Consider the following 43,559-nt stretch of genomic DNA (forward strand, 5'->3'; position numbering starts at 1 on the left):
TTCGTTTTCCTGTTTCCATTGCGGAAGATGGCAATTACTTTAGTCCTTTTGACGAGAAAATACATAAAGATAATATAAAGCCATTCTATTCAGGTCTTCATGATTCAGGTTGGAATGCCTATCTGGGAGTTCGCCCTTTAGCCACACTCCTTGAACCGGAAAGGGAAGAGAAAATCCTTAATTCGATGCTTGAAGTTTCCAGCCAGTTGGAGTATTTCAGAATGCCTAGATATATAGGACTTACCGAACATAAAGTCGGGATGATCTCCAATCATTATATCATCTCTTTTTTAGACGCTTACAATAAAGGAATCACTGGTTTCGATTTAGAAAAAGCTTTCAGGGCAGGAAAAAGTGCTATGATGGAAAGAACCCTGGCCCCTGTTTCAGACGAGCCTGCAGGAGAGTTGAACCGATTTTATAAACAACATGGATATGTGCCGGCTTTATGGGAAGGTCAGAAAGAAAAGTTTCTGCCCCAGGTAAAACCCTTTACAAATCGTATGGCCCTTGCCGTAACATTGGGAGCTGCTCACGACGACTGGGCACTCGCGCAGATGGCAGAAGAGCTGGGTATGCAGGAGGATTTCGACTATTTTTGTGAACGTTCCTTCAATTATCGTAAGCTCTATAATTATGGAACAGGCTTTTTTCACCCAAGGGACAAGTCGGGACGCTTTATATTGCCGATAGACTACGTTTATTCCGGAGGTTTGGCCGGGAGGGACTTTTATGACGAAAGTAATGGATGGATCTATCGTTTTGCATTGCAATATAATATTGAAGATGGGATCGAGATGATGGGTGGCAAAGAAGTATTCGCTTCAAATCTGGATGAATTATTCTCCAAACCATTTCCTGAAGAAAGAAATGTTCAATTGTACCGCTATCATAACCAAACCGGGATAGTCGGGCATTTTTCTATGGGGAACGAACCTTCTTTTCATATTCCTTACCTGTACAACTACTTAGAAAAACCCTGGAAAACTCAGAAGCATATTCGTATATTAATGAAACAATGGTTTCGTAATGATCTCTTGGGTATTCCCGGCGATGAGGATGCGGGGGCTTTGTCTGCCTTTATTGTATTTTCTTCGATGGGGTTTTATCCTGTGTCACCGGGAGTGCCGGTTTACAACATAGGCAGTCCGGTATTTAATAAAATCAATATTGAATTATCCGGTAATCGTAATTTTGCGATCATCGCTAAAGATAATTCGGAAAAAAACAAGTATATCCAATCGGCAATTTTGAACGGAAAACCTTTAAATAAGCCCTGGTTTAGCCATTCTGATGTAATAAAAGGAGGAAGGCTCACTTTACAAATGGGGCCGAGGCCAAATAAAAACTGGGGAATAGGGCCAGATGCTTCTCCTCCATCCATGCCACTGTCAGAATGTAGCTCTTCGGATAAATAATGAATTCATTCCCTGCAATCAAAGTTTAAGTTTTTCTGAAGTAAATTTCAAATTGCTGGTCGGGATAGCATAATAATATTAAACAGCTGAAGATTAAAAAAATAAAGAGTTTCGAAGTATATGAAAAGAATTTATCTATATCTTTTATTGATTTCCTTTCCCGGATTCGCTCAAGAAACGGTGCAGCTTGATTATTATCTCCCGCAGGATATACAATACAATTCTAATATTCCGAAGCCACAGGAAGTGCTGGGATTTGTGCCAGGAGAGTGGCATGTAAGCCATGACCGTTTGATCATGTACATGCAGAAGCTAGCCGAGAGTTCACCACGTGTTAAAATTGAAAACCGGGGGACTACCTATGAGGGCCGTCCCTTAATGCTTCTCTATATATCTTCCGAAGAAAACATACATAATCTTGAAAAGATCAGGAAGGGTCATTTGGGTTTGATTGAAAAAAATTCAGGGTCTTTAAAGCTTGAAAATATGCCGGTGATCGTAAACCAGGGTTTTTCAATCCATGGAGATGAACCCAGCGGGGCCAATGCGGCTGTAATTCTCGCCTACTACCTTGCCGCAGCTGAAGATCAGAAAGTTGAAAAAATACTGGATAATAGTGTTATTCTTTTAGATCCTTCTTTTAACCCGGATGGTTTACAGAGGTTTGCCTATTGGGCAAACACCAACAAAAGCAAAATTATTAACAGCGACCCTCAGGATCGCGAATACGATGAGGTATGGCCGGGAGGGCGAACCAATCATTACTGGTTTGATATGAACAGGGACTGGTTGCCTTTGCAGTTACCAGAATCCCAGGCAAGAATAGAAACATTTTATAAATGGTATCCTAATGTTTTGACCGATCATCATGAGATGGATTCCAATTCGTCATTCTTCTTCCAGCCTGGAATTCCATCCCAAACCCATCCTTTAACCCCACAACGTAATCAAATCCTCACTCAAGAAATTGGTAGTTATATCGCTGAATCCTTTGATGAAATCGGATCACTGTATTATACGGAAGAGGATTTTGATGATTTCTATTACGGAAAAGGCGCTACTTTTCCAGATATTAACGGCGGCATAGGCATTCTCTTTGAACAGGCAAGCTCCAGGGGCCATGCCCAGGAGACTGCTAATGGTTTGCTTACCTTTCCGTTTACCATCCGTAATCAGTTTACCGCAGCACTTTCCACGCTAAAAGCCGCAACTGAAATGCGCCTGAAATTGCTTAAATATCAACGTGGTTTTTATAATGATGCCCGAAAGGAGGCCTCCGAAGGAGCCTATATATTTGGAAGCAAAGAAGATCCGGTAAGTGCCTTTAAACTTGCTGAAATTTTAAAGAAACATCAAATCAAACTTCATAGGCTTTCGAATGATTTTTCTAAAGACGGAAAACATTTCAGCAAAGACAATGCGTATGTTGTGCCTAAAAATCAGAATCAGCAGCGCTTGATAGAGGCTATGTTTGAAACCCGTACCATTTTTAAAGATAGTTTGTTTTATGATGTTTCTGCCTGGACTCTACCATTGGCATTTAATCTCGATTATGTCGAAGACCTCTCGAATGAGAAAATAGGAGAAAAAATTGAAAATTTTACACTACCGAAGCCTGTAAAAATAGAAAAAAGTGAGTATGCTTATTTGATGGACTGGCGCAATTACAATGCACCTGCTGCACTTAATAAGATTCTCACTAAAGGCCTGCGGGCAAAAGTGGCAATGAAGAATTTCTCCATGAATGAGGAAAATTTTTCCTATGGAACTATTATGATTCCTGTTAAGAATCAAAGTTTGTCAGTGGATAAAATATATAATTTAATTCAGAGAATTAGTGTTGAAACCGCCGTTCCATTTAAAACTTTAGAGACTGGACTTACCAGCGGGATAAGCTTAGGCAGTAATCATTTCAGACCCGTAAAACTTCAATCAGTGGCGCTTATCGTAGGAGAACGTATCAGGCCTTTTGACGCGGGCGAAATCTGGCATTTATTCGATCAGCGTTTTGATATGCGTATTACCAAACTCGATCTTAGGAATCTGTCGCAAACTGATCTGAGCTGTTATACTGATATAATTCTAACGGCTTCGTACGGTGGTGCATTAAATAAAAATCAGACAAGGCAACTTAAAGAATGGGTTAAAAATGGGGGAAATTTAATTGCCTATAGAAGTTCAGTGAAATGGTTAAAAGAAAATGAGTTTATAAACCTGAAATTTAAAGAGAATGAAGGCACCGCGAAAAATATAAGTTTTGAAAAAATTGAGGATTATAAGGGAGCTCAAAAAATTGGAGGAGCCATTTTTAAAGTGAATATAGACCGATCTCATCCTATAAGTTTTGGATATTCAAATGATCATATTGCGAGTTTTAGGAATACAGAAATTTTCATTGAAGCTGATAAGGATAGTTATAATAATCCGCTGCAATATTCTGATGAACCCTTGTTAAGTGGTTATATTAGTAAACAAAACCTTCATTTGCTTGCTGGCACGGTTCCATTTAAAGTGCAGAGTTTAGGAAGAGGTAAAGTCATGGCATTTACAGATAATCCTAATTTCAGAGCATTTTGGTTAGGAACCAACAAGCTCCTGATGAATGCAATATTTTTCGGGGATGAGATGTGATTCTAAGCATATAATTTTTCAAATTAGTTTTAATATGATGTGTGAGCAGCATAAAATTAGAAGTTTTAAGAAGATAATTCTGTTAATCTCTATTTTATCTATTGGTTCTTGTAAACGGCAGATAAAATCTGATATAGAGGCAACAGAGGTTAAAAAATTTAAATATGTAGATAAAGTATATCCCTTATTAGATACTAAAAATTCAAGATGGTTTTATTTTTCATCTGCGAGTAGGCCCTTTGGAATGGTGAATTTAAGTCCGGATACTCAAATAAATGGTGCCTGGGATAGTGGCTATCGTTTTGATATAGATACAATCAAGGGTTTTAGTCATATTCACGCATGGCAACTATCCGGTGTTTCGGTAATGCCGGTTACTTTTTCTGAGGGTTCAGAACAAGCTATTTATACTGACTATTATTCGAAATTTAGTCATAAGCGGGAAGAAGTTTCACCTGGATTTCATCGAATAATTCTTGAGAGGTATCAAATAGAAGCTGCCTTTAGCAGTACCAAACGAGTTGGGTTTCATAAATATTCTTTTCCGAATGGCGGAGAAAAAGGAATTCTTTTTAACCTGAATACCATATTGGGACCTTGTGAAAATTCAGAAGGAAAATTGATAAAGATTGATGATAAAAGTATCTCAGGTTCTGTAGTTGCTTTACCCACACATAGAAGGCCAAAACCTTTTAAGATTTATTTTTATGCTACTTTAAATAAATCTATTGATGATATAAGGCATGATCGGAATACAGGAAATTATCTGTTAAAATTAAATACTAATACGAAGGAATTATTCATGAAGGTGGCTCTTTCTTATACTTCTGTTGAAAATGCTAAGCAAAATCTTGAGGCCGAGTTACCGCATTGGGATTTTAAAAAGTTGATAGAAGAATCAAAAGAAGAATGGAATGATCTTTTAGGAAGAATAGAAGTAACAGGGGGATCTTCAAAAACCATTCAACGATTTTATACAGATTTGTGGCATTCATTGCAAGGAAGAAGAGTTATTAGTGATCACAATGGAGCTTATCCAGATTATACAGGAGCTTCTTTTAAGATAAAACAATTGCCTTTGGACAAAAATGGAAAACCAAAATTTAATCATTATAATTCTGATTCCTTTTGGGGAGCTCAATGGACTATCAATACTCTCTGGGGATTAGTTTATCCTGAAATTATGCAAGAATTTTCATCGTCTCTGCTGCAGTATTATAAAGATGGAGGCTTGGTTCCCAGAGGTCCCTCTGGAGGTAATTACACATATGTTATGACAGGGGCTTCATCTACTCCTTTTATTGTGAGTGCTATTCAAAAAGGGATTTTAAGAGACCATCTTGATTCGATTTACCTGGCGCTAAAAAAAAATCATATGCCGGGAGGTATTATGGAAAAAGCCGGCTATGAACATGATACTAATGAAGGTGGTGGGTTATCTTATTATTTAGAAAATGGCTATGTTCCTTATCCTTTACCCGATGGAGAATTTGGATCACATCAGGACGGGGCAAGTTTAACTCTGGAATATGCCTATCAGGACTGGACATTGTCTCAGCTAGCATCAAAATTAGGGTATAAAAAAGATGAGGTTTATTTTAAAGAGCGTGCCCAAAATTATAAAAATGTCTTTAATCCAGCTTCGGGTTGGATGCAACCTAAAGATGTTTTTGGAAATTGGTCTGCCAATTACGATTCATATCAGTATCGACATGGTTTTATAGAGGCTAATGGAGCTCAGGCAACGTGGTTTGTTCCGCAGGATCTAGAAGGGCTGGCAAATTTGATAGGAGGAAAGGAAAAAGCTGTTCAGAAATTGGCAGCACAGTTTAAAATAGCTAAAAAATCAGGTTTTACTTCTGGAAATTCACACGCAGCCGAATTACATCCTGAATATAGAAGGATACCTATTAATTATGGTAATCAGCCTTCGATACAAACAGCGTATATTTTCAATCAATTAGGAAGACCAGACCTTACGCAATTTTGGTCTCGAAAAGTAATAGATGAAGTGTTTACTGGCTTAAATGAAAATACGGGTTATAATGGAGATGAAGATCAGGGGCTGATGGGTAGTTTAGCTGTTTTAATGAAGATAGGAATTTTTCAAATGAATGGAGGTACCGATGAAGATCCGGCCTATCAAATTGGAAGCCCTATTTTCGATTCCATTACCATTAAACTTCATCCTGATTACTATCCGGGAAAAACATTTACCATATTGGCAGAGGATAATTTAAATTCTAATTTGTATGTTCAAAAAATGAAGTTAAACGGAGAGGTTTTTAATAAAAATTCCATTAATCATTCAGACGTTATTGCAGGCGGAAAACTCAGATTACAAATGGCTAGCAAACCAACATCAGATTATAAAAATTAATTACGCGGTTCCTTCAAAGAGCTCATAAAGGGCTCAGTAAATAAGTTTTAGATGTTGCCTTGTAATAGTAATTCACTTGCTTCATCCAAAATAGCAGTATCCAATTCCTTTAAATAAACTTTTGTAGTTTTCACATCCTGATGTCCGAGTGATTCACTTATAATATCTGTTCCCGCTCCTTTTTGTTTTAAGCAATTGGCGAAGCTATGCCTGGCGACATAACTAGTAAGAGGTTTATCAATTCCGGCGAGACTTGCTAATTCCTTTAGATCCTTATTAAACTTGCTCAGGGTTTTTCTTTTCCTATCGTTTAATTGAGTGGGGGTGAGATTTTCCCTAAGGAGTATTGGAAAAATGTACGGTCTTTTAGTTTTACGGTAATAGTCAAGTATTTCTTTTACCGGTGGCATAATCTTTATAATGAAGTTTCCCTTGGTTTTTGCTCTTGTATAATGAATTCTGTCACCGGAAACATTACTCCACTTGAGCCTCATCATATCGGCGAAATTCATTCCCCTGGTATAAAAGCTAAAAATAAAATAGTTTCTACTGTTGATTAGATGAGGCTTATCACTCAAATCTAAATTTTGTAGGTTATGGACCTCTTCAATGTTAAGGGCTTTTTTAATTGCTTTACCTTTTAGTTTGGATATTTTATAGTGTTTAAAAGGGTAGAATTTTTCGTCTATTATTCCCCTTTTTATTGCCACGTTGAAAATAGCCCGTATAGCTCGCATTTTCACTCCAATACCTCCACCGGTTCCGCCTTTATTGCGAAGATATACTTCATATTTATCTAAAAAGGTAGGGGTCACTTCGTAAAAATGTAAAGACTTTTGTTTTGCGAATTTCTGCATTGAATTCTTAGTATGGTGATAAATGGCTGCATTGCTCATTCTCCCTGCCGCTTTAAATTCATCAATTTGCTCCTGCCAAAATGAAAATATATTTGAAGCCTCTGGATTTGATTGTATCCTAAACTTTCTTTCAAAATCATTCAGGGTATAGAAATCCTGGTTCATTTCCAGTTCGCTTATGACTTCTAAAGCACGATCTTCAAATTTTCCTATTAATCGATTAGACTTAAGTTGCTGAGTAAATTTTTTATTAAATCTTCCTAACTTAGAATCCCATTCATTTAAATTAGCTTCGAATGGAGTTCCAAAGAATTTAGATTTACGATCTTTGGTTACCCTTAAAAGAACCGGATATTTTCCGTTTCTTAGTGAAGTTTTGCGGAGGATGGTTTTAATTGAAGCCATAGCTTTATCTTTTAGATTTCCCTCGATTTTATGTACAACATATGTACAACATATGTACAACAAATTGACAAATAAAGGTAATTTAAAGAAACCAAAATAAAAATAAATATTCATAAAACATTTAAAATCAGTTATATGAAAACAAATGAAAGTTACGAGTAGGCGATTTTTGACTTCTCATAATCAAGGGGTCCCTGGTTCGAGCCCAGGTGGGACCACCTATAAATAAAGGCTTCACAAGGTTTTACCTGTGGAGCCTTTTTTCATTTGCACATAATTTGCACATACACGGTTTTTTTAACAGTATTCTAGTGTATTACTTCTCCAAACTGAATCAAGTTCCTTAACTAAGGCAATTAGTTGCTCCTTGTTCATAAAATTAAATAATGATCATATAAGAATGCCTTGATTTTAAAGGCATTTATAACCTAAAGATGCTGTTTTATCAAATAACCGTCAATAAGAACTGTAAATTATTAATAACTTTTCCATTAGGCTATTGAGACAAATTAGAATAATCCTCGAGGGGATAAAATACGAATTTGGCAACTAGTCCAAAAATGGAACAAGTACAATACCAGTCCTGGTCTGGTGGTGAACCAGTAGCGGACCAGTTGTGGATAAGCCTTGGGACGGTTCTCCGCTAAAATAAAGAAACGCGCTATCGCGCCTAAACATCTTAAATGGAAATTTTTTTAAAAAATGATCTGGCCAAAAAGTTTTTTTGTTTTAGTATTTTCTTCTATAAACCTTTCTTTTATGTTTTCAGCTTTTGCCGCTTTTTAAAAAGAAAAAGAGGTAAAATAGTGTCAATTAGCTGAAAACGATAATTCCCCCGGTAATAGACAATATTGTTCCTTTTATCATTGTATTTTAAACACTGTTCCATGGCTTTTTTATTCGGCACTATGCTTCCATAGTTCTTTTTCACCTCCAGCAGGTTTTGCTTTACGGCACAATCCTTTAGCCGGGAAGCGGTGGCTGTGGAGATTTTAAAGATCTTACAGAGGCCTAAAACAGAAAGTGGCGCAGGTGCTTCTTTAGAGTTGAAGTTTGGAGAAAGAAAATGATAGGTACTGCCTTTTATCTGTACGCTTTTCTTTCTCCTTACTTTTCTCCAGAAATCCATATGAAGATATCCATAAAGTATCGCCCCGGTGATTGCTTTAATGTTCCTGTACGAATGGAAATCTACCGGATAAGAAAGCCTGGCTTTCCAGCTGTTCTCCCTTCGTATCCTGTCAAAGGATTTGATGATGTAATATCCCGTTTTCGCATTATATTGAAGCCAGCCCTTTTCTACCAGAAACCTGATATAGTTTAAGGTGGTTCTTCTTGAACTAATTTCTTCGGTAAGCTCCAGGAATAATAGTTCTCCGTCATTTAATTTTGTCTTGCCGGTTGGGTAGAGCAGCTTTAGGGACAAAAAGAACTGCAGCTTTTTGGCATAGCCTTCCTGCTGTGCGTTTATAAATAACTGTATAGGAACCGATACCTCCATTTCTACTTCAACTTATTATTCCTTGAGAGTTTATTTCCTTCTTTTTCTATGACGATTTATAAATGCCGTGATATCCTTTAAATTGTAATAGATCTTGCCTTTAACCTGGGTATAATCTATAAGGCCTTCTTCCCGCCAGTTCTGAGCGGTTTTTGCTGTTATTTTGAACAGCTGGATGAAATCGGCATTATCCAGGAGGATATATTCGGGATCCCGGATCTGCCGGATTCGCAATTCCCTGGTCAGCGCATCGATCTTTTCTTCCAGGGAATGGATGCTGAGCATAAATGGGTGTGGTGTATCTTTCATTTCATTTAATATTTTAGGTGCTTGCAAATTATTTCCAATAGTTGTCCCTATCAGGAAACTGTTTCTTCTCCACGTAACGGGGTTCCTTTTTGGGTTCCGCTTGTTCCAGGAGCCCCATCAGAATTCCGGCCGTAGGTTTGGTCTGGGTCTTTTCAATGTCTTTTAAGATGGCGATCACCCCATTGATCCTTTTTTTGATCAGGTTTTCCATAGTCTGCATCCTTGGCCCCAAATCTTCTGTTGGCGCAATGCCATTGTGTTCAAAAAATTCCAGCATCAGTAGTAAGGTCATCGATTGTGACCTGGAAATTCCTTTGCTGTACTTCCTGAACTTCCTGGCTACAGAGGTTTTGATACTGATGGTCACAAAGCCCTCTTTTTCATATCCTTTATCCATTTTTCAGTGAATTTTTTCCCGGTTTTGTTGGGCTGCCAGAGGTTTTCAATTAAAAATCAATGCTAAGCCTCATTTCTAACCTGTTTAACTATTTATCAAAAACTTGTAAATCAATTAATTACATTAAAAGCGGAAAATGTAACATCGCGGAGCGGGTTACCCTCTTGCTATTCCACTTTTGCCCCTACGGGCAAAAATTTCATACCATCCTGCCTTAAACCAAAAGCGGTTTGAGAGGACAGAAATTCCCAAAATATTTTGTTCAGATGTATATTATTACCAGTGAAGTCAAATCAAAAAAACAGGTAATATTACGTTAAAAGCTGCTATAGTTCAGTACTTTAAAAATACGCAAAATCCTTATTTAAAGCGCATTATATCACCTATTTATGTGAAATTAATTTTGACCTTATTTGATTCGATTTGATGTTAAAAACCAGGTACGAAACATTAAACAGCAACAAATCCAGCCAATTAAAATGAAGTCCTTTTCACCTATTACTTTTTTTATCCTGAGCGTTTTCCATTTTTAAGCATTTTTAAAGGAAAAAAGCGATTGGAATATAATTTTCTGTTGCTTCTATTTACTTCCTTCAGAGCCTTCGCTGTTACCATTTTTTGTTGTCCGGAAAATTTGGGATTTAGAATTAGGATAGGACGTAGTGACAATAATTCAATAAGAGCAGGAATTACCTTCCAGTCCGGCTAACTTCTAAATCCCATAACTTCGCATGATTAAAAAATGGTAACGCTGGAAACGACTCTGGTGGTAAAAATAATAATGAAAAGAGCGGGTACTTTAGGAATTATTAGGTTAAAAGTTCATATCTACGGACGCATACCTGAAAGTTATGAGGAGAGGAATAATTTTCAGGTATGGGTCCATGAGCTTTTTCAACGAAGCGCTTTTTCCTGGAGGAACGGAAGGGAAATGGGCTGAGCATTGATCTATCATCAAAATATCCCCTCTTTAACCCCAAAGATTCGGCTAAGATTGAGAAATTACTAAAGGCAAAAATTAGTATAGCTATTTAACTGTCTCCACGGCTGGTTCTGAAAGTTTCTCAAGAAATTCCAAAAAGTTAGTTTCCTGTACATCCAGCTTTTTTCTAATCCTGTAACGTGCAGTTTCCACTCCCCGGACAGAAATATTTAAGAGCGGAGCTATTTCTTTATTAGTAAGGTTCATCTTTACAAATGCGCAAAGGCGGAGTTCCCTTTTGGTCAATTTTGGATCTATCTCCTTAAGCCGTTTGAAAAAATCCTTATGCACCTTTTCAAAATGAACATCAAAAACATTCATGTATTCTTCCCCAATGCGATGCTGGTGAAGTTTATGAAGGATATCCTGAAGGTTTTTACGCGCCATCTGTGTTTTCAGACTTTTCCGGAATTCCTGCAGGCTCTGGTAAGTTTCTGAAAATATATCCTTCTTTTGTACCAGCATCATGGTATAGTTGGCCAGCTCTTTACTTTTTCGAATATTATCTTCTTCCAGAAGCTGTTTGTCCTTTCGTATGTTCTCCTTTTCCTGCTTTAGTTTTAGTTGCTCTATTTCCAGTTGTAGCAACTTCTGGGTTTTTTCAGATGCCAATTTTGCTTTTAGCCGTTCCTGATGAATTTTTCTTCTAATTAGAAATACAAGAAGGAAACAAAGTGCAATAAAACCCAGGATATACACAAGGATGGCAAGTGTAGTTTGATACCATACCCTTGGAACATTAAATTTGTACGAAATAATATCACCCTCCATCCCTGAAAGGTCCCTGCTGCGCACCTTAAAGATATAATCGCCCGGCCTCAGGTGGGTATATTCTTTAAATGGAGTATCCTCCCAGGCCGACCATTTCTTATCTATTCCTTCTAATATATACTGATACTGTACTGTGGAAGCAGGTGACATTTCGGGCGCCGAAAATTCAAATCTCACAATATCAGATTCTATGGGAAGTTGTATTTCTTCAGCGGTATTTAATGGAAGAAAAATTCTGTTTTCACCTTCTACAATGGAAATACTATTCAGTTTAGTAGGAACTTTATAGTTCGGTAAGGCTGAGGCAATATTAAACCAATATAAGCCTGTAGTGGCTCCTATTAAAACTTTCTCATCAGGCAAAGGATAAATACTTTCCATTCCCCTGTTAAGGTTTCCCTTTAAATTCAGAAACAGGTTTTTATATATTTTCGGCTGGTCTTCATCTGGATTAAAATATCCTATTTCATCATCCTGAACAAACCAGGCCCTTTTCTCTCCCATCAGGAGTTTACGAGTGTTGTAAGCAGTATCTAATATCGAATTCAGGGGTTTATAAGGCTCAAATCTGTTTGCCTTTTTCTGAAATTCATAAACACCCGTGTTGGTGGTAAAGACAATATCATCTTTCCATTTGGTCACATTCACATTAAACGGAGAACTAAGGCCATTTTGATCGGTAAAATGGTCTACCGCATAAACCCGGCTATAATCTTCAGTAAATTTAACTTTGTAAACACCCTTATAACCGTGGCAAACCCAATAGGTGCTTTTCTCTTCAGCTTTAAGAATATCCCTGGTAGATTCATCAAAACCGCTGATTTTGCCACCAAGGTTCCATTCGTTACCACTCCGGGTCAAAAGATATAGTCCGCTGTAATTACAGGCAAGATAAGCATTGTCTTTTTCCGGGATTGGCAAAATTTTCCAGAAGCCATCTACGTCCCCGATTTTATGTGCCAGTCCAGAATCCAGCTCAAACAATCCTTTATCATGACCAATGATAACAGAACCTTTTTCTTTTTGTACAGACCATGCCTGTCCTTCAAAGTTAGGAATTTTAGTAAAAGTAAATTTGTAGTTGTTCTCACCGCTTAGAGAAAGATTACTATAATAGACACCTTTGTTGGTAGCAAGATATATTTGCTCTCCATCCAGGAGAATATCGTAGATAGACGCTTCACTGAATAAATGCGAAACCGGGCTCGTGAATTCTACAAAATCCAGCCCGTTGTTCAATAGAGCCCATACGTTTTGACCATTACTAAACAAGTTAAGTACAGATGAGTTGGAAAGTTCTGAAAATAAGGGAGATTCTGGAACTACTTCTCCCCCGGAAGTAACCATTATGATCCCGGAACTTAAGGTTCCCAGGAGGTAATTTTCACCAAATTTACGGGAAGAAATCACCTGATCGGTATTGCCGTTCTCAAAAACCTTCCTCCAAAGTTCAATTTCCCTTTTCTCAGGATTACTCTTATAAAGGTTGCCGTTTTTTGCAACAAGTATAACTTCCCCGGCCTGTTCACCCGGAAGAAACCCTATGATTTCGCTATTGTCGATTAATTTTTGATCAAAAACCAGGGAAAGACGCATTGAATCAGGGTCAAAACTGAAAATGCCGTGATTCGCATCCTGTACAAAAAACGTATTATTTGCTACACCAGAAAAAGTAAAGGACAGGTTTGAAGATATTTGCGTAGCAGAGTTACCGGAAATTGTTATAAGCTGCCCAAAAGACCTGTAAATTATATGGTCCTTAAATTCATGTACCTGCCAAAGGTTTTCAAGTTTTTCCTCATCAAGCTCCAGCTTTTCCAGCAAGGATTTATACCTGTACTTGCCAAGAGAATCTTTCGTTATAATTCCTAGTTCATTGAATCCTCCGGCATATACTAAGCCTTCTTTAGTAGTGGTCAAACTACGGACAGAGGAATTATTGGGTAGGGTAATTTTCTCCCATCTTTCCCCGTCAAAAATCAACACCCCGTCATTATTCCCAAAATAACTTATCCCTTCATTATCCTGGGTCATGGTCCAGAACTGAACATCGGCTTGAAAATCCTTTTTGGAGTAATGGGTGATCCTGGGCAGATTACTAAAATCATCCAGTTTATTCTGAGAATATCCTGAATAATCATTAAAAAAAATGAGTGCCAGAAAAAGATGTATCAGAAACTTCAATGTGATTAAAAGTATTTGAAGTATAAAGATATGAAATTTAAAGAAATTGTTAAGTCTTTAATTCTATTACATTTATCTGAATTGCAAACACTTACCTGTTTTGGCGTAACCAAGGCGTAGTTGCTTTAAGAATTTGGCGTAATTCAAATGTAGCGCTTTTTTTCTGGGTGATATTATCATATTCTAATTTAGAAGCCTGTTAAATTAATTTGAAAACGTTTTCGAGTTGTTCATTTTATTAAATCATCAATTCGGAAGTTGGTTTCATCTAATGTATAATTTTAAGAACATTATAAATCATTTAATTCTGATGAAAATTAAAAATTATTTATGGGTGTTGTTTTTATTGGTATTAGGTTCAACTTGGGCCCAGGATGGTGAAATATCCGGGACCGTTTTTGATGCCAATACTAATTTACCCTTACCTGGTGCCAACGTTTTAGTTAAGAATTCGAACCGTGGCACACAAACAGATTTTGACGGGAATTTTACCTTACAAGCTTCCACGGGGGAAACCCTTGTGATTTCTTTCCTTGGGTACGTCAATAAAGAAATTTTACTGGAAGGGCAAGAGAATCTTCAAATCGCCCTGGCCGAAGATGAACAGGCGCTGGGAGAAGTAGTTGTGGTAGGATACGGTAGCCAGCAAAAAAGGGATATTACGGGTTCTGTATCTACCGTTGATGAAGAAGCCTTCGATGACCGCCCCAATACCCAGGTCGGGGCTCTATTACAGGGAAAGGCTGCCGGGGTACAGGTGGTTTCGGGTTCAGGAAAACCCTCTTCAGGGTTTAATATCCGTATAAGAGGTACAAACTCCATCAACGCCAGCAGTGAACCGCTTTATGTGGTAGACGGGGTCCCAACCACCGATACCCGTTCCCTTAACCCGGCTGATATCGAAAATATTTCGATTTTAAAAGATGCCGCTTCTGCAGCAATTTATGGGGCGCAGGGAGCTAATGGGGTTGTGCTTATAACTACTAAAAAAGGTAGCTCAGGAAAACCACGTCTCAGCTTCGATACCTATGTGGGCGTTTCACAGGTCTGGAATACCCTGCCGGTTTTAAACAGTGAGCAATATCGAGACCTCATGACAGAACTCGGTAGAAATACAGACTGGAGCCAGTACACGGAAAATACGGACTGGCAAAATGTGATCTTTAAAGATGGCCTGTCTAACAACTACCAATTGTCCATGTCCGGTAAAAATGAAGGCACCTCCTATTATCTTTCAGGCGGATATACTAAGCAGGAAGGTGCTGTGAGAAGTTCAGAAATGGAACGCTATAACTTTAAAATAAATTTTTCTCAGGAAGTTACCGACTGGCTGGAGATGGGTACCAACCTGGCGTATACCCATTATTCTGATGTTGATGTAACAGACAATACCAGCGTAAACAGCGGGGGTGTACTTCTAGGAGTTTTATCAACCCCTCCAAATATTGGAATATATAATGCGGATGGTACTTTTACAAGTAATCCTTTCCAGGATTGGGAAAACCCCGTCGCTTCCACAGATGGAGCTCAAAGAGGTTACGTGAACCAGCGATTACTGGGAAATGTTTATGCCGAGATTAAATTCTTTGATGACCTTACTTTTAAATCCAATATAGGAACGGATTATAGTAATGCGCATTACGATTATTTCCTGGATCCTTTCAGGACCAGCTACGGCAGGGCCATGAACGGGATAGGAAGGTATAATACCAACCTTACAAACTATTACATCTTTGATAATACGTTAAACTATACTGCAAAGTTTGGAAATCATAATATTGAAGCCCTTGTAGGTTCTGTTTATCAAAAATACAAGTGGGAGAACAGTACTCTCGAAAGAAGGAATTTTGCAAGTGACGAGATCACCACCCCTAATGCAGGTTCTGAATTGATCGCAGGCTCTGCCGATAAAGCTGAAAAAGCAAATGCTTCTTTTCTGGCCAGGTTGAATTACAACTTTAATGACAAGTACCTTTTAACGGCTAATTTCAGGGCTGACGGTTCCAGTAATTTTGGACCGGGAGAAAGATGGGGGTATTTTCCTTCCTTCTCCGCAGGATGGAGAATCTCCAATGAATCTTTCATGGAAGAAAGCAATACTATTTCTGACCTCAAATTAAGGGCTGGATGGGGATTGGTTGGAAACGATCAAATTGGCAACTACGCCTATTTTGGAAGAGTGGGAAGCGGTGGAAATTACCCTATTGGAGGTATAGTAATGCCTGGTACCTATCCGGCTTCAATAGAAAATGAAAATTTGAAGTGGGAAGAGTCCGAACAGGTGAACGTTGGGCTTGATATTTCGTTTCTTCATAACAGGATTAGCTTTACAGCCGATGCTTACCTGAAGAATACACGGGATCTGCTTCTTAACGCTCCTTTGCCTAGGTCTACCGGTTTCGATAATGCCATCCAGAATATTGGCCAGTTGAGAAACAAAGGTCTGGAATTTCAGCTTAATAGTTTTAATACCCAGGGAGCATTTGAATGGCAGACTAATCTCAACATCTCCTTTAACCGCAACGAGGTGGTGGATATTGTAGGCCAGGAAATCTTAACAGGATCAATTGCCGGGAGAGGAGAAGTAAGCCTTGTGAGGGAAGGACAACCTCTTGGCTCATTCTATGGATACATCTGGGGCGGCGTAGATCCTGAAACCGGAATGGCTTATTACATTAACAATGAAGGTGAGTCGACTTTTGAACCTTCCGCGGATGATCGTACTATTATAGGAAATGCAAATCCGAATTTCATCTATGGTATTACCAACACCTTTTCTTACAGAGATTTTGGACTTTCCGTCTTTCTGCAGGGGTCGCAGGGCAACGATATCTTCAATGCTACAAGAATAGAGACTGAAGGAATGATTGATTCTAAAAACCAATCAGCTGCCGTGCTGGACAGATGGAGAGCACCTGGTGATGTAACCGATATTCCAAGGGCAATTGCAGGAAATACCGATAATTCAAGGTTATCCACAAGATTTGTGGAAGACGGTTCCTATTTGAGAATGAAAGCCTTAACTCTAAGCTACAATCTTCCGGAATCTTTAATCAACAAGATGAGCATGCAGAATGTGAAGCTATATGCCACGGGAGAAAATCTATTCACTATTACAGATTATTCCGGTTTTGATCCTGAAGTAAATGCGTTCGGAGGAAGTAACACCACTTTGGGTGTGGATTACGGTACTTATCCCCAAACCAGAAATTTGATACTTGGACTTAATCTTACTTTTTAAAAATTGATTGTCATGAAAATTATAAACTTTAAGAAATATCTTTTCGGGCTTGTTTTAGCAGCCAGCTTAACTGCCTGTGATGATGAACTTGATCTTCAGCCTATTTCTGAAGAAACAGTAGACAACGCTTATTCTACCGGCACTCAGCTTGAAGCTGCACTTACCGGGGTTTACGAATCTTTCCAGTCTAACGACTATTATGTTTGGGACAGGGTGCTGTTTGAGGATGTGAGATCAGATAACGCATATGCCGGTGGGGATAACCCCGAAATATTCCAGATGGATGAGATTGATATTTCTACTACCAACAGCAGGGTTTTCAATGCCTGGTCTGCCATTTACAATGCCATATCCAAGGCAAACCTGGTAATAGAAAGAGCCCCTCAGATCGAGCAGGATATTACTGAACAACAACGCGAGCGATTTATCGGTCAGGCGCTTTTCCTTAGAGCTTTCCATTATTATAACCTGGTAAAATTATGGGGAGGCGTTCCTCTTATCACCGAGACTATTAAGTCTACTGATCCTTCAGAAGTAAGAATCCCGCGCAATTCAAAAGAAGAAGTGTATGCACAAATCATAAGCGATCTTGAAATGGCTGTAGAAATGCTCCCGGATACTTACGGGGATGATGCCAGTATAAACAAAGCCCGTGCAACCAAAGGAGCTGCAAACGCATTGTTGGCCAAGGTATATGCCCAAAAGCCCAGCCCTGATTATGCCGCTGTCTTGGAATATGCAAATGAGGTAATCAATAGCCCGGCAAATTATGAATTGTTGGATAATTATGATTTTCTGTTTGACGGCAATCACTACAACAACAGCGAATCTATCCTTGAAGTGCAATATCTTGGCGGAGACGAGGGAACCTGGGGACCACAAATGCACCTTCCTCCCTCTATAAGCGGAGATACCTGGAGAAAATTTGTTACTCCTTCCTTAGACCTTGTTGCTGCGTTTGATTCAGAAAATGATGAGATAAGAAAAGATGCCACCATACTATTTGAATCCGTGCCCTGGATTGATGAATACTGGGGAAATTCGCCCAACAGCAGTGTACCTTTTGCCTATAAATGGAGAAATGCCAGTGGCTGGGCCAGCGCAGACGATATTTATCTTTTACGCCTTGCCGATATTATGCTTATGAAAGCTGAAGCTCTAAACGAATTAGGAAGGCCGGGCGAAGCTGCCGGTGTGGTAGACGTTATTCGCGAAAGGGTAGATTTACCACCCCTTACAGATGCCGAAACTGCTTCAACAGAAAGCATGCGTGATGCAATTTTGAAAGAGAGAAGGTTGGAACTGGCATTGGAAGCCGAGAGGTGGAGTGACCTGGTAAGATATAATGTCGCGGTGGAGACCATGAACAGTGTAGACGATGTGGACCTCAGGGACAATCAGCCTGTGGATTACAACATGACGCAGGATGAAGTGCTGCTTCCAATTCCGCAGAATGAAATAAACCGTAATCCCCAGTTAACTCAAAATCCCGGCTATTAATAAATGTATGTTATGCAGATAAGATTAAAAAAATATGTAATACTTGCAGCAGGACTGGGAATTCTTTCCCTTTCCTGTTCTGGTGACGACGAACCAACATACGAACCTCCTGCGCCACCTGCTCCTGTTGGTGAAGTAGTGGGCCAGGCCAAAATATGGACCACCACCGGCACAGGTTCCAAACTGCTTGGCAGGCAGGATGATGTGGATATTTACGATAGTACAGAAGGTGAAAATCCAAGTATAACTGTAGATGCTTCACAGCAGTATCAGGAAATAGAAGGTTTTGGCGCGGCGCTTACCGGCTCATCCGCCTACGTGATCAACAGGATGGATGCAAATCAAAAAAATGCTCTGCTTACAGATCTTTTTGATCCTGAAACCGGTATAGGCCTTAGTTATTTAAGATTGACTATGGGGGCTTCAGATTTTTCGCTAAGTGATTTTACTTATAATGATGTTCCCCAGGGCCAACAGGACCCCGATCTTAGTGAATTCTCCATTGCTGAAGATGAGAAACACGTTATTCCGGTATTAAAAGATATTCTGCAAATTTCTTCAGATGTTGGCATTATGGCAAGCCCCTGGAGTGCTCCGGCCTGGATGAAAACCAGCCAGTCCCTGTACGGTGGCAGCCTGGAAGAAAGATGGTATGACACTTATGCCGATTATTTTGTAAAATATATAGACGCTTATGCTTCGCAGGGAATTGAAGTTAACGCGGTAACCCCGCAAAATGAACCGCTTCACGAAGCAGGATATCCCACGATGAAGATGGAAGCTGCCGCGCAGGCCAGTTTTATAAAAAACAGTTTAGGCCCTACTTTCGAAGAGCAGGGAATCAATACCAAAATTATCGCTTACGATCATAATTTCGATGAACCGGGTTATCCCATAGCCGTGCTTTCAGATGAAGAAGCTTATGAATATGTGGACGGTGTCGCTTTTCATGCCTATGCCGGGAATGTTTCTGCCATGGGAGAAGTGCATGAGGCATTCCCCGATAAAGGCTTGTACTTCACTGAAGTCTCTGGAGGGGAATGGGCTACGGGATTTGCAGAGAACCTAAAATGGAATATGAGAAATATCCTTATAGGAACTACTAAAAACTGGTCTAAAACAGCTCTTTTCTGGAACCTCGCTTTGAACGAAAGTTTTGGCCCCACCAATAATGGGTGTGAAGATTGCCGCGGGGTGGTAACTGTTTCCGGTTCAGGAGAAATTGATAAAAATGTAGAATATTATTCTCTTGCTCATTTTTCGAAGTTTATAAGGCCAGGGGCTCATCGTATTTCTTCAACAGAATTTGACAGCAGCACAGGTTTGCAAAGCGTTGCTTTTCAGAATACTGACGGCAGTCTGGTACTGGTGGTGCTAAACGATTCGGGTTCAACAAAAAGTTTTTCTGTAATAAATGAGGAAGAAAGTTTTAGCAGTAGCCTGGAAGCCAATTCGGTTCAGACAATTGTTTGGGAATAAAAAATTAAATACCATTAAAAATGAAAAATTTAAAGATATTATTTGGTGCTTTTCTCGCACTCGTTCTTATGGTCTCCTGTGAAGAGGAAGACAACCTGGATCCAATAGGACAATGGGATCTGGATGCCCCGCTTTTGACCTCAGCCCAGGAAACTATCATCTTAGATGAAGATCTGCCCTCCAAGCCTGTAACTTTTAACTGGGAGCCGGCAGTCTCCAGCGAAAGATACCAGGTGCGTTATACTGTGGTTATCGATACTGCAGGCAGTGAAAATTACGGCACCCCGCTTTTAAGCAAAGTTTCAGAAAACGGAGGTAAGGATACTCAGGTGAGTTTCACTGCTTCCGAAATAGACCTGGCACTTTCTTATGCCGGTTACGGGGCAGATTCAGATGCCGAATTAGAAGTTGCGGTGCTGGCAAGAAGTATAGATAAAATAGCTACGGATGCACAGAACATTACCGTACATCGCTTTGAAACTGAATACAAGCCACAACAGCTCTATCTTAGCGGAACGGCCACAGAGGGTGGAAACGAGATGGCCCAGGCTATTCCAATGCGTGCCATGGAAAATGCCGATGGTAACCTAACCTATCAGTTCGAAGCCTATACGCACTTGGAAGCGGGGGAAAGCTTTAGGTTATACAGTAACCAGCAAATGCCTGCGCATGTGTATGGAGGAAGTGAGGGAGAACTTGTGAAAAACGGGGATCCTATTACCGTGGAAGAAACAGGGGAATACCGCCTTACGGCCGATCTTGAGAATCACACTTATAACCTTCTAAAGATTGATTACCTCAGTGTTGTGGGAGATGTAATTCCTAATGGCTGGGGAGGCGACGAGGCTTTGGAATACCAGGGCAACGGCGTTTGGCAAAGGCAGATGTACCTTCAGACTCCCGAAAGTGGCCAGGGTGGATTTGTTTTAAGGCTAAATGGAAACTGGGAATACCTCCTTAAGCGAATTGCCGGCACTCAAAATCAATTATACATGGAATCCCAGGCGGGTGACGCAGGAGTGTCGGTGGAAGATATTCCGTTGGCTTCCGCAGGAAATTATACCGTTACTGTAGATCTTTCAGGAGACACCTATACCTACAGCCTGGAAGCAGACCAAACCAGCACTCCCCCATCTGATACACCTGAAGCATTGTACCTACTGGCAAACGGGGAAATCGTTGCTACTTTCCAGAAGGATGGAGATGTATTTAGCTCAGGTTCTTTCCTTCCCTTACAGGCTGAAGTTGCATATCAGCTTAACAGTGCTGAAGATGGCAGCGGAACATCCTATACGCTTGACGGGGCCATAGGGGAAACCTCAAATCCTGATGGTGATGTAGTGAATGGAAACCTGGCAATCCTGGAAGGAGAAGGTGATGTAATGGTAGCAAGAGATCAGGCTTATCAGTTAAAACTGGATTTCTCTACCGGAATGGCTAACTGGAAACATTATAATATTAAACTTTTCCATTGGGATGAAGCCGGAGGAGGCTGGGATAGCCGTGATGAATTTTTAATGACTTATGTACATCCTTTACAATATACCACTACAAGGAATTTGGAAGCGGGATATGCTATGAAATTCAATTCACCATGGGAAGTTCAGTTGGGAGCAGATGACCCTACTGCAATGTCCGGAACTATGACCAACAACGGGGGTTCCAATTTTCAAAATATTACTACTTCCGGCACCTATGAAGTGAATATTGAAGTCTCTGAAAACTACGAGACAGGAACCTATGAATTTATAACCCAATAATTAGCCTTTTTTCAAAATGTAAGACTATCCTGGATTTTCAGGATAGTCTTTCTATACCCCTACTGTTATGCAAACTTGTAAAACAAAAAATCTCAGGCTCTTCTTGTTAATGCTTCTTGTTTCAGGATTCTTTGCCTGTAATCAAAATAAGACGGAATCTGAAAAAGCCAGTTTATGGTTAACCACTCTGGATAAAAATTCCCTTTTGGAGAAAAAAGAGATTGCGCTTGAAAATAAAAACAATGATAATAAAAAGAGTGTCCCAACAGTAACTGTAGATACTTCCCAGACTTTCCAGAAAATGGATGGTTTTGGATACACTTTAACCGGAGGAAGTGCCTTACACCTTAACAAGATGAGCGATTCTGCCAGGACTGCTATTTTACAGGAGCTTTTCGGCACTTCGGAAGATGAATTGGGAGTAAGCTATTTAAGGTTGAGCATTGGTGCTTCAGACCTTGATGATAAACCTTTTTCTTATAACGATTTACCTGAAGGGGGAACCGATATGGAACTGGAAAACTTCAGCCTTGCCAATGACACGCTTAACCTTATTCCTGTATTAAAGGAAATACTTGAAATTGCGCCCGACATCAAAATTCTTGGCTCCCCCTGGTCTCCGCCTGTGTGGATGAAAGACAACAAGGATACCCGTGGCGGCAGTTTGCTGAAGGAATATTATCCAGCTTACGCGCAATACTTCGTAAAGTACATAAAGGCCATGGATGAGGAAGGGATTACTATTGATGCCATTACCATTCAGAACGAACCTTTACATCCCGGGAACAATCCAAGTATGCTGATGCTTCCTGAAGATCAGGCAGATTTTATCAAGAATCACCTGGGACCTGCCTTTGAAGAGAGTAATATTGATACAAAAATCATCCTTTACGATCATAATGCAGACCGTCCGGGTTATCCCATAAGCATTCTGAATGATCCTGAAGCTGCCAAGTATGTAGATGGTTCCGCATTCCACCTCTATGGAGGAGAGATCGAAGCCTTGTCTAAAGTGCATGACGCCCATCCTGATAAAAACCTTTATTTCACAGAACAGTGGGTTGGAGCCCCGGGTGATTTCACGAAAGAGATGTCCTGGCATACCGAGAATCTGATCATCGGGGCGCCGCGTAACTGGAGCAAAACGGTACTGGAATGGAATCTTGCTGCCGATGAGAACCAGCAGCCGCATACAGACAGGGGTGGCTGTGACCGCTGCCTTGGGGCTATTACCATAAATGGAGATATGGTTACTAGGGAGCCTGCTTATTACATCATCGGACAGGCTTCAAAGTTTGTACGTCCGGGTTCCGTTCGAGTGGCTTCCAATGAACCCGAAAACATTCCGAACGTAGCTTATCGTACTCCTACAGGGAAAATAACCGTCATTTTGCAAAATACTTCTGAAGAGGAGCAATCTGTGAACGTGGAATTAGGAGAAAAAGAAGTGAATATTCAGCTTAAACCGGGGGCTGTTGGCACCCTGGTATTTTAAAAAAATAAGAATGAAAAGATTTATTATTGCTGCAGGATGCTTTGTTTTCGCAGCACTCAATATTAACGCGCAGGAAAATCAGCAAAAAACAGATGCTGAAATTTCTTCAAGGACCGAAGAGATCCTGTCCAAAATGACTTTAGAAGAAAAAGTTGGTCAGATGACGCAGGTCACCCTGGATGTAATTGGCGAGGGAGAAGACCGTTATTCCAGTTATGAGCCTTTTAATTTAGATGAAGCCCTTGTTAAAAAAGCAGTAGGGAAATATAAAGTTGGTTCTTTCCTGAATACGGCAAACAACCGCGCCCTGCCCAGGGAAAAATGGTATTCCATTATAAGTAAGATCCAGGAGATCAATTCCGAAGAAACCCGCCTGGACATCCCTATTATTTATGGGGTAGACGAAATTCATGGAGCTACCTATACGGCAGGTGCAACTATGTTCCCGCAACAAATAGCGCAGGGAGCAAGCCGTAATCCTCAACTCGTGCAGCGTGGCGCTGAAATTACCGCTTATGAAACCCGGGCAAGCGGGATTCCATGGAACTTTTCCCCTGTTCTTGATTTGGGACTGGATCCAAGGTTTTCCAGGATGTGGGAATCTTTCGGGGAAGATCCATATCTGGTTTCCACCCTGGGAGTTGCCATGATTGATGGTTATGAAGGTGTAGATAACAATATTGGCAATCCGGAGCATATCGCTTCCACAATGAAACATTTTCTAGGTTATCATGCCGTAACCTCAGGAAAAGACAGAACTCCATCTTACATTCCTGAAAGTGCTTTACGCGAATATCATTTGCCTTCATTTAAAGCAGCTGTTGAAGCCGGTGCACATACCATAATGGTAAATTCAGGAATAATTAATGGCGTGCCTGTTCATGCAAATTACGACCTGCTCACAAAGTTGCTTAAAGAAGAACTTGGTTTTGAAGGATTAGTAGTGACAGATTGGGCAGATATTGAAAACCTGCACCGCAGGGACCGTATTGCTAAAAATGATAAGGAGGCCATTAAAATGGCCATTAATGCCGGCGTAGATATGAGTATGGTACCTTATCAGTACGAACGTTTTGTGGACAATCTTCTGGAACTGGTAAAAGAAGGAGAAGTAGAAACATCGCGTATAGACGATGCCGTGAGACGGATCATAAAAGTAAAACTGGCTCTCAATTTATTTGAAACGCCCGTTACCAATCCTGATGATTATCCAAAATTTGGAAGCAAGGAATTCGAGCAGGCTTCTTACAACATGGCTGCTGAAGCTATTACCCTTCTGAAGAACGAGGGGAATATACTGCCTTTGAAGAAAAATGCAAAAGTACTGGTAACCGGCCCTAATGCGAATTCAATGCGTACCCTCAACGGTGCATGGACCTATTCCTGGCAGGGAGAAAAGGTGCCGGAATTTGCACAATCTTATAATACAGTTCTGGAAGCCGTTCAAAATGAAATCGGGAAGAAAAACGTGACCTATGTGCCCGGAGTGCAGTATGTGGAAGGCGGCAATTACTATGAAGATGAAAAAGCTGATTTTGATAAAGCTGTTTCCGCGGCGAAAAAAGCAGATTATATTCTGCTTGTAGTAGGTGAAAATACCTATACAGAAAAGCCCGGCGACCTGAATGACCTTTACCTTTCAGACAATCAAACCGAACTGGCCCAAAAGCTTGCTGCCACTGGAAAACCGGTAATATTGATATTGAATGAAGGCCGTCCAAGGATCATCAGTAAATTTGAAAAGCAGGTGCCTGCAATAATCCAGGCTTATCTGCCTGGAAATTACGGGGGAGATGCGCTGGCAGATATTATATTTGGAGATGTAAATCCTTCAGGAAAAATTCCTTATAATTATCCCCGTTATCCCAATGCGCTGATTCCCTACATTCATAAACCTTCTGAAGAGCAGACAAAGGCTGAAGGGGTTTATAATTATGAAGCCGATTACAACCCTCAGTTTTCTTTTGGGGACGGGTTAAGTTATACTACTTTTAAGTATGAAAACATGGAGCTCGATAAATCTTCCATTATGCCAAACCAAAGCCTGAAGGTGAAAGTAAAAGTTACCAATACCGGTGACAGGGCAGGAAAAGAAGTGGTAGAGCTTTATACTTCAGACCAGTATGCCACCCAAATTACACCCGATGTTAAGCGACTACGCCGCTTCGAGAAAATAAATCTTGAACCCGGGGAATCCCGAATCTTGGAATTCAGCTTAAATCCAGAAGACCTCTTTTACTATAATGCTAAAGGTGAAAAGGTACTGGAAGCAGGTGAGTTTGAAGTGCAGATTAAAGATTTGAAACAAAAATTTGAGCTTAAAGAAAAATAAGCCATTAACATGACAATTTTTACACATAGAAAGGCCCTTAGATTATCCCGGGCCTCACTATTTATATAACTTATGTCTGAATTTTTAATTTTATTCTTTTCATTATTAAAATTCACGAGTATGGGTATTGTTTAAGTCATGAAAGGCTTTTTGAGACGCTCTTGAAGATAATTCGTCTAAAAGGATTTATTCTTTGTAGGGTAATACCTCGAGGCTTGCCTCGTCAGTAAACGAATTAAATTTGAAAAAGTGTTCCACTAAAATGCTCCGTGGGTTTGCCCCGGAGAAACTTTACTACAAAATTTAAAATGAAATGAGCAAGTTCTTAGGAGGATAGGTAGCAATTCTCTTAATCCATAAACCAGTTCGGAATTAAACTTAAAACTTATTTAATTCCTCTTGATAAACATCCATAAGGTTGGAGGGAAGTGATTTCAGATAAATTTGAGTAGTATTTAATTTACTATGGCCTAACATCTCCGAAATAGCCATAAGAGGAATATTTTTTAGCATTGCATGAGTGGCGAAGCTATGCCTGGAAACATATGATGTCAGCTTCTCATCTATGCCACATCGCTCTGCCAGTCGTTTTAATCCATCATTGTATCGATGCAAGGCGTCTTTGGCATCCTTATACTGTAACTCCAGTTTTTCTCTCTTGATAATTGGTAATATGAAATCTCCTGGCTTTTTATCTTTTGTGTAGTAAGTAATAATTTCTAGTAAAGGTTCAGTTATTTTTATATCGTACAGCTTTGAAGTTTTTTTACGCTGAAATCTTATGCGACCATCCATAATATTTTCCACCTTTAGGAATGCCATGTCAATGAATGACATACCGAAGAGCATATATGAAAATATGAAATAATTCCTGTAGTGAATCATAAAGTCAGACGGATCAATTTTGGCTTGAAGTATTTTCTTGATGGATTCTATCTTTATAGCTCTCTTTGCCGTCGGTACTGTCTTTATCTGATAATTATAAAAGGGATAAGCCTCCCTTTGGATAACTCCTTCCTTAATTCCTCTATTATAGATCGCTCTAAGTGTTCGCATATATGAAGCAACCCCATTGATGCTATTCTTAGATTTAGATAAATGGAAACGTTCGAAATCTACCAGAAATTCATAATTAACTTCATTAAACTTTACGTCTTTTCCTTTTGTGAATTTTCTCAAGATATTGATTAAATGCTGATAGCTTTGTGCTGTGCCAAAACGTTTGGTGGCCTTTAGCTCTGCGACTTTAGATTCACCAAATTCGAAAAAAGAATCATATCTATTCTTCCCTACCAGACGATTTTTTAATTGCTTAATTGATAAAAATCTAAGTTCACCATTCTCTTTTAGCTTATTCACTTTATCCTGATATGTAACCAGCTCCTTGAGTAATAAATTATTTAGGTGGAACAGAGAATCCGTGCCTTTATAGGACCCCTTGATCTTTTTCTTTTTATCGTCCCAACATTCCTCCGGAATTGCGTGTCCTGTTGCTATAGATGTAGTTTTTTGGTAATGGCCAAGACGAATTATAACCGGAAATTTGCCATCTTTCCGACTTCTTCTTTTGTCTAAACTAAGGGTTAAACTCGTCTGCATCAGATAAATATACGTAAAAAATTTGCACATAATTTGCACATATTTTTTTGATATCAAAGAGAATCATTTGATATCAAATTTCATTAAAATGTTGATAACCAATTAAATATGTTTCTATTTGATTTACTTTAATTGGAAAAAAACACACTCATAATCAAGGGGTCCCTGGTTCGAGCCCAGGTGGGACCACTCATAAATATAGGCTTCACGAGGTTATACCTGTGAAGCCTTTATTTGTTTGCACATAAACGGAATCTTTTTTTAAATCCTTAAAAGTAGAATGGGTTTATAGGTAGTTATAAATTAAGATTTAAAGCCGAGTTATCTATCTTTTAGTGGATCACGTCCTGGTATATACCAGAAGAAGACATTCTTATTTAGGCAACAGAACTGTTAAAGGATTTGAATTAGATATGTATAATCACCAACTAATAGCTTAGTCACTCAACTTAAAGTCCAGGTTTTATTGCAAGTCCAACATTTTGGGGTAGATTATCCCTGTGAATTACTGAAAGTTTTGAGAAATACGGAGATAGAAAGAAAAGTTCAGGTGATAATAAAACAAACTGCTAAAACTCTTTTTTTTATTTTTACAGACAAACCATTTTAAAATGACCATAAAAGAAATAGCTAAAAGAGCAAATGTATCTTTGGGAACAGTAGATAGAGTTATTCATGATCGGGGAAAAGTTTCTAAAGAAACAAAAGAAAAGATTTTACGAATTTTAAAGGAGGTTGACTATAAGCCAAATTTCTATGCAAGAGGTCTTGTGCTCAATAAATCCTATGTAATCACAGCCTTAGTGCCTGATTTTGATGCCGGTGAATACTGGGAAATGCCTAGCCGTGGAATTAAACAAGCAGCTAAAGATTTAAACCAATTTGGAATTAAAGTAGTCTTTTTTTATTTCGATCAAAATGATTCGGAGTCTTTTATTAGGAAAGTCCAGGAAGTTCTTGAATTAAAGCCGGATGGGGTGATTTTAACTCCAGTAATAAATTTTGAGGCTGTAAAATTATGTGCAAGATTAAGAACAATGGCAATTCCCTTTTCTATCATTGATTCGAATATACAGAATAGTGGTTCTATAAGTTTTATAGGTCAGGATGCAATCCAAAGTGGTAGATTGGCAGCAAAACTATTGAGTACATCCACTGGGGGAAAAGGTAAAATATTAATTCTCTCTATCAAGAATAATGAAAATCACAACAAGACTTTGCAAAAGAGGAGTGAAGGATTTAAAGACTTTTTGTCACAAAGCGATAGTCTTCAGGATATAAAAATAGTTGAGCTTAATGTAGATCAAAGAGAATCTAATTGGAAGGAGTGCCTAGAAGATATCCTTGTTGGACAAAATCCTGATGGAATTTATGTGCCAAGCTCAAAGGTACATTTTGTAGCTGAAGTTTTGATGAAAAGAAAACTTAAAATTAAGCTTGTTGGGAACGATCTAATTGATAATAATTTAGATTTTATAGCTGCGGGTATAATAGATTACATTATTGATCAACGTCCTGAAACGCAGGGATATTTAGCTGTGGAGAACTTTTATAAATATCTTGTTACCAAGCAGAGGGTGGAGAATGATTATTATTTACCATTAGATATAATAACAAAAGAAAATTACATGTACTATAGGTCCCAATAGAGATGGTTATATTTAACTAAAAATGTGTACGTGCACATTTTTAGTTAAATTTTTTATGATATTCCCCCAGTTTTTATATATTGCAGTCATAATTTTTTCCAAGAAAACGTTTTAGTAGGATAAAATTTAGCATTTATTAATTTTTAATGTGTACGTACACATAACATTTACTTATCAATAATAATAAACATTTAAATTATGTTTAAATACCAAATTAACTGCCTTACATGTGTTCCTTTACGGCTAGCAGTATTAACACTCTTATGGTTTTATAGTGTTGGGAGCTCCTTTGCTGCACATTCTACTGCAATAGAAAGATCTGTAGATCTAAATCAGGATTTTGAAATAACCGGTACAATCTTAGATAATAATGGAGTGCCATTACCGGGTGCTACTGTTTTAGAAAAGGGTACTAATAATGGAGTGCAATCAGATTTTGATGGAAATTTCACCCTGGAAGTCAGTAGCGAAGACGCTGTTTTGGTGATTTCGTTTGTGGGCTTTGACACACAGGAAATCGCGTTGAATGGCCAATCTACGATTGAAGTGACTTTGGAAGAAAATGCCGCTGCATTAGATGAGGTAGTAGTTGTAGGGTATGGGACACAGGAAAGAAGCGATTTAACAGGTGCTGTTGAGACCGCAGATCTTGAAACATTTAGAAAATCTCCTAACACCAACATTGCTCAATCTCTTCAAGGTACAGTTCCAGGCCTTTCAGTAGGTCAGGTAACCAGTTCCGGATCTACACCATCCTTAAATATCCGTGGATCTTCGACGATTTCCGGTAATAGTAATGTGCTGATTGTTTTGGATGGAATTCAATATAATGGTTCACTGGAATCTATTAATCCTAATGACATCGAATCGATCAATGTATTAAAGGATGTTAGCTCCACAGCAGTATATGGGGCTCAGGCAGCTAATGGTGTTATCCTTATAACAACAAAATCTGGCGGGTATACACGGGGAACCCGTGTTTCTGCAAGTTCTTCATATGCCATTCAGGAGCCTACTGAAGATATAAGGCCTATGAGAAGGGAGGAATATTTAAATCATATGTATGATTTGCTTTATGAGGAAGCTTATTTAGCTCCTGACTATACCCAACCTAATCCCAATTTTAATCTTGAAGATTATATTGATCCTTCGATGTTAACAGAGGATGGTGAAATTGCGCCTTTTGATTATGACTGGTTTGATGAAGGAACACATAAGGGTTATATTAATGAGAATAAAGTAAGTGTGAGTGGTGGTAGTGAGGCTGTTAGATATTTATTTTCACTAGGTTTGACAGATCAAGAAAATTTTATACGTAATGATAATTTCCAAAGAAAAAGTATAAGGCTGAATCTTGAAACAAAGGCTAGAGATTGGTGGAAAATCGGAATTCAATCATTTGGTTCATTTGTAAATAAGGATGGAGCTGAGCCATCTATGGATCGTCTTCTCAGACAATCTCCTTTAATTCAACCTTATGATGAAAATGGTAATTTAGTGCCATTTCCTTTTAATACAAATACAGAGAATCCTTTTGTTACCTATGACGTCAATGATTACGAGAGACACGACTACTTTTTCGCCAATCTTTATACAGAAATAGATTTTCCATTTCTGACGGGATTATCATATAGATTAAATTTTGGAAATAATTATAGGATAAATAAATACTACAGGGCCAGTGAATATGCTGCGGGTTTTACGGGGGAGGCATTTAAAAACCACAATAACTATTATGATTGGAACCTCGACAATATTCTAACTTATAAAGATAAATTTGGTAAACATGCGATAAATGCTACGTTATTATATGGGGCAATAAAACGTCAAAATGAATATACCGGCTCAACCGCAAATGGCTTTACCAGACTTAGCTTAGGCTATAATAGCTTAGAACAGGGAACCAACCAGTTTGCATATTCAGATGCCTGGCAGGAGACACTTAATTATCAGATGGCCAGGGTGAACTATAAATTTGATGATAAGTACATTTTTACTGGTACTATAAGAAGGGATGGTTTTTCTGGGTTTGCGCAAAATAATAAGTACGGTTATTTTCCTTCGGCTGCGTTGGCCTGGGTGCTTTCAAATGAATCTTTTTTACAAAATGAGAAAATAAATAACCTAAAGCTCAGGGTAGGTTATGGTCTAAGCGGTAACCAAACCAGCAGGTATAATTCTATAGCAAGCTTAATCACTAGACCAGCTTATATTTATGGTGATGGAGGGTCCACGGCTTTTGGGCAAGAGCAAAATACTTTAGGAAATGCCGATTTAAGATGGGAAAAAACTACTGGTTTAAATTTAGGTGTGGATTTTTCATTATTTAGTTCTAGAATAAGCGGTAATGTAGAATACTATATTAATAGGACTAATGATTTATTGTTCCAGGTAGCTATTCCTCATGTTACAGGATTTAATGACATCAATACTAATATTGGGAAATTGGAAAATAAAGGCTTTGAATTAGGACTTAACACACATAATATAGAAGCTGAAGATTTTTCATGGACCTCTACTATTAATTTCAGTACCAATAAAAACAAAATCTTAGAGTTGACAGGGAGGGATTCAGATGGTGATGGCGTAGAGGATGATTTAATTTCCAGTAATCTTTTTATAGGGGAATCCTTAGGAACAATATATGCTTATCAAACAAAGGGTATTTATCAGCTAAATGATGAGATTCCAGAGGGATATTTTCCAGGAACTTTAAGAGTTGTAGATCAAAATGGAGATGGAAATATAACTCCCGCAGATGATCGTGTAATTTTAGGTAGAAGTGAACCGGCTTATCGTATAGGTTTTATCAATAATCTTAGCTATAAAAATTGGAATTTAAATGTATTTATAAATTCAATCCAGGGAGGTAAAGACGGCTATCTTGGTTATAATCTTAATCGTTTAGTTCTTGATGACAATGCTTTAAGAGACAACTATCCGAGTGGTGTAAATTTTTGGAGCCCTAATAACCCTGCAGGAGATCAACCACTTTCCAGGAACAATGCTACTATAGAACCTGGAGTATGGAAGGACAGAAGTTTTATTAGATTGCAAGATGTTAATCTCAGCTATTCTTTTGAACCTAATTTAATCGAGAAGTTAAGTCTATCTGATTTAACCCTATTTATTAGTGGTAAGAATATTGCGACCTGGACAGATTGGAAGGGTTGGGATCCCGAAACTAACCAGGAATTAACGCGAAATGGTCGGCCTGTTATGAAAAGTTACTCCTTAGGCCTTAATCTAACATTTTAAAAATTTGAAAATGAGAAAGTTTATTTGCAAAGTGATATTGAGTTTTATAGTTATGGGGTCTGTTTCTTGTGATGAAGATTTCTTGGATGAAAAGCCAATTGATTTTTTAAGCTCATCGAATGCATATTTAACCTATGAGGATTTTCAAGCCTCTATTAATAATTTGTATTATCTCACTAGAGATGAATTTTTCAGTGGCTCAGAATATAGACCATATGATTATTTATACGGTACTGACATTGTTTTTGATGGACAGCCTAGTACTCGCAGGCATACTAATATGGTTGCAAGTTATGATCCGACTAGTGAAATTCCTGCTGTCCATTGGGATAATCTGTATAAAATAATTTCGGAAAGCAACATTATTATAAACAGATCTCAGGAGGCGGAATTAACCGATAATCAAAAATTGGAAATTGAAGCTGAAGCAAGTTTTTTTAGAGGTTTTGCATATAGAACTTTATTGTATCTGTATGGCGATGTGCCCTTAATAACTGAGGAAGTTACAAGTCCCAAAACAGACTTTACAAGAGCAACAAAAGAAGAGGTTCTAAACCAAATTATTTCTGATTTGAATTTTTCTGGAGAGAATTTGCCTTCAATAAACGAGGTGGCAGATGGAAAGGTTAATAGTTTAGCCGCATATCATTTGCTCTCTGAAGTTTATATTGCCGCAGAAGAATACGAGAATGCGGTAGATGCTGCATCAATGGTTATTAACGACCCAAACACAGCTCTTATGCAGGAGCGTTTTGGGGCAAGAGCTAATGAACAGCCAGGTGATGTATACTGGGATCTATTTAGGAAACATAATCAAAATAGGGCATCCGGAAATTCTGAAAGCCTGTGGGTTATTCAATTTGAAACAGACGTCCTTGGAGGAGGAAGTGTTTCTACGAGTACGAGTGGGTCTTATAGAATGGAAAGGCAACATGCGCCATTTATCAGAAATGTAAGAGTGGATGGAATTGCACCTTTTTTATGGCCAAGGAGCGCTTATACTGGTGGCCGTGGTATTGGTTGGGCAGTACCTACAGAACATTTTAGTCATGTTGTATGGGGAGATGATTTTGAGACTGATATAAGAAATGCAAACCATAATTTTGTACGAGAATTTACAGCTGATAATCCTGATTCCCCAATTTTCGGGCAGGTATTATCAACCGAGAATCCTCCAGAAGGTGTAGATACTACTCGTGATTTCTATCCTTATCAGACTAAAGTAACCACTCCTTTTAATCATCCTGAGGGTCTTTACGCAGACAGAGATTTATGGATTTTAACAAACAATGCGGGTGCAACGTATACAGACCAGTATATGTTTAGATTAGCCGAAACCTATTTATTGAGAGCAGAAGCTTATTTAAATCTTGGAAGAACCACTGAAGCCGCACAAGATATAAATAAAGTTAGATCAAGAGCAAATGCAAGTCCAGCTTCTCCTGGCGAAATAGATATCAATTATATTCTGGATGAAAGATTGAGAGAATTTGGTGTGGAAGAGAAAAGAAGGCTTACCTTGATGAGACTCGGATTACTGTATGATAGGGTTAAGGAATTTAATCCTTATTATGCAGACGAAATTCTGCCAAAATATAATCTATGGCCAATTCCGCAACCAGAAATAGAACGAAATATTGATGGTAATCTTGAGCAAAATCCCGGATATTAGCTGTAAAGGTCTGTAAAATAATAAATAAAGACAAAAAGTAAGGTTAGATGGGTGTTTCATTGAAGAAAAGGCATAGGGATTATATGAATAGATTCAAATTCTTTTTTTTGTCACTGGTCGTATTGTCAGGTTTAATTTGTAACGCACAAGAACATAGGAAATCACAGCGCCCAAACATCCTCTTCGCTATTAGTGATGACCAGTCCTTTGCTCACACAAGTTTTGTGGGATGTCAATTTGTTAACACTCCTGTTTTTGACAAAGTGGCCAGAGAAGGGGTATATTTTGCCAATTGCATTGCGGGTTCGCCCGGATGTGCCCCTTCTAGAAGTTCAATTATAACAGGTCGCTATCCGTGGCAAAATGAACAATCCGGCCAACATGCCTCTGCCTGGTTAAAAAAATATGTACCCTTTATTGATGTACTTGAAAGGGCAGGATATAGTATTGGACGTACCGGAAAAGGGGTTGATCCTTTTCAGTATGCTAGAAATGGTAAAGATTCTTTATGGAGAGAAACAAATGCAGCAGGAATACTCCATTCCGATTTCGAATATGATAAAGACAGCCTGAGCAAAATGGGGGGCTATGCCAGTGGAATCAAAACTACCGATTATTTTGGCAACTTCAAATATTTCGTTGAAAACGAAAAAGGGGATAAACCATTCTTTTTCTGGTTTGGTGCCCGGGAACCTCACAGGCCTTATGAAAAAGACTCTTATAAAAAAGTTGGGAAAGATTTAAAAGATGTAAGGGTGCCGGGATTTTTACCTGATAATGATGTTGTAAAAGGGGATCTGCTGGATTATGTGGTTGAGGTTGAATGGTTTGACAGGCAGTTAGGATATATGCTAGAGTATTTAGAGGAAATAGGAGAACTGGAGAATACAATAGTAATTGTAACATCTGATAACGGGAAACCTTTTCCAAGCGTAAAAGCTAATGCTTATGAATATGGTATACATGTGCCTATGGCTATACGATATCCTAGAAATTTCTCCGGAGGAAGAGTGATAAAAGATCCGGTATCATTTGTGGATATAGCTCCTACAATTTTAGATATCGCAGGAGCAAGCCCAAAAGGAATGATGATGCCTATTACAGGGAAGAGTTTTTTGAATATTCTAAAATCCAAAAAAGATGGATATGTAAACAAGGAAAATGCATATGTTTTTTCAGGAAGAGAGCGTCATTCCTCATCGAGATATAAAAACTGGGGTTACCCGCAGCGGGCTTTGCGCAGTAGGGATTATTTATTTATCTGGAATATGAAGCCAGACCGGTGGCCTGCAGGGGCTCCACAGGAATTCAATCCCAATGATATTACTAGTGAAATTTTAAATGACGGATCCTATTTATATGGAAGGGCATATACAGATATAGACGGAAGCCCCACCAAGGATTATCTTTTAAAACATGCTGATGAGGAAGAAATCAAGCAATTTCTTCTTATGGCAGTAGGAAAGAGACCGGAATTTGAATTGTTTGATATCAACAAAGATCCCTATTGTTTAAATAACCTAGCCGATAGCCCGGAATATGCTGAAGAGAAAGAGAAACTAAAAGCGGAATTGATAAAGGAACTTAATAAAACAAAGGATCCTCGTATAGTAGGGCCAGATAAAGAAATATTTGATAGTTACAAGAGGTATTCGCATATAAGAAAATTTCCTGAACCGGGACATCTTGATATTGAGTTAAATAGTGAAAGATGATAAATTGCGGGTGAAAAAAATCTAATAACAAGAGTTCAATAAAATTTGAAAAGCATTCAGATTACTTTTTCGCAAAGATAAAAGATTCTAATAAAACAGTTTGATGATGAATTGTTTAATCTGAAAACCATAGCACTTAAATCTTTTCAAAAAAAATGAAGATCATGAAATTCTCCCATTTCAAAAATATAAAAATCCTTAGTTTACTGGCTTTCGTAATGTTCCAGTATTCCTGTAATACCCGGAACCAGGATTTAGTAATAAAAGGCGGAATCCCGATATACGTTGCGTCTGATGAGGCTAAACCTGTAATGAAAGCGGTTAGGGACTTGCAAAGAGATTTAGAAAAATTTTTTGGTAAAACTTCAGAAATCGTAAATGAATTACCCAAAGATGGTCCCTCATTGATAGTAGTTACCGGTAAAAAATATAAGGGTAAATATCCGGCAGTAGAAGAATGGGAATCCCATCAGGTTTATGCCGATAATGGTGCTATTGTGATAAACGGTGCCGATATGAGAGGAACCATATTTGCCATTTATACCTTTAGTGAGGAAATATTGGGTGTTCCTCCATTTTGGTATTATAGCGCGTGGGAAGCTGAAAAGAAAGATGAAATAACAATTTCTAATGACCTCAATATCAATATTAAATCACCAGAAGTGAAATACCGGGCTTGGTTTCCTAATGATACCGACCTTTTTGCACCCTGGCGGAAGTTATCCAGAGAAAACAGCGAGATGTGGTTAGAAGCCGCACTTCGTTGTAAAATGAACACAATGGAGTGGTTTGACGATGAACGCGATTATGCTGATAAATATAGTGTTTCGCCTACTACCCGTCTCATCAAAGAATATGGCTTGGTGAATACCAGCCATCACCATAGTCCATTGAATGCCTCTTTCCATGGTTGGAATGATTACTGGAAAAAAACAAAGGATACTGTTCCTCCTGAGCTCTCTCTGGCAAATGTAAAGCAGGTGGAAGAATTCTGGCGGTATAATGTGGAATGCATCGTTAGGAATGACATCAATATGCTATGGGTCGTGGGTTTTAGAGGTAGTGGGGATCATCCATTTTGGTATACTTTTAAAGATGCGCCAGAATCAATGACCGCTCGTGGCGAAATAATTGATAAGATGACTAAAAGGCAACACGATATTGTACTTGAAGTAACCGAAAATCCAGACACTCAATTTAGGACAATATTTTACAATGAACTCTCTGATCTGTTAGCTCAGGGCTACATTCATCCTCTGAATGATCCAACTCTTATAAGGACCTATGTTGCAACACGTAGGGATCATTATCCTAATAATGATATTCAGCAATTGGATGATAATTCAGATGCGAGGTTGGGCTATTACTTTAATTACCAGTTTAACTCTACCGGGAGCCATCTGGCAGCGGGAGAAGGTCCCTGGAAAATGGAAAAAAACTATAGATATGTAGCAGAGAAGAGCAATAAACCACTTGCTTACTCTGTAGTAAACGCAGGAAACATAAGAGAATACGTAATGGAACTTTCGGCTAATGCCGCTATGATGTGGGATTTTGATTCGTACTCTACAGATTCTTTTCTAAAGGATTTTTCCACCAAATATTTTGGCGAAGAGCAAGCTTCAGAGATTGCTAAACTTTACAGCGATTACTATAACTCGTATTGGAAATCAAAAGAAGCGGATTTTGAAAATTTTGATAGACAATACATTTTTTTAGATCTTAGATATAGAAGAGCAATCCAAGATATAGCTAAAAAATTCAATGACGGTTATAAATCAAACCCACTTGAAGATTTAAGTAATGAACAAGTAAAAGGCAGAACCTATAGAATAGAACCGGAAGATAACGGGGCAGATTCTCAAATTGGAGCTATAATAACAGGAACGAAAAAAGCTGCGGATGAATTTTTAAAAGTTGCACATGATGCAGATGCTATCTATAAGAATTTACCAAATGATAAGCAGCCGTTTTTCAATGACAATCTGAGAGCTCCTGCGTATTTCATGTATTATCTAAATCAATGTTTATTGCATTTGAGCCAAGCCTATCAAATGGATGACTCAAATCCAGACCAGAAGAAGCTTGTTAATAATACTATCGAAGATTTGGAAAATGCTAAGGAAACTCTTAAGACCACAGAACACGGAGTATTCTTACGCTGGTATGAGGGGGACAGAGTTTTTGGATTTGATAGGGTTTTCAGGAGTTTAAATGATATAAACAAAAATTAAATCTTTTCTAATATACAAGAAATGAATATTATGCACTGGGATATTCTATTGGAATTTTATTTTTAGATTTTCTCAAGTGATATGCAATAGGTGCTTGAATTTGAATGAATTAAATTTATTAAAGAAAGAAAGAAGAATGAAGTTTTCTAGAGTATTGATGATAGTATGCTTTCTAAATATTTTTTCGGCTCTTGGGCAGAGTAATAGTAAACCCAATGTTTTATTCATTTTTGTGGATGATTTACGTCCTGAATTGGGAGCATATGGGAATGAGATCATAAAAACTCCTAACATAGATAGACTAGCTTCAGAAGGAAGCGTTTTTAAGAGGCATTACGTACAGGTTCCAACCTGTGGTGCTTCAAGATATTCCATACTAACTGGAACTCTGCCTCAATCGAGGGAACATCTAAGCAATGAAGCAATTAGGATGTTTATTTCCGGTGAACCGGAGACAAACAGGCCAGAAACCTTTATCCATCAGCTAAGACGCAATGGTTATTTTACTGTTGGGATTGGAAAGGTAAGTCACTACATTGATGGCTTATACGGTTATGAAGAAAGTTCAAAAAATGCACCGCCTGAACTTCCGTATAGTTGGGATAAAAATTTGTTTAATGCAGGAAAATGGGAAGATGGTTGGGACGCTTTTTTCGCTTATGCAGATGGAAGCAGTAGAATAACGAAGGAGCGGAATGTCAAACCTTATGAAAATGGTGATGTGGATGATGATGGTTATCCAGATGGCCTTTCAGCAAAACTGGCTCTTGAGCAAATAGATTCCCTGGCTAACAGGGACGAACCATTTTTTCTTGGAATTGGCTTTTTTAAACCACATTTGCCTTTTAATGCTCCGAAAAAATATTGGAATATGTATGATGAAGCTGAAATTTCAACTACTGCATCACCCTTTATTCCTGAAAATGTTAATTTAGCTAGCTTGCATGACAGTCCCGAGTTTAACCGTTATAAACTAGGTGATGAACATCCGGTACTAAATAGACCAGCATCAGAAGAATATGCTAAAAAAGTAAGGCATGCGTATTATGCTGCTGTGAGTTACACTGATGCACAAATTGGTAAACTAATAGATAAGCTAAAAAGTAAAGGATTGGATGAAAACACGATCGTAGTCCTTTGGGGAGATCATGGATGGCAGCTGGGTGATCATCAGGTATGGGGAAAGCATACTTTGTTTGAAAGGGCACTAAAAAGTCCTTTGATTATTAAGGCTCCTTCAATCAAAAAGCAGGAAAGGGATGTTGAAGAAATAGTAAGTTCAATTGATATTTATCCTACTTTGATGGAGTTGTGCGAAGTGAAAATGCCTTATGAAACCCAGGGAAGAAGTATGGTGAATCTTATGAGTAAAAAAAATAATGATAGGAACTGGCAGGAAAATGCATACGGATATTTTAATAATGGAATAACGGTTAGGGTACCGCGTTATCGGTACACGAAATACTTCAGGGATGAGCAGCCAGTAATCGAACTTTATGATCATAAAAATGATCCTAATGAAAATAAAAATATTGCGGCAGAAAGGCCAAAACTGGTCAATAAATTAGATAAGGTATTGGAAGAAGGAAATACCGGACTTTATTCAAATAATAATTAGATATAATGTATATGAAATCTTCATTTAAAAAAATTTTAACCGTTGCAGTTAGTGCTCCATTATTAATAAACTGCGCCAACAAGTCCTCAGAGCAAGCTGTTGGTCAACCAATGTTTAATGGGAAAGATATCTCCGGTTGGACGCAAAAAAACGGTAAAGCCAAATATGATGTAAAAGATGGAGCTATTGTGGGAACTACGGTTTCGGGAACACCGAATTCATTTCTCACGACAGATAAAAAGTATGATGATTTTATTTTGGAGCTCGACTTTAAGGCAGATCCTAGTATGAACTCTGGGATCCAGATAAGAAGCGAGAGCAGACCCGATTATCAAAATAATCGTGTACATGGTTATCAGGTAGAAATAGATCCTTCAGATCGTGCATGGAGTGGTGGTATTTATGACGAAGCCAGAAGAGGGTGGCTGTATCCTTTGAATCTGAATACTTCCGCACAGAGTGCATATAAAGAAGACGATTGGAATCATTACAGGATTGAAGCCATAGGTGATACCATTCAAACCTGGGTAAACGGAGTGGCAGCTGCAAACCTGGTTGATGATAAGACCAAAGAAGGCTTTATAGCTTTACAGGTACATGCAATTGGAGATGATGAAGAGCCGGGAAAACAAATTATGTGGAAAAATGTAAGGATTTTAACGGATAGCCTGGAGCAGTATAACAGGAAAAGCAACGCGCCGGTATTTAATACTAAAAATCAGCTGACATCCTCAGAAAAAGAAAATGGATGGAAACTGCTTTGGGATGGCAAAACTACTGATGGATGGCGGGGGGCCAGATTAGATGATTTTCCTGAAAATGGTTGGATCATAAAAGACGGTGTATTGACCGTACTGGCAAGTGGTGGGGCTGAATCTGCTGCAGGCGGCGATATTGTCACCGAAGATCTTTACGGAGATTTTGAACTAAAAGTAGATTTTAAAATAACTAAAGGTGCAAACAGTGGAATTAAATATTATGTTGACACCGATATAAATAAAGGCCCCGGATCTTCCATTGGTTTGGAATACCAGATTTTAGATGATGAGAATCATCCAGATGCAAAATTAGGAAATCATGAAGGAAGTCGCACGGTGGCCTCCCTCTACGACCTTATAAAAGCAGATCCAGATAAACCAATTAATTCTGTGGGCGAATGGAATACGGCACACATCATTTCCAGGGACAATCATGTGGAACACTGGCTAAATGGTGTTAAAGTTTTAGAATACGAACGCGGAAGTGAAAATTTTAGAAAACTGGTTTCAGAGAGTAAATATGACAAATGGCCAAACTTTGGAGAATTAAAAGAAGGCCGGATTCTTTTGCAGGACCATGGAAACAGAGTTTCATTCAAAAACATAAAAATTAAAGAACTATAATATGACTACAAGGAGAAATTTTATAACGAAATCAATTTTAGGTGGTGCCGCAGTTGCTGTCTCAGGTTCTGCTATGGCTATGCCGGCAAAGAGTTACAGAAAAATTATAGGAGCTAATGACAGGCTAAAGGTCGCTATTGCTGGATTAGGAAGAAGAGTGGGGGCATACATCGAACCGGTTGCTCTGAAAAGCGCAAATGTGGAATTAAGGTATTTGTGTGATGTAATGGAGAGTCAGCGGGAAAAAGCCTTGAAGAATTTTACAGAGCATATTGATTATACACCTAAAACTGCAAATGATATTCGGAAAGTACTTGATGATAAAAATGTGGATGTTCTACTTAATGCAACTCCCGATCATTGGCATACACCTGGTTCTATTATGGCTATGAAAGCAGGAAAACATGTATATGTAGAGAAACCCTGTAGTCATGATATGAATGAAAATGAAATGCTGGTGGCTGCTGCTAAAAAATTTGATAAGGTAGTGCAAATGGGAAATCAACAACGTTCTTCAAATCATACTATTGAACTCATGAAGGAAATACATGCTGGAGCAATAGGGAAGCCATATAAAGCAGTAGCTTTTTATGTCAATTCCCGGGGACCTGTACCTGTACAGAAAAAGGCTCCGATTCCGCAAGGTCTTGATTGGGAATTATGGCAGGGCCCAGCTGTCCATAGGGATTATACTTCTGAAACCTGGGACTATAACTGGCATTGGTACGGCTGGAATTATGGTACAGCTGAAGCCGGTAATAATGGGACACATGAACTGGACGTTGCCCGTTGGGCCCTACAGGTTGAATTTCCTCAACATGCACGGGTAGAAGCAGGAAAACGTCAATTTAAAGATGATGGCTGGGAAATGTATGACAGCATGGAAGCAACTTTCAGTTTTCCTGATAACAAAATTATTCAGTGGGACGGTAAGAGCCGGAACGGTTATAACACTTATGGTGCAGGTCGTGGAACCATTATTTATGGTAGCGAGGGTGCTGCTTTTGTAGATCGGGGAAGGTATGAAATGACAGATCGTAGTGGTAAAATAATTAAAGAGAAAATTGCAGGATCAAATGAAGCCGGGACTGCTCTGGGAGGAGGAGGTGACACCACTACGGCGCATGTGGTTAATTTCTTTAATACTGTTCGTGGTACAGAAAAATTACAGGCTCCAATTGATGATGCAGCGATTAGTATGGCTATGGTACATTATGCTAATTTGGCTTATCGCACCAGGAAAGATTTTGCTATAGATGAGAAGACGGGGCGGATCTATGACCGAGATGCCATGGCGCTATGGAGTCGTGAATATGAAAAAGGCTGGAAACCACAAGTATAAGATTTGGTTTTAAAAATTCTGATAAGGGATTTTTATTCTAGGAGGGTAAATATCCCGAGACTTGTCTCGTCAGTAAATGTTTAAAGTTTGAAAACGTGTTTCTCTAAAATGCTCCGTGGGCTTGCCCGGAAAGATTTACTATCAATGAAAAAGCGTTGACCATTTAAAGAATTATAAAATGAAAAGAAGGGAATTTGTTATAAAAGGGAGTATGGCCTCTATAGCTTTGGCAACTTCAACTTCAATGTTAGGTAATTTTAGTTCGTTTAATGGAGCTAATGAGACCGTAAATATGGGGATTATTGGAACTGGCAGTAGAGGAGCGGGTCTCATACCCTTTATTAATCAGATAGAAAATTTAAAGGTGGTCGCATGCTGTGACATATTACCTACGCATCTTGAAAATGGAATAAATCGTGCAGATGGCAATCCTAAAGCATATACGGATTATCGAAAGCTTCTGGAAAATAAGGATATAGATGCCGTATTGGTAGCCGTTCCTTTTGGCTTGCATGCAGAGATAGAACTGGATGCTCTGGATGCCGGAAAGCATATTTACGGAGAAAAAACCTTAGCTAAAGGTTATCATGATATTAAAGCTTTACTTGAAAAAAAGACACCTAAAACTATTTTTCAAACAGGACATCAATATCATAGTTCCAGGCTATATAATCATGTGGTCGCTTTAATTAAAAATGGGAAAATAGGGGACATTACGGCTTTTGAATGCCAATGGAACCGTAATGGAGACTGGAGAAGATCTGTGCCAAAGACCGAACTAGAAAAGCTGATTAATTGGCGCATGTACCGGGAATATTCAGGAGGCCTTACGGCCGAATTGTCTTCCCATCAAATTGATTTTGTAAATTGGGTACTCGAAGCTACTCCTGAACAGGTAATGGGTACTGGCGGTATAGACTACTATAAAGATGGTAGGGAAACTTATGACAATACCCACTTAATTTATAGCTATCCAGACGGAATAGAAGCTAAATTTACTTGCCTTACCACCAATGCGAGAAATGATTATCAAATTAAAGTAATGGGAAATAAGGGTACTTTCTTATTAGATTATACCAATGCCTGGTTTTATCCTGAAGGACATTATAAGAAGGAGAAAGGCAACGTAGATGGAGTTTCTGGCGCAACCATACAGTGGGAAGAAGGTAAAGGAATTCCCATAAATGTAAATCATGCTAATCCCAGTAAACAGGCCCTCATGGACTTTAGAGATAGTATTAAAAATAGCAAAACACCGCTGTCAAATTTGAGAACTGGGGCAAAAACAGCTATTGCAGTGCAAATGGCCCTGGATGCTATGTATAATAACAAAATCGTTAAATGGGAAGACCAATTCACAAAATACTTCACCTAAATCTTAATCCCAGTTCGCCATGAATAAAAATGTGTACGTACACAAAAATTTCCTGTTACAGAACAAGTATTCT

25 protein-coding genes and 1 pseudogene (1 of these 26 only partly in view) are annotated in these 43,559 nt (G+C 38.7%); 20 read left to right on the top strand and 6 right to left on the bottom strand.

Annotated elements, in window-relative coordinates:
- From RM553_RS07990 to RM553_RS08000, 3 genes are all read left to right on the top strand, one after another.
- Positions 1–1,418, top strand: the 3' portion of a protein-coding gene (locus RM553_RS07990; protein ID WP_311534400.1) for a GH92 family glycosyl hydrolase. 877 nt of this gene lie to the left of the window's left edge; 1,418 of the gene's 2,295 nt are visible here — the last part of the coding sequence; its start codon lies beyond the left edge, outside the window; its stop codon occupies positions 1,416–1,418.
- A 120-nt stretch (positions 1,419–1,538) separates the two neighbouring features.
- Complete coding sequence (locus tag RM553_RS07995; protein WP_311534401.1) at positions 1,539–4,049, top strand: M14 family metallopeptidase; 2,511 nt, start codon at positions 1,539–1,541, stop codon at positions 4,047–4,049.
- 34 nt (positions 4,050–4,083) lie between these two features.
- A complete protein-coding gene (locus RM553_RS08000; protein ID WP_311534402.1) occupies positions 4,084–6,429 on the top strand; it encodes a GH92 family glycosyl hydrolase in 2,346 nt (781 codons plus the stop codon).
- Positions 6,430–6,476: 47 nt separating this feature from the next.
- Here the strand turns inward: RM553_RS08000 and RM553_RS08005 are convergent, their stop codons facing one another.
- The 4 genes from RM553_RS08005 to RM553_RS08020 all read right to left on the bottom strand — a co-directional run bounded on the left by RM553_RS08005 (position 6,477) and on the right by RM553_RS08020 (position 9,898).
- Complete coding sequence (locus tag RM553_RS08005; RefSeq protein ID WP_311534403.1) at positions 6,477–7,691, bottom strand: site-specific integrase; 1,215 nt, start codon at positions 7,689–7,691, stop codon at positions 6,477–6,479.
- A 757-nt stretch (positions 7,692–8,448) separates the two neighbouring features.
- Positions 8,449–9,192 (bottom strand): hypothetical protein, encoded by a 744-nt coding sequence (locus RM553_RS08010; protein ID WP_311534404.1) that lies wholly within the window; start codon positions 9,190–9,192, stop codon positions 8,449–8,451.
- 30 nt (positions 9,193–9,222) lie between these two features.
- Entirely contained in the window at positions 9,223–9,501 is a 279-nt protein-coding gene (locus tag RM553_RS08015; protein ID WP_311534405.1) for a helix-turn-helix domain-containing protein, read from the bottom strand.
- 28 nt (positions 9,502–9,529) lie between these two features.
- Positions 9,530–9,898 (bottom strand): BfmA/BtgA family mobilization protein, encoded by a 369-nt coding sequence (locus RM553_RS08020; protein WP_311534406.1) that lies wholly within the window; start codon positions 9,896–9,898, stop codon positions 9,530–9,532.
- Positions 9,899–10,640: 742 nt separating this feature from the next.
- On the opposite strand from RM553_RS08020, the gene RM553_RS08025 reads away from it, so the two are divergent.
- Complete coding sequence (locus tag RM553_RS08025; RefSeq protein WP_311534407.1) at positions 10,641–10,838, top strand: hypothetical protein; 198 nt, start codon at positions 10,641–10,643, stop codon at positions 10,836–10,838.
- An 87-nt stretch (positions 10,839–10,925) separates the two neighbouring features.
- Here RM553_RS08025 and RM553_RS08030 read toward each other — a convergent pair whose 3' ends face one another.
- A complete protein-coding gene (locus RM553_RS08030; RefSeq protein ID WP_311534408.1) occupies positions 10,926–13,835 on the bottom strand; it encodes a helix-turn-helix and ligand-binding sensor domain-containing protein in 2,910 nt (969 codons plus the stop codon).
- A gap of 310 nt (positions 13,836–14,145) precedes the next feature.
- On the opposite strand from RM553_RS08030, the gene RM553_RS08035 reads away from it, so the two are divergent.
- From RM553_RS08035 to RM553_RS08060, 6 genes are all read left to right on the top strand, one after another.
- Complete coding sequence (locus tag RM553_RS08035) at positions 14,146–17,076, top strand: SusC/RagA family TonB-linked outer membrane protein (protein WP_311534409.1); 2,931 nt, start codon at positions 14,146–14,148, stop codon at positions 17,074–17,076.
- Between the two features lie 12 nt (positions 17,077–17,088).
- Entirely contained in the window at positions 17,089–18,576 is a 1,488-nt protein-coding gene (locus tag RM553_RS08040) for a RagB/SusD family nutrient uptake outer membrane protein (protein WP_311534410.1), read from the top strand.
- A gap of 12 nt (positions 18,577–18,588) precedes the next feature.
- Positions 18,589–20,055, top strand: a complete 1,467-nt coding sequence (locus RM553_RS08045; protein WP_311534411.1) for a glycoside hydrolase family 30 protein — start codon at positions 18,589–18,591, stop codon at positions 20,053–20,055.
- Between the two features lie 20 nt (positions 20,056–20,075).
- A complete protein-coding gene (locus RM553_RS08050; protein WP_311534412.1) occupies positions 20,076–21,815 on the top strand; it encodes a SusE domain-containing protein in 1,740 nt (579 codons plus the stop codon).
- Positions 21,816–21,924: 109 nt separating this feature from the next.
- Positions 21,925–23,310, top strand: a complete 1,386-nt coding sequence (locus RM553_RS08055) for a glycoside hydrolase family 30 protein (RefSeq protein ID WP_311534426.1) — start codon at positions 21,925–21,927, stop codon at positions 23,308–23,310.
- Positions 23,311–23,320: 10 nt separating this feature from the next.
- Positions 23,321–25,642, top strand: coding sequence for a glycoside hydrolase family 3 N-terminal domain-containing protein (locus RM553_RS08060; protein WP_311534413.1), 2,322 nt, complete (start codon positions 23,321–23,323; stop codon positions 25,640–25,642).
- A gap of 378 nt (positions 25,643–26,020) precedes the next feature.
- Here RM553_RS08060 and RM553_RS08065 read toward each other — a convergent pair whose 3' ends face one another.
- Positions 26,021–27,241 (bottom strand): phage integrase SAM-like domain-containing protein, encoded by a 1,221-nt coding sequence (locus RM553_RS08065; protein ID WP_311534414.1) that lies wholly within the window; start codon positions 27,239–27,241, stop codon positions 26,021–26,023.
- 251 nt (positions 27,242–27,492) lie between these two features.
- Here RM553_RS08065 and RM553_RS08070 point away from each other — a divergent pair.
- From RM553_RS08070 to RM553_RS08115, 10 genes and pseudogenes are all read left to right on the top strand, one after another.
- Positions 27,493–27,681: pseudogene (locus RM553_RS08070) on the top strand (IS3 family transposase); the annotation flags it as partial.
- 171 nt (positions 27,682–27,852) lie between these two features.
- Positions 27,853–28,890, top strand: coding sequence for a substrate-binding domain-containing protein (locus RM553_RS08075; RefSeq protein WP_311534415.1), 1,038 nt, complete (start codon positions 27,853–27,855; stop codon positions 28,888–28,890).
- Positions 28,891–29,088: 198 nt separating this feature from the next.
- On the top strand, positions 29,089–32,148 hold the full coding sequence (locus RM553_RS08080) for a SusC/RagA family TonB-linked outer membrane protein (RefSeq protein ID WP_311534416.1): 3,060 nt from the start codon (positions 29,089–29,091) through the stop codon (positions 32,146–32,148).
- Positions 32,149–32,158: 10 nt separating this feature from the next.
- On the top strand, positions 32,159–33,820 hold the full coding sequence (locus RM553_RS08085; protein ID WP_311534417.1) for a RagB/SusD family nutrient uptake outer membrane protein: 1,662 nt from the start codon (positions 32,159–32,161) through the stop codon (positions 33,818–33,820).
- Between the two features lie 107 nt (positions 33,821–33,927).
- Positions 33,928–35,535, top strand: a complete 1,608-nt coding sequence (locus tag RM553_RS08090) for a sulfatase family protein (protein WP_311534418.1) — start codon at positions 33,928–33,930, stop codon at positions 35,533–35,535.
- Between the two features lie 155 nt (positions 35,536–35,690).
- A complete protein-coding gene (locus RM553_RS08095) occupies positions 35,691–37,769 on the top strand; it encodes a glycosyl hydrolase 115 family protein (protein WP_311534419.1) in 2,079 nt (692 codons plus the stop codon).
- 136 nt (positions 37,770–37,905) lie between these two features.
- Entirely contained in the window at positions 37,906–39,387 is a 1,482-nt protein-coding gene (locus tag RM553_RS08100; protein WP_311534420.1) for a sulfatase, read from the top strand.
- A gap of 11 nt (positions 39,388–39,398) precedes the next feature.
- Entirely contained in the window at positions 39,399–40,769 is a 1,371-nt protein-coding gene (locus RM553_RS08105) for a 3-keto-disaccharide hydrolase (RefSeq protein WP_311534421.1), read from the top strand.
- Position 40,770: 1 nt separating this feature from the next.
- Complete coding sequence (locus RM553_RS08110; RefSeq protein ID WP_311534422.1) at positions 40,771–42,111, top strand: Gfo/Idh/MocA family protein; 1,341 nt, start codon at positions 40,771–40,773, stop codon at positions 42,109–42,111.
- 178 nt (positions 42,112–42,289) lie between these two features.
- Positions 42,290–43,486 (top strand): Gfo/Idh/MocA family protein, encoded by a 1,197-nt coding sequence (locus RM553_RS08115; protein WP_311534423.1) that lies wholly within the window; start codon positions 42,290–42,292, stop codon positions 43,484–43,486.
- The last annotated feature ends 73 nt before the right edge of the window (positions 43,487–43,559 follow it).

Origin of the sequence: Autumnicola tepida (assembly GCF_031846485.1) — a bacterium.
Taxonomy (GTDB): Bacteria; Bacteroidota; Bacteroidia; order Flavobacteriales; family Flavobacteriaceae; genus Autumnicola; species Autumnicola tepida.

What these genes read in the sequence shown, in the direction of transcription:
- RM553_RS08075 (WP_311534415.1), top strand. Translation starts at nt 27,853, where the DNA reads ATGACCATAAAAGAAATAGCTAAAAGAGCAAATGTATCTTTGGGAACA.
- RM553_RS08000 (WP_311534402.1), top strand. Translation starts at nt 4,084, where the DNA reads ATGATGTGTGAGCAGCATAAAATTAGAAGTTTTAAGAAGATAATTCTG.
- RM553_RS08115 (WP_311534423.1), top strand. Translation starts at nt 42,290, where the DNA reads ATGAAAAGAAGGGAATTTGTTATAAAAGGGAGTATGGCCTCTATAGCT.
- RM553_RS08105 (WP_311534421.1), top strand. Translation starts at nt 39,399, where the DNA reads ATGAAATCTTCATTTAAAAAAATTTTAACCGTTGCAGTTAGTGCTCCA.
- RM553_RS08055 (WP_311534426.1), top strand. Translation starts at nt 21,925, where the DNA reads ATGCTTCTTGTTTCAGGATTCTTTGCCTGTAATCAAAATAAGACGGAA.
- RM553_RS08110 (WP_311534422.1), top strand. Translation starts at nt 40,771, where the DNA reads ATGACTACAAGGAGAAATTTTATAACGAAATCAATTTTAGGTGGTGCC.
- RM553_RS08060 (WP_311534413.1), top strand. Translation starts at nt 23,321, where the DNA reads ATGAAAAGATTTATTATTGCTGCAGGATGCTTTGTTTTCGCAGCACTC.
- RM553_RS08085 (WP_311534417.1), top strand. Translation starts at nt 32,159, where the DNA reads ATGAGAAAGTTTATTTGCAAAGTGATATTGAGTTTTATAGTTATGGGG.
- RM553_RS08025 (WP_311534407.1), top strand. Translation starts at nt 10,641, where the DNA reads ATGGTAACGCTGGAAACGACTCTGGTGGTAAAAATAATAATGAAAAGA.
- RM553_RS08050 (WP_311534412.1), top strand. Translation starts at nt 20,076, where the DNA reads ATGAAAAATTTAAAGATATTATTTGGTGCTTTTCTCGCACTCGTTCTT.
- RM553_RS08005 (WP_311534403.1), bottom strand. Translation starts at nt 7,691, where the DNA reads ATGGCTTCAATTAAAACCATCCTCCGCAAAACTTCACTAAGAAACGGA.
- RM553_RS08095 (WP_311534419.1), top strand. Translation starts at nt 35,691, where the DNA reads ATGAAGATCATGAAATTCTCCCATTTCAAAAATATAAAAATCCTTAGT.
- RM553_RS08100 (WP_311534420.1), top strand. Translation starts at nt 37,906, where the DNA reads ATGAAGTTTTCTAGAGTATTGATGATAGTATGCTTTCTAAATATTTTT.
- RM553_RS08040 (WP_311534410.1), top strand. Translation starts at nt 17,089, where the DNA reads ATGAAAATTATAAACTTTAAGAAATATCTTTTCGGGCTTGTTTTAGCA.
- RM553_RS08045 (WP_311534411.1), top strand. Translation starts at nt 18,589, where the DNA reads ATGCAGATAAGATTAAAAAAATATGTAATACTTGCAGCAGGACTGGGA.
- RM553_RS08020 (WP_311534406.1), bottom strand. Translation starts at nt 9,898, where the DNA reads ATGGATAAAGGATATGAAAAAGAGGGCTTTGTGACCATCAGTATCAAA.
- RM553_RS08015 (WP_311534405.1), bottom strand. Translation starts at nt 9,501, where the DNA reads ATGAAAGATACACCACACCCATTTATGCTCAGCATCCATTCCCTGGAA.
- RM553_RS08010 (WP_311534404.1), bottom strand. Translation starts at nt 9,192, where the DNA reads ATGGAGGTATCGGTTCCTATACAGTTATTTATAAACGCACAGCAGGAA.
- RM553_RS08080 (WP_311534416.1), top strand. Translation starts at nt 29,089, where the DNA reads ATGTTTAAATACCAAATTAACTGCCTTACATGTGTTCCTTTACGGCTA.
- RM553_RS08065 (WP_311534414.1), bottom strand. Translation starts at nt 27,241, where the DNA reads ATGCAGACGAGTTTAACCCTTAGTTTAGACAAAAGAAGAAGTCGGAAA.
- RM553_RS08035 (WP_311534409.1), top strand. Translation starts at nt 14,146, where the DNA reads ATGAAAATTAAAAATTATTTATGGGTGTTGTTTTTATTGGTATTAGGT.
- RM553_RS07995 (WP_311534401.1), top strand. Translation starts at nt 1,539, where the DNA reads ATGAAAAGAATTTATCTATATCTTTTATTGATTTCCTTTCCCGGATTC.